General features: G+C 71.4%; 38 protein-coding genes and 2 tRNA genes. 16 read left to right on the top strand and 24 right to left on the bottom strand.

All coding sequences use genetic code 11. From position 1 onward, the window contains the following. Positions 1-26: 26 nt before the first annotated feature. The 6 genes from ACIQWG_RS35785 to ehuB form a co-directional block, all read right to left on the bottom strand. Positions 27-100, bottom strand: a tRNA-Lys gene (locus tag ACIQWG_RS35785). A 100-nt stretch (positions 101-200) separates the two neighbouring features. Further along, positions 201-965: an IclR family transcriptional regulator gene (locus ACIQWG_RS35780; protein ID WP_404103640.1), complete on the bottom strand. Its 765-nt coding sequence runs from the start codon at positions 963-965 to the stop codon at positions 201-203. Positions 966-1,138: 173 nt separating this feature from the next. Beyond that, a complete protein-coding gene (ehuA, locus tag ACIQWG_RS35775; protein ID WP_404103637.1) occupies positions 1,139-1,915 on the bottom strand; it encodes an ectoine/hydroxyectoine ABC transporter ATP-binding protein EhuA in 777 nt (258 codons plus the stop codon). 10 nt (positions 1,916-1,925) lie between these two features. Beyond that, complete coding sequence (gene ehuD, locus ACIQWG_RS35770) at positions 1,926-2,576, bottom strand: ectoine/hydroxyectoine ABC transporter permease subunit EhuD (RefSeq protein WP_404103634.1); 651 nt, start codon at positions 2,574-2,576, stop codon at positions 1,926-1,928. Then, positions 2,576-3,295, bottom strand: coding sequence for an ectoine/hydroxyectoine ABC transporter permease subunit EhuC (gene ehuC, locus ACIQWG_RS35765; protein WP_404103631.1), 720 nt, complete (start codon positions 3,293-3,295; stop codon positions 2,576-2,578). Before ehuC ends, ehuD begins: the two co-directional genes overlap by 1 nt. Next, the gene (gene ehuB / locus ACIQWG_RS35760) at positions 3,292-4,221 is read right to left on the bottom strand and encodes an ectoine/hydroxyectoine ABC transporter substrate-binding protein EhuB (protein WP_404103628.1); all 930 of its coding nucleotides are present in this window, start codon (positions 4,219-4,221) and stop codon (positions 3,292-3,294) included. The genes ehuC and ehuB overlap by 4 nt, the downstream gene beginning before the upstream one ends. Positions 4,222-4,244: 23 nt before the next feature. Here ehuB and ACIQWG_RS35755 point away from each other — a divergent pair, with 23 nt between their 5' ends. Further along, the gene (locus ACIQWG_RS35755; RefSeq protein ID WP_404103625.1) at positions 4,245-4,739 is read left to right on the top strand and encodes a DUF3830 family protein; all 495 of its coding nucleotides are present in this window, start codon (positions 4,245-4,247) and stop codon (positions 4,737-4,739) included. On the opposite strand, the gene ACIQWG_RS35750 is transcribed toward ACIQWG_RS35755, so the two are convergent. Both ACIQWG_RS35750 and ACIQWG_RS35745 read right to left on the bottom strand, forming a co-directional pair. Further along, complete coding sequence (locus ACIQWG_RS35750) at positions 4,720-6,120, bottom strand: amidase (protein ID WP_404103622.1); 1,401 nt, start codon at positions 6,118-6,120, stop codon at positions 4,720-4,722. The genes ACIQWG_RS35755 and ACIQWG_RS35750 overlap by 20 nt on opposite strands. A 23-nt stretch (positions 6,121-6,143) precedes the next feature. After that, positions 6,144-7,103 (bottom strand): D-2-hydroxyacid dehydrogenase, encoded by a 960-nt coding sequence (locus ACIQWG_RS35745; protein ID WP_404103618.1) that lies wholly within the window; start codon positions 7,101-7,103, stop codon positions 6,144-6,146. Positions 7,104-7,309: 206 nt separating this feature from the next. On the opposite strand from ACIQWG_RS35745, the gene ACIQWG_RS35740 reads away from it, so the two are divergent. Both ACIQWG_RS35740 and ACIQWG_RS35735 read left to right on the top strand, forming a co-directional pair. Beyond that, a complete protein-coding gene (locus ACIQWG_RS35740) occupies positions 7,310-8,119 on the top strand; it encodes a decarboxylase (protein WP_404104129.1) in 810 nt (269 codons plus the stop codon). 10 nt (positions 8,120-8,129) lie between these two features. Continuing rightward, positions 8,130-8,861, top strand: coding sequence for a decarboxylase (locus tag ACIQWG_RS35735; protein WP_404103615.1), 732 nt, complete (start codon positions 8,130-8,132; stop codon positions 8,859-8,861). 112 nt (positions 8,862-8,973) lie between these two features. On the opposite strand, the gene ACIQWG_RS35730 is transcribed toward ACIQWG_RS35735, so the two are convergent. After that, positions 8,974-9,864: a ScbA/BarX family gamma-butyrolactone biosynthesis protein gene (locus ACIQWG_RS35730; RefSeq protein WP_404103612.1), complete on the bottom strand. Its 891-nt coding sequence runs from the start codon at positions 9,862-9,864 to the stop codon at positions 8,974-8,976. A 520-nt stretch (positions 9,865-10,384) separates the two neighbouring features. On the opposite strand from ACIQWG_RS35730, the gene ACIQWG_RS35725 reads away from it, so the two are divergent. Then, positions 10,385-11,062, top strand: coding sequence for a response regulator transcription factor (locus ACIQWG_RS35725; protein ID WP_404103609.1), 678 nt, complete (start codon positions 10,385-10,387; stop codon positions 11,060-11,062). A 95-nt stretch (positions 11,063-11,157) separates the two neighbouring features. Then, positions 11,158-11,808, top strand: a complete 651-nt coding sequence (locus tag ACIQWG_RS35720; protein ID WP_404103606.1) for a ScbR family autoregulator-binding transcription factor — start codon at positions 11,158-11,160, stop codon at positions 11,806-11,808. Between the two features lie 55 nt (positions 11,809-11,863). Here ACIQWG_RS35720 and ACIQWG_RS35715 read toward each other — a convergent pair whose 3' ends face one another. After that, on the bottom strand, positions 11,864-12,238 hold the full coding sequence (locus ACIQWG_RS35715; protein WP_404103603.1) for an ArsR/SmtB family transcription factor: 375 nt from the start codon (positions 12,236-12,238) through the stop codon (positions 11,864-11,866). A 262-nt stretch (positions 12,239-12,500) separates the two neighbouring features. Between ACIQWG_RS35715 and ACIQWG_RS35710 the strand changes: the two genes are divergently transcribed. The 4 genes from ACIQWG_RS35710 to ACIQWG_RS35695 all read left to right on the top strand — a co-directional run bounded on the left by ACIQWG_RS35710 (position 12,501) and on the right by ACIQWG_RS35695 (position 20,429). Beyond that, complete coding sequence (locus tag ACIQWG_RS35710; protein ID WP_404103600.1) at positions 12,501-13,709, top strand: MFS transporter; 1,209 nt, start codon at positions 12,501-12,503, stop codon at positions 13,707-13,709. Between the two features lie 265 nt (positions 13,710-13,974). Then, on the top strand, positions 13,975-17,688 hold the full coding sequence (locus tag ACIQWG_RS35705) for an ACP S-malonyltransferase (protein WP_404103596.1): 3,714 nt from the start codon (positions 13,975-13,977) through the stop codon (positions 17,686-17,688). A gap of 100 nt (positions 17,689-17,788) precedes the next feature. Next, positions 17,789-19,279 carry a hypothetical protein gene (locus ACIQWG_RS35700; protein WP_404103593.1) on the top strand — a complete coding sequence of 497 codons (1,491 nt, stop codon included), beginning with the start codon at positions 17,789-17,791 and terminating at the stop codon, positions 19,277-19,279. 61 nt (positions 19,280-19,340) lie between these two features. After that, entirely contained in the window at positions 19,341-20,429 is a 1,089-nt protein-coding gene (locus ACIQWG_RS35695) for an LLM class flavin-dependent oxidoreductase (protein ID WP_404103592.1), read from the top strand. 9 nt (positions 20,430-20,438) lie between these two features. On the opposite strand, the gene ACIQWG_RS35690 is transcribed toward ACIQWG_RS35695, so the two are convergent. After that, a complete protein-coding gene (locus tag ACIQWG_RS35690) occupies positions 20,439-22,301 on the bottom strand; it encodes a putative bifunctional diguanylate cyclase/phosphodiesterase (RefSeq protein WP_404103589.1) in 1,863 nt (620 codons plus the stop codon). A 308-nt stretch (positions 22,302-22,609) separates the two neighbouring features. Between ACIQWG_RS35690 and ACIQWG_RS35685 the strand changes: the two genes are divergently transcribed. Continuing rightward, complete coding sequence (locus ACIQWG_RS35685) at positions 22,610-24,178, top strand: M6 family metalloprotease domain-containing protein (RefSeq protein ID WP_404103586.1); 1,569 nt, start codon at positions 22,610-22,612, stop codon at positions 24,176-24,178. Between the two features lie 72 nt (positions 24,179-24,250). Here ACIQWG_RS35685 and ACIQWG_RS35680 read toward each other — a convergent pair. From ACIQWG_RS35680 to ACIQWG_RS35650, 7 genes are all read right to left on the bottom strand, one after another. Next, a tRNA-Lys gene (locus ACIQWG_RS35680) sits at positions 24,251-24,324 on the bottom strand. Continuing rightward, the gene (locus tag ACIQWG_RS35675) at positions 24,315-24,926 is read right to left on the bottom strand and encodes a bifunctional DNA primase/polymerase (protein WP_404103583.1); all 612 of its coding nucleotides are present in this window, start codon (positions 24,924-24,926) and stop codon (positions 24,315-24,317) included. Before ACIQWG_RS35675 ends, ACIQWG_RS35680 begins: the two co-directional genes overlap by 10 nt. 133 nt (positions 24,927-25,059) lie before the next feature. Next, the gene (locus ACIQWG_RS35670) at positions 25,060-25,425 is read right to left on the bottom strand and encodes a hypothetical protein (protein ID WP_404103581.1); all 366 of its coding nucleotides are present in this window, start codon (positions 25,423-25,425) and stop codon (positions 25,060-25,062) included. A gap of 88 nt (positions 25,426-25,513) precedes the next feature. Beyond that, positions 25,514-26,851: an AAA domain-containing protein gene (locus ACIQWG_RS35665; protein ID WP_404103578.1), complete on the bottom strand. Its 1,338-nt coding sequence runs from the start codon at positions 26,849-26,851 to the stop codon at positions 25,514-25,516. Then, a complete protein-coding gene (locus ACIQWG_RS35660; protein WP_404103576.1) occupies positions 26,848-28,455 on the bottom strand; it encodes a hypothetical protein in 1,608 nt (535 codons plus the stop codon). Before ACIQWG_RS35660 ends, ACIQWG_RS35665 begins: the two co-directional genes overlap by 4 nt. Continuing rightward, on the bottom strand, positions 28,446-29,579 hold the full coding sequence (locus tag ACIQWG_RS35655; protein WP_404103573.1) for a hypothetical protein: 1,134 nt from the start codon (positions 29,577-29,579) through the stop codon (positions 28,446-28,448). The genes ACIQWG_RS35660 and ACIQWG_RS35655 overlap by 10 nt, the downstream gene beginning before the upstream one ends. Beyond that, complete coding sequence (locus tag ACIQWG_RS35650; RefSeq protein ID WP_404103571.1) at positions 29,530-30,528, bottom strand: phosphatase PAP2 family protein; 999 nt, start codon at positions 30,526-30,528, stop codon at positions 29,530-29,532. Before ACIQWG_RS35650 ends, ACIQWG_RS35655 begins: the two co-directional genes overlap by 50 nt. 182 nt (positions 30,529-30,710) lie before the next feature. Between ACIQWG_RS35650 and ACIQWG_RS35645 the strand changes: the two genes are divergently transcribed. Further along, positions 30,711-31,307, top strand: a complete 597-nt coding sequence (locus ACIQWG_RS35645; protein WP_404103568.1) for a histidine phosphatase family protein — start codon at positions 30,711-30,713, stop codon at positions 31,305-31,307. 22 nt (positions 31,308-31,329) lie between these two features. On the opposite strand, the gene ACIQWG_RS35640 is transcribed toward ACIQWG_RS35645, so the two are convergent. Continuing rightward, a complete protein-coding gene (locus ACIQWG_RS35640) occupies positions 31,330-32,808 on the bottom strand; it encodes a hypothetical protein (RefSeq protein WP_404103566.1) in 1,479 nt (492 codons plus the stop codon). A 262-nt stretch (positions 32,809-33,070) separates the two neighbouring features. On the opposite strand from ACIQWG_RS35640, the gene ACIQWG_RS35635 reads away from it, so the two are divergent. Next, a complete protein-coding gene (locus ACIQWG_RS35635) occupies positions 33,071-33,547 on the top strand; it encodes a hypothetical protein (protein ID WP_404103564.1) in 477 nt (158 codons plus the stop codon). Between the two features lie 46 nt (positions 33,548-33,593). Next, the gene (locus tag ACIQWG_RS35630) at positions 33,594-34,463 is read left to right on the top strand and encodes a spermidine synthase (protein WP_404103561.1); all 870 of its coding nucleotides are present in this window, start codon (positions 33,594-33,596) and stop codon (positions 34,461-34,463) included. 1 nt (position 34,464) lies between these two features. Here the strand turns inward: ACIQWG_RS35630 and ACIQWG_RS35625 are convergent, their stop codons facing one another. Further along, positions 34,465-34,989: a hypothetical protein gene (locus tag ACIQWG_RS35625; RefSeq protein ID WP_404103558.1), complete on the bottom strand. Its 525-nt coding sequence runs from the start codon at positions 34,987-34,989 to the stop codon at positions 34,465-34,467. 98 nt (positions 34,990-35,087) lie between these two features. On the opposite strand from ACIQWG_RS35625, the gene ACIQWG_RS35620 reads away from it, so the two are divergent. From ACIQWG_RS35620 to ACIQWG_RS35610, 3 genes are all read left to right on the top strand, one after another. After that, positions 35,088-35,792 carry a response regulator transcription factor gene (locus ACIQWG_RS35620; RefSeq protein ID WP_404103556.1) on the top strand — a complete coding sequence of 235 codons (705 nt, stop codon included), beginning with the start codon at positions 35,088-35,090 and terminating at the stop codon, positions 35,790-35,792. After that, the gene (locus ACIQWG_RS35615; protein WP_404103554.1) at positions 35,789-37,192 is read left to right on the top strand and encodes a sensor histidine kinase; all 1,404 of its coding nucleotides are present in this window, start codon (positions 35,789-35,791) and stop codon (positions 37,190-37,192) included. Before ACIQWG_RS35620 ends, ACIQWG_RS35615 begins: the two co-directional genes overlap by 4 nt. Positions 37,193-37,314: 122 nt before the next feature. Beyond that, positions 37,315-38,784 carry a cellulose binding domain-containing protein gene (locus ACIQWG_RS35610; RefSeq protein ID WP_404103552.1) on the top strand — a complete coding sequence of 490 codons (1,470 nt, stop codon included), beginning with the start codon at positions 37,315-37,317 and terminating at the stop codon, positions 38,782-38,784. A gap of 107 nt (positions 38,785-38,891) precedes the next feature. Here the strand turns inward: ACIQWG_RS35610 and ACIQWG_RS35605 are convergent, their stop codons facing one another. From ACIQWG_RS35605 to ACIQWG_RS35590, 4 genes are all read right to left on the bottom strand, one after another. Then, entirely contained in the window at positions 38,892-40,457 is a 1,566-nt protein-coding gene (locus ACIQWG_RS35605; protein ID WP_404103549.1) for an oxidoreductase, read from the bottom strand. Between the two features lie 74 nt (positions 40,458-40,531). Next, positions 40,532-41,965, bottom strand: a complete 1,434-nt coding sequence (locus tag ACIQWG_RS35600; RefSeq protein ID WP_404103546.1) for a GH1 family beta-glucosidase — start codon at positions 41,963-41,965, stop codon at positions 40,532-40,534. A gap of 140 nt (positions 41,966-42,105) precedes the next feature. Continuing rightward, positions 42,106-43,008 carry a carbohydrate ABC transporter permease gene (locus ACIQWG_RS35595; protein ID WP_404103543.1) on the bottom strand — a complete coding sequence of 301 codons (903 nt, stop codon included), beginning with the start codon at positions 43,006-43,008 and terminating at the stop codon, positions 42,106-42,108. Further along, positions 43,005-43,883, bottom strand: coding sequence for a carbohydrate ABC transporter permease (locus tag ACIQWG_RS35590; protein ID WP_404103540.1), 879 nt, complete (start codon positions 43,881-43,883; stop codon positions 43,005-43,007). Before ACIQWG_RS35590 ends, ACIQWG_RS35595 begins: the two co-directional genes overlap by 4 nt. Positions 43,884-44,094 lie beyond the last annotated feature (211 nt).

The following is a 44,094-nucleotide window of genomic DNA, read 5'->3' as shown; positions in this document are numbered from 1 at the left end:
CGCTCCCACGAGAGGCCCTTCATATGTGCGCCGCCAGGGACTCGAACCCCGGACCCGCTGATTAAGAGTCAGCTGCTCTAACCAACTGAGCTAGCGGCGCATGACTCGCGCCGGCCGCGTTCACTGGGCTCGCGGCTGGCGACGAAGAAAATACTACCTGGTCCGCGGGGGTGCTTCCGACCACGCGCGCGGGCGGGCGGTCAGGACTGGATCGCCAGGGACAGCAGCACCGGCGCGGCGTTCCGGTTCAGGGTGTCCGCCGCCTGGCGCAGCCGGTGGGCGTGCTCCACCGGGAGCGACAGCGCCAGGCAGCCCACCGAGGAGCCGGCGGTGATCGGGACGGCCGCGCACACCGTGCCCACCGCGTACTCCTGGAGGTCGAGGTGGGGGACCGTCGGCGGCTGGGACTCCAGACGGGAGAGCAGCACCTTGTCGCTGGTGATCGTGCGCGAGGTGAGGCGGGCCATCTTGTGCCGGGAGAGATGGTCGCGCCGGCCGTTGTGGTCGAGCTGACCGAGCAGGCTCTTGCCGATCGCGGTGGCGTGCGCGGAGAAGCGGAAGTCGACCCACTCGTTGACCACCGGGGTCGCCGGGCCGGCCGCGAACTGGTCGATCTTGATCTCGCCGTCCACGTACCGGCTGATGTAGACGGCGGCGCCGACCGAGTCCCGCAGCCGGTCCAGGGTGTGCTGGAGGTTGTCGCGCAGGGCCTGCTCGCGGCCCTGCGCGGAACCGAGGCGGGCAAGAGCGTCGCCCGTGACATACGTCCCGTCCGCGGCCTGCTCGACGTACCCCTCGCGGCACAGCATCCGCAGGAGGCCGGTCAGGCGCGCCAGGCCGATGCCCGTATGCCGGGACAGCTCGGCGTCGGTGACTCCGGTGCTGTGCCGCGCCACGGTCTCCAGGACGCGCAGGGCGTCCTGGACCGAGTGGTACGGCGTCGTCGACTCGTGCTGCGTCGCCACGGTTCCCCCTGCGGTCGCACGTCGCTTCTCATCGGACCGGGTTCGAGTGAGTCAGTCTCCTTCACGATAACGGGCAAGAGGCTTGTAGTGAGCGGTTGTTGACGAGATTACGACGCCCTCAACTGCGGTGGTAGCACTCTGGCATATGCCAAAGTCATGAGCCCCGCACGGAGTCACAGCACAGCGCTGAGAAACTCCCGAGTGCGGTCGTTCTCGGGGTCGTTGAAGATTTTTTCCGGACTCCCGGACTCGATGACCCGGCCCGAGTCGAACATCAGCACCTGATCCGATATGTCCCGGGCGAAATTCATCTCGTGGGTCACACAGAGCATCGTGATGTCCGTGGTGCGGGCGATGTCCCGCAGCAGATCGAGGACGCCCGCGACCAGCTCCGGGTCCAGCGCGGAGGTCACCTCGTCGAGCAGCAGCACCTGCGGACGCATCGCCAGCGCGCGTGCGATCGCCACCCGTTGCTGCTGGCCACCGGAGAGCTGGGTCGGGCGGGCGTCGCACTTGTCGGCGAGGCCCACCATGTCCAGCAGCTCACGCGCGCGGGACTCCGCCTCGTCCTTGTTCATGCCGAGGACGGTGACCGGGGCTTCGGTGATGTTGCGCAGCACGGTCATGTTCGGGAACAGGTTGAACTGCTGGAACACCATCCCGATCTTCTTGCGGACCTCGCGGATCTGCTTCTCGGGAGCCGGGAACAGCTGCTCCCCGGCGACCCTGATCGTGCCCTCGTCGGGCTTGGTCAGGGTCATCAGCAGCCGCAGGATCGTCGTCTTGCCGGAGCCGGACGGGCCGATCAGGGTGACGTGCTTGCCGGACTCGACGGAGAAGTCGAGGCCGTCGAGGACCGTGTTGGACCCGAAGCGCTTGGTGACGTGGTCGAAGCGGATCAGTTCGCTGCCGTCCACCGGCGGGTTGGCGCTCGCGTCGGGATCTTTCATCAGAGGGGTGTCAGCGGACAAGGCGTCGCTCCAGGGCTCGTACGAGAAGGGAGGCCGGGTAGGCGATGAAGATGAAGGCCACACCGATGACCGTCAGGGGCTCGGTGAACTGGAAGGTGTCCTGCGCGAACAGCCGCGCCTCGCCGAGCATCTCCATGACCGTGATCGTCATCAGGATGGGTGTGTCCTTGAGCATCGCGATGACGTAGTTGCCGAGCGCGGGCACGACCCGGCGGATCGCCTGCGGGAGGATCACCACCCGCCACGTCCTGGTCACCGGCAGGTTCAGTGCCGTCGCGGCCTCCCACTGGCCGACGGGCACCGCCTCGATGCCGGCCCGGTAGACCTGCATCGTGTACGTCGAGTAGTGCAGCCCGATCGCGAAGACGCCGGTGGTCAGCGCGGACGCGGTGATGCCCCACTCGGGCAGCACGTAGAAGAGGAAGAACAGCTGCACCAGCAGCGGGGTGTTGCGGATGAACTCCGTGACCGCCCCTACCGGCCAGCGCACGAAGCGGCTCGGTGTGCGCATCAGCAGGGCCCAGACCAGGCCCAGCGCGAAGGAGATCAGCGAGCCGAGGGCCAGGATCTCCAGCGTGAGCAGCAGTCCGTCCCAGAAACGCGGCATGAAGTCGGCGACAGCGCCCCAGTCCCAGGTCATCAGAGGGCACCTCCCGCGCCGACGCCGGTCGTCTCAGGACGGTGCAGCTCCTGGTCGGGCGTGCGCCCGACGGACTTGCCGACACCGGCCTTGAGCTTGCGTTCCAGTCCCCGCATCCCTCGCGTGAGCAGGAAGGCGATGACGAAGTAGATCACCAGCACATACGTGTAGATCTCCGCGCTCTCCTGGAGTGCCAGCCGGACCAGGTTGGCGCTGAAGGCCAGGTCGCCCATGCCCATGACGGACACCAGGGCGGTGCCCTTGAGTAGTTCCACCAGCAGGTTGGTGAAGGAGGGGATCATCTCCGGTATCGCCTGCGGCAGCAGGACCAGCCGCATCCGCTGCCACGGCGTGAAGCTGAGCGCGATGCCGCCCTCACGCTGTGCCGGGTCCACGGAGTTGAGGGCGCCGCGCACGACCTCGGCGCCGTACGCGCCGTAGGTCAGCCCGAGCGCCAGCGTGCCCGCCCACAGCGGCACCAACTGCCAGCCGAACGCGACCGGCAGCACGAAGAACACCCAGAAGATCATGATCAGGGCGGAGGTCCCGCGGAACACCTCGGTGTAGACGCCCGCGAGGAAGCGGACGATCCACAGCCGGTGCGTGCGGGCCATGCCGACCCCGAAGGCGACCGCCGTGGCCACCAGTCCGCTCAGGACCAGCAACTGGACGGTGACCCATATGCCTTTGAGTACGAGTTCCCACAGTCCCGAGGTCATCCGCCGCACAGCTCCTTCGCGGTGAGGTCGGTCATCTCCGCCTCCGTGAAGCCGAAGGGCTTGAGGATGCGGTACAGCTCCCCGCTCTTCTTGAGCTTGTGCAGCTCGACGTTGAAGGCGTCCCGCAGGCTCGTCTCCGTCGGCCGGAAGGCGAACGCGCCCCCGTCGACGTGCGGTTTGCCCTCGACGAGCGGCGCGAAGGCCTTGGTGGCCTCCGCCTTCGACGACTTCTTGACGACCTCCCGGGTGGTCAGCGCCGTACCGGCGAAGACGTCCACGCGCCCCGCCTCGACGGCGTTCAGCCCCGCGACCTGGTCCGGCACGATGAGGATGTCGCTCTCCTTGTACCCCGCGTCGACGGCGTACTGGATCTCCGCGTATCCGGTCCCGGTGGCGAACTTGGCCTTCTTCTCGACGACGTCCTTGTAGTTGTGCAGGCCCTTGGGGTTGCCCTTGCGCACGATGAACGAGTCGAGCATCTGGTAGTCGGGGTCGGAGAAGATGACCTGTTCGCAGCGCTCGGGGTTGACGTACATCCCGGCGGCGACGACGTCGAACTGCTGGGAGTTCAGGCCCGGGATCAGCGAGCCGAACTCGGTCGGCACGGGCTGCACCCGGTCGATGCCCAGCCGCTTGAAGATGACCCGGGCCAGCTCCGGTGCCTCACCGGTCAGCTCGCCGTTCTTGTCGATGTAACCGAAGGGGATCTCCCCCGCGATACCGAGGCGTACGACGCCCGCCGCCTTCAGCCGGTCGAGCAGCTCGCCGCCTTCCTTCGTCGACGCCGTGGCCACCCGGGAGCAGCCGGCCGCCCCCAGCGCACCGAGCGCCGCCACCCCCGCGAGCAGCGACCGGCGCGTGGTCCCAGGTGTGTCTCTGTCGTTCCCATTAGGTGGAGCCATGGCGGCGCGGCTACCCGGGACCATGCGATGTATGCACCCTGGAATGCATGACTGAACGGTTCATCGAGGTGTCACTGGTCAAGCGTGGAATCCACTGCACGGCCAAGCTCCTGGACGATCGCGCCCCGCTGACCTGCGCGGCCGTCTGGGACTCCCTGCCCCTGGCCGGCGACGTCTACCACGCCAAATACGCCCGTAACGAGATCTACGCCCTCTTCCCGCCCTTCGCGGAGACGGAGCCGCCACTGGAAAACCCGACAGTTACCCCCATTCCAGGAGATCTGTGCTATTTCGCCTTCGCCGGAACGGAGTTGGGCACCAAGTCCTACGGCTACGACCGTGAGGTCCGCCCCGGCACCACCCTCGTCGACCTGGCCCTGTTCTACGAGCGCAACAACCTGCTGCTCAACGGCGACGTCGGCTGGGTGCCGGGCATCGTCTGGGGCCAGGTGACCGAGGGCCTCGACGCGATGGCCGAGGCCTGCAACGACCTGTGGCGGTCGGGGGCGCTGGGCGAGACGCTCAGCTTCCGGCGGGTGTGAGCCTGGCGATCCGGGCCTCGTAGAGAGCGTGGGCCGCCCGCAGGACGAGTTCGTCCCGGTGCCGGGCGGCCACGATCTGGAGGCCCACCGGCAGTCCGTCCCCGTCCGTGCCGACGGGGACGGTGGCCGCCGGCTGCTGAGTCAGGTTGAAGGGGTAGGTGAACGGCGTCCAGCCCGTCCACCGGCGATGCCCCGAGCCCTTCGGCACCTCGACGCCCGCCTCGAACGCCGTGATCGGCAGGGCCGGGGTGACCAGGAGGTCGTAGGTGTCGTGGAAGCGGCCCATGCGGCGGCCCAGTTCCATCCGGACGTCCACCGCGGCCAGATAGTCCAGCGCGCTCCTTCGGGCCCCGGTGCCGCAGATCTCCCTCAGGCCCGGGTCGAGCAACTCCCGCTGGTGCGGCCCGAGATGCTGGGTCACCCGGGCCGCCCCGGTGAACCACAGGGTGTGGAAGGCGTCCACCGGGTCGGTGAAGTCGGGGTCGGTCTCCTCGACGTACGCCCCCAGCCCCGCCAGCCGTTCCACCGCCCGCCGTACCGCTGAGGCGACCGCCGGGCGCACGGCCACCTGGCCGCCGAAGGAGGGTGAGTAGGCGACCCGCAGGCCGCGCACCCCGCCCGGCAGGGCCGCCCGGAACGAGGCCGGTGCCTGCGGAAGCGCCGACCAGTCGCGGGAGTCGGGGGTGCCGATGACGTCCAGGAGCAGGGCCGCGTCGGCCGCGTCGCGGGTCATGGGGCCGACGTGCGCCAGGGTGCCGAAGGCGCTCGCGGGGTACAGCGGGACCCGGCCGTACGTCGGTTTCAGGCCGAAGATGCCGCAGAACGCCGCCGGGATACGGACACTGCCGCCGCCGTCGGTGCCCAGGGCGAGCGGCCCCGCGCCGAGCGCCACGGCCGCCGCCGCGCCGCCGCTGGAGCCGCCGGCGGTGCGGGTCGGGTCGACGGGGTTGCGGGTGACGCCGGACAGCGGCGAGTCGGTGACGCCCTTCCAGCCGAACTCGGGGGTCGTCGTCTTGCCGAGGAAGACGGCGCCGTGCGCGCGCAGCCGGGCCACGGAGGGGGCGTCCTCGTCCCAACGGCCCGCCTCCGCAATGGTCTTCGAGCCCTTCAGGGTGGGCCCGCCGCGCATCAGCAGGATGTCCTTCACGGTGACCGGAACGCCGTCCAGCAGACCGGCCGGCTCACCGCGCCGCCAGCGCTCGGCCGAGTCCGCGGCCTGCGCCAGGGCCGCCTCGGCGGTGAGCCGTACGAAGGCGTTGACCTCCGGCTGGATCCGTTCGGCACGCTCCAGGGTCGCGCGGGTGGCGTCGACGGGGCTGAACTCTCCTTTGCGGTAGCCGTCGAGGAGTTGTACGGCGGTCAGTTCGGTGAGATCCGTCATGCGTCGCCCTCCAGCCGTAGACATCAGCGTCCGGGTACGTACCCACGCTGCTTGTCGACCACGTTCAGCAGCGGCCTGCCCGCCGCCCAGCGCTCGTACAACTCCACGAACTGGGTACCGAGTTCATCGCGCCAGCCGATGGTGTCCCCGCTCATGTGCGGGGAGACGATCAGACCCGGCAGCTCCCACAACGGGCTGTCGGGGCCGAGCGGTTCGTGCTCGAAGACGTCGAGCGCCGCCCCCGCGATCCACCGCTTGGTGAGCGCCTCGGCCAGCGCCTCCTCCACCACCAGCTGCCCGCGCCCCACGTTGATGAACCGGGCGGACGGCTGCATCACACCGAACCGGCGGAGGTCGAACATGCCCTGAGTCTGCTCGGTGAGCGGCGCGGCCGCGATCACCCAGTCGGCGCGGGCGATCAGCCGGTCGAGGTCGCCGGGGCCGTGGATGCCGGTCCGCGGGACCCGGCCGACCAGCGCGGTGGTGATGTCGAGGGCCTTGAGCGAGCGGGCGATCGTACGGCCGATGGGGCCGGACCCGACCACGCACGCGCGCGTGCCGGCCACGCGCTGCCCCTCGCGGTGCCGCCACTGACGGGACCGCTGGAGGTCCAGGGTCCGCGGCAGGTCCTTGGCCATCGCCAGCACCAGCGCGGCGACGTACTCGGCGATGGGCTGGTCGAAGATCCCGCGCGCGTTGGTGACCACGGTGTCCGACGCGGTCAGCTCCGGGCACATCAGATGGTCCACGCCCGCGCTCGCGGTGTGCACCCAGCGCGGCCGCGGTCCCTCGCCGGGCCAGGCGTGGCGCACGGCGTGCGAGGTGAAGTCCCAGACCAGGAGCACGTCGGCGTGCGGCAGCCGCTCGGCGAGGGTGGCCGGATCCGCGTGTTCGACACGGGCGCGACCGGTGAGGCGGCCGAGACGGGGGAGGGGTTCGGCGTCGAGGACGAGGAGCGTGGGCGGGGAGCCGGGCGAGGTCATTCGGGGTCGCTTCTCCAGGGTGTGCGAGGGCCGCTTCCGGGGGGTGTACGGGAGCCGTCCGACCGAGTTCCACTGCCGGGGACAGCCGTCTGACATGCGAGGTTTGACCACGCTCGCACCCGAACCTACCTTCGTCAACACGGGCGTACACACGGTCCGTTGCTCACCCGTATCTCGTAGTGAGGACGGTGCCTGCCATGGACGCCATGGACATCTCCTTCCTCGGCGGCCCCCGCCCGCAGCGCGGTGTCGGAGTCGTCGCCCCGTTCGACTTCGCGCTGGACCGGGAGCTGTGGCGCTGGGTGCCGGACGAGGTCTCGCTGCATCTGACCCGCACGCCGTTCGTCCCGGTCGAGGTCAGCCTGGATCTGGCCCGTCTGGTCAGCGAGCACGAGACGCTGGGCGACGGCGTCCGCACCCTCACCGCGATCTCTCCCGAGGTCGTCGCCTACGCCTGCACCTCGGGCAGTTTCGTCGGCGGTGTCGCCGGCGAGCGGGCCATGTGCGAGGCGATGACCCGGGCGGGCGCCATGCCGTCGGTCACCACCTCGGGGGCGCTCCTGGAGGCGCTCACCGAGCTCGGCGTGCGGCGGGTGGCGCTCGTGACGCCGTACACGGTGTCGGTGACGCGGGCGCTGGAGGAGTACGTCGCGGAGGCGGGGGTAGCGGTGACGGGATGCGCCTTCATGGGACTCACCCGGCACATCTGGAAGGTGCCCTACCGCGATGTGGCCGACATGGCGCGCAGGGCGGTGCGGGGCGCGGCGGACGCGCTGTTCATCAGCTGCACCAACCTCCCGACCTACGACGTGATCCCCCAACTGGAGGCAGAGCTGCGCATCCCGGTTCTCTCGGCCAACCAGGTGACCATGTGGGCTGCGCTGGGCAGGCTGGGTACTCGCGCGGTGGGGCCCTATCAGGCGCTGATCGACCCGGCGGCCCGGATCGACCCGGCGGCCAGGAGTGGGCCCGTGCTACCGGACGTGCCGGATGTTCCCGAGCAGGAACAGCAGTAGAAAGGGTGACATGACCGCTCTCGGATTTCTCTACCCTGGCCACTCCGCCGAGGACGACTATCCGCGCATCGAGCAACTGCTGGCCGGCGACATCCGGATCGACCTCGTGCACACCGACATCGGCGAGGACGCGCACCGGGTCGACGCGCTGCTGCGGATGGGCTCCGCCGAGCGGCTCGCGGCGGGCGTGGAGGCGCTGCGCCTGACGGGCGCCGAGGCGGTGGTGTGGGCGTGCACCTCCGGCAGCTTCGTCTACGGCTGGGAGGGCGCCCACGAGCAGGTGCGCACCCTCGCCGTCGCCGCGGGCATGCCGGCCTCCTCGACGTCCTTCGCCTTCGTGCACGCCGTACGGGAACTCGGCGTACGGCGGCTGGCGGTCGGCGCGACCTACCCGGACGACGTGGCGGCGCTCTTCGCCGAGTTCCTGCGGGCGGGCGGCGCGGAGGTGCTCTCGGTGCGCGGCTCCGGGATCATCACCGCGGCCGAGGTCGGGACGTGGGGCGAGGCCGAGCTCTTCGCGCTGGCCAAGGAGGCGGACACGGCGGAGGCGGAGGCGGTCCTGCTGCCGGACACGGCTCTGCACACCGTCGCCCACATCCCGGCCCTGGAGGCCGAACTCGGCAAGCCGGTCCTCACGGCGAACCAGGTCACCGTGTGGGAGGCGCTGCGTCTGACGGGCCGCCGTGTGAACGCGGCGGCGCTGGGCGATCTGTTCACCCGGGAGCCCATGGTCCAGGTCTGAGGGACGGCGCCGGGCCGCGGCGGGGCTGCCTGACGGGGCGGCCGGCGCGGGGCCGGACAGCGACTCGGACGGCGTGGCCCGGGCCGGACCGCGGCTCGGGCCGGACCCCAGCTCAGACGGCCGGGCCCGGTACGGACAGCAGCTCGGCGCCGAAGACCCGCTCGCCCCGCTGGACGCCGCTCACCCGCACCCGCCGCTCCCCGGCCGCCCCCGTGTCCGCCACGTCGGCCTCGATCCAGCAGGGTGCGTCGAGTTCGGCGTAGCGCGTGAACTCGGCGTCCAGCCCGAGCAGCAGAGCCCGGGGCCGCCCGGTCGCGGCACGGGCGGCCTGGCGGGCGGCCTCGATCAGCACCATGCCGGGGACGTGGTCCACGGGATGGTCGAAGTAGACCGCGTGCCCGGTGTCGACCCGCAGCTCCCACCGCGCCTCGCCGGGGACCGCTGCGGCGGCGAGCACGACGTGCTCCGGGCTCGTGTGCCCCACCTCGGCCGGGTCGACCGGCGCCGGGAGGGCCCGGCCGGTGGTCGTGGGGCGGCCGCCGCGCAGCCGTCGGTGGGCCGCGGGGCTGGTGCAGCTGAAGCTCGCGCCACCGGTCGCCACGGTCAGACCGGCGCGCCGGACGGAGACCTCGTAGCGCATGCCGGCGATGGTTCCGCCCCGGCGGACTATGTCGTGGCACCTGGTGTGCAGCTCTATGTCGGTCGGCGCGAGGTCGGCCTCGAACGCCGCCGCGGTGGCGGTGAACGACATGTCCCACATCAGGAACTGATGGCCGAACGGCACCCCGTACTCGGCGTGCGCCAGCAGCGATCCGATCTGTCGGATCGACTCGGCCAGGAGCAGCGGGTCCTGGTGGCCGCCCACCGGGGTGAAGAGCGCGTGGCTGCGCGGCCACTGGGCGCGGACCACGAAGGAGTCCTCGCCGTCGGCCTCCCAGCCGGTCAGGAACACCTCGGCCACGGACACGCGATGGACGTACTCGCGCGGGACCGTGGCGGTCAACCGCGGAACCCCGAGGGGAGCACGGAGGGTCGTGGGCGCTGGGACGGTGGTCAACATCCGTGGCACTCCTGTCTGTTCGCGGACAGGGGTGAGTGGACGCGCGCCCTGACCCCCCGTCTCCGATGAACGCGTGTTCCCTCGAACATACAGACAGGGTGGATTGGTTTCAAAGTAAAAGCTCTTCAAAGACCGGCTGACTTGTTTGGTTTACGGGACGGTTACGAGGGCTTGACTCGCCTGTGTACACGGGGGCCGACGTGGGCCGATGGGATGGGTGCCAGGATATGTCCGCACTTCACCGTCGATTGGGTGGGTCGTTGAGTTGACAACCTGTCGGCTTCCCGGCCGTCGAACCGGTCCGGACCGCGTTGACAAACCGGCAACCCTGCCTGGTACCTTCCTCGGCGAGCGCTCAACAGTTCGATGTGATGTGCCTGGGGGAGGACGTGACATGGATCGGCAGGTCATGGATTCGGCGAGAACACGCGTCGGGGCGGATCGGCCGGTGTCGGATCGGCCGGTGTCCGGGGAGGTGCGCGCGCTGCGGGTTCTCGTGGTCGAGGGCGACCTCCCGGCCGCCGAGAACCTGGTGCAGGAACTGAGCCGGCACGGCTATCGGGCGCGGGGAGTGGCCACCGGCGCCGAGGCGTTGCGGGCCCACGGCGATGCCGACCTGGTCCTGCTCGACCTCGACCTGCCCGACCTGGACGGACTGGAGGTGTGCCGCCGGATGCGGGCGGCCGGGGACGTGCCGATCATCGCCGTGACCGGGCGGGCGGCCGAACTCGACTGTGTGCTCGGACTCCAGGCGGGCTCGGACGACTATGTCGTCAAGCCGTACGGGTTAAGGGAACTGCTGGCCCGGATGGAGGCGGTGCTGCGCCGGGTCCGCCCCCGGCCGCCGGCCCGGGTCATCACCCACGGTCCGCTGCGGATGGACGCCGAGGCCCGTGAACTCCTGCTGGAGGGGCGGCGGGTGGAGCTCACGCCCAAGGAGTTCGACCTGCTGTACCTGCTGGCCTCCCGGCCGGGCGTCACCCTGTCCCGCCGTCAGCTGCTGAGCCAGGTGTGGGACGACGAGTGGTCGCAGCGCGGCCGCACCATAGACACCCATGTCAGCAGCCTGCGGAGCAAGCTCGGGTCCAGTCGCTGGATCGTGAACGTGCGCGGCGTCGGTTTTCGGCTCGGACGTGTCTGACCCGCGCCGGAACCAGGCTGGTCAGCCCGTTGCTCGGCTGCATACAATGCAGACAGGTTTGTATGTTTCCGAGCTGGAGATGCGAGGACCCGGCGATGGCCCAGCAGGAGAGAGGCATCAGGTCGAGACGCTCGATCCTGGAGGCCGCCGCGGATGTGTTCGGCGAGCGTGGCTACGACGCCGCGAGCACCAACGAGATCCTCGCCAGAGCCGGTCTCACCAGGGGCGCGCTGTATCACCACTTCCCGTCGAAGGAGGCGATCGCGGCGGCGCTGGTGGAGGCGCAGGGCGAGGCCCTGGTCGTGCCCGACCAGCCGGTGAAGCTCCAGGCGGTCATCGACCTCACCCTGGAGTTCTCGCGCCGGCTCCAGACCGACGCGGTGCTGCGGGCCAGCGTGCGGCTGGCCGTCGAACAGTCGTCCTTCGCGTCCTCAGCCCAGACTCCGTACAACCAGTCGATCACGGTCGTCGAGGACCTGCTGCGCCAGGCCGAGAAACAGGGCGAGTTGCTGCCGGGGGCGGATCTGCCGGAGGTGGCCGCGACCGTGGTCGGCGCGTTCACCGGACTCCAGGTGATGTCGCAGGCCTACAGCAACCGCCGGGATCTGCCGGCCCGGATCTCGGCGCTGTGGCGGCTGGTGCTGCCGGGGCTCGCCGCGCCGGGCATGCTGCCGCGCCTGCGCACGAGCCCGCTGCCCGAGCCGGAGAAGCCGGCCGGCGACGACGGCGGTACGGGCTCGGAATGACGTCCGGGCCCGGATCACGGCGGTGATCCGGGCCCGGTACTGGAGCGGGAGCGGACTAGGAGGGAAGGAGGTCCGCGAGATGGACCTCCCCGATCTCCCGAGCGAGGTCCTCGACGAGCGCGGCGATGCGTTCCTCGTCGCGCCGGTAGTGGGTCCACTTGCCGACGCGTGTGGACCGGACGAGGCCCGCGCGTTCGAGTACGGCCATGTAGGCCGAGACGGTGGACTGTGCCAGTCCGGTCTTGGCCTGGATGTGACTGACGCAGACGCCGACCGCGCGCGGGTCGGTGACGGCCGGGTTGACCGGGAAGTGCTCTTCCGGTTCCCGCAGCCACTGAAGGACTTGCAGCCGCACAGGGTTGGCGAGCGCCTTGAGGGCTTCGAGCAGGGGCGCGAGGTCGCCTGTCTCAGGCGTGTCGTGTTTCGTCATGGGCCTTCCGGTGCTGACGCGGAGCCGACTGTGGATGTATCGAGGATAGTCGATACGTTACGACGTCGTAAGCTCCCGATCATTTCCCCAGGTCAGCGCACGGTTGCCGGCACGGGCGGACCCTTCCGGGGTGCCCGGATCCAACTCCCTTGAGCCCGACTCCACTTGACACGACGTATCGAAGTTCTGCGATACTTCGATACGTCAGCGTCACGCACGGCGCGGTCCCGGACCGCATGCCACTGCAACGGAGGGTTTTCACATGCCTATCGGGCTCATCGCCCTGGCACTGGGGGGCTTCGGTATCGGCCTCACGGAGTTCGGGATCGTAGGGCTGCTGCCGGAGGTGGCAGGCGACTTCGACGTCTCCGAATCGGTTGCCGGGTATCTGGTCTCCGGGTACGCGCTGAGCGTCGCCATCGGCGCCCTCGGGCTGACCGCGGCGATCACCCGCTTCGACCGCAAGAAGGTCCTGGTCGGCCTGATGACACTGTTCATCGCGGGCAACCTGATCTCCGCCGTCGCCACCACCTACGAACTGCTGATGGTCGGCCGGGTCGTCGCGGCCCTGTGCCACGGAGCCTTCTTCAGCGTCGGGGCGGTCGTCGCCTCCGACATGGTCGCCGAGAACAAGAAGGCCGGCGCCATCGCGCTCATGTTCGGCGGTCTGACCGCCGCCAACGTGCTCGGTGTACCGCTGGGCACCTTCGTCGGCCAGCAGTTCGGCTGGCGCGCCACCTTCTGGGCCATCACCGTCATCGGCGTCGTCGCCCTGGTCGGCATCCAGCTCCTGGTGCCGCAGACCACGGCGGCCGCCCGCACCGACCTGCGCGCCGAACTCGCCGTCTTCCGCCGGGGCCAGGTCTGGGTCTCCATCGCGCTCAGCGTCCTCGCCTTCGGCGGCGTCATCGGCGGCTACACCTACATCGCCTTCACCCTCACCGAGGTCAGCGGCTTCGCCACCAGCACCGTGCCGTGGCTGCTGGTGCTGTTCGGGGCCGGCACGTTCATCGGCAACTTCGTCGGTGGCAAGGCCGCCGACAAGGCGCTCAACTCCTCCCTGATCGGCATCATGGCCGTCCTCACCGTCGTCATGGGTGTCTTCGCCCTCACGGCGGAGAGCAAGGTCGCGACGCTGATCATGCTGCTGCTGATGGGCACCATCGGCCTCGCCACCGCGCCCGGCCTCCAGGTGCGCACCATGCAGTACGCCGACGACGCGCCCACCATGGCCTCCGGCGCCAACATCGCCGCCTTCAACGTCGGCAACGCGCTCGGCGCCTGGCTCGGCGGTCTGGCCCTCGCGGCCGGGTACGGCTTCGTCTCCCCGCTGTGGGTCGGCGCGGGGCTCGCCCTCGCCGGACTCGTCGTGGTGACGGCGGGTTCCCTCGGCGGCGGAAAGGCCGTCGAAAAGAATTCCGCCACGGGTGTGACCCGCCGTTCGGAAACGGTTGAGGTCGGCGCTCAGTAAACTCCGCGGAAAGAGTCAGGAAAAGCAGGACCGAAGGCCATGGCGGCCTTCGGTCCTGCTTTTTCTGTGTGCCAGAAATGGAACCTACATGGTCTTGAGCTGCATGTTTGAGATTCTCTGAGGTTGCTTTGCGCTTCCCTGTATGGGCTTGAAGAATCCTGCATTGGAACGGGTTGAACCGGGTCTGGGGGGTCGGAAAGAATTTCTGTGCGCCCAAAGGTGAGCGCGCGACGATACCGCCCAGAAAACCCGAGAGGCGATGCCCGTGTCCCGCTCTCTTTCCGATGTCCTTTCGCCCGCCGCCGGCCGGTTCGGCCCACTCGACGACGTCCTCAGCACCAAGGACCGCATACGCGTGGCCGGGTTCTTCCCCGGCCTCGGCAGCCGCGCCTTCTACCGCGGCCTCGGCCGGGCCCTGCTGGACTCGGGCAACCCCGAGATCACCGGCATCTACCACGAGGCCGCCCGCGCCCTCGGCTTCCCCGCCCGTCCCGACCTGCTGCTGCTGGACCCGGAGAGCCTCCCGGAGGGCAAGCTGGAGCGGCAGGGCTTCATCGGCGCGGCCCTGCTGGTGCACAGCCTCGCCCTCGACGCCCACCTGCGTGACCGGCTCGTCCGCAACGGCGTCCCGGTCGGCCTCGTCGCCTACACGGGCGAGAGCTTCGGCATCCTCACGGCCGCGGTGGCCGGCGGTTCCCTCTCCGTGCACGACGGCGTGCGGATCGCCCAGGCGTTCACGCCGCTGATGCTCCAGGCCGCGGGGGCCCGCAGCACCGACGAGGCCTTCGCCCGGGACATCGCCTCCTACCTCGACGACTCGGTCCGGGACACACCCCTGGTGGGGGAGCCGTACCACGTGCTCGCCCTGAGGACGCCGAGCGCGGAGGGCCTCGCCGCACTGCTGGGCGCGCTGCGCGAGACGTTCCCGCTCACGGACGTGGAACTGCACAAGACGTACGCGCCCACCCAGGCGAACCTCTACGTCCGTGCCGGAGCCAGGGCCGCGTTCGACGCGTTCGTCGCCGCCGCCCCGGACGCCACCACCTGGGAGCTGAAGGAACCGACCGTCTTCCTCGCCCACTCCGCGCGGATGCGTCCCGCCCGTGAGGCCCTGGAGCGGTTCATCGGCACCCAGCGGATCCGCTTCCACGAGCCCCGCGTCCCGCTGGTGTCCAACCACGACATGTCCCTGCTGACCACGGCGTCGGCCGTGCGTGAGGGCGTGCTGGCCATGACGGACCAGGTCATGGCCTCCCGGGACACCTGCGAGACCCTGAACGACCTCGACGTCGACATGGTGCTGGAGCTGGGGCTCGGCGCCAAGTCGGTCCAGCTCCTACGGGACAACGATGTCGCCGCGCCCGCCATGGCGTACACCGCGAGCCACGAGGACACCGCCACGATCCTGCGTGCCGTCAACGTGGTCGGCGCCCTGATGTCCCGGCTGGAGGAGCTGTACACCACGGGGGAGGAGCTGACCCGCGACGACCACCACCTGCTGCGCGAGCTGTTCCGCCTCGCCGCCGGCAGCGACTTCTGCGACGACTACTTCTCGCGCACCCTCGGACGGGTCATCACCGCGGAGATGCTGCGCCCGGACCGGGAGGGCTCACCCACCTTCCACCGGCTGCTGGAGATCTTCCAGCACACGCGCGCGCACCGCGAGCACATCGCCCTGGACCGGGGCGAACTCGTCACCCGCGCCCGGCTGAAGAAGCGGATCACGGCCGGCGACTCGACGATGCTCGGCAAGGCCTACGTGGAACTCACCGTGCTGGACCGCACCGGCGAGGCCGGCCCGCGCACCATCCACACCACCGCCCCCGAGGTGGTCGTCTTCCACTTCGGCGGACCGGCCGACCTCGACACCCAGGTGGTGACCCGCCGGACCCGGATGCTGCTCGACCACCAGCCGACGGCGTACGAGATCCACGACCGGATGCTCGAAGCGCTGCACCTGGACGGCGGCATCCCCCCGGCCGGACACCGGATCGTCCACGAGTACCTGCTGTTCCACACCCTCGCCCAGCACCGGCCGGCCCTGTTCGCGCAGAGCGACCACTACCTGGAGGGCGCCGACGCACCGGGCTGGCTGGCCGCACTGGCCGTCTCCGGGGCGATCCCGCTGGCCGACGCCGTCACCCTGAGCGCCACGCACGTCCCGGACGACACCCTGGAGCGGATCCTGGGCGGCCTCGCCGGCGCCGGCATCCCCCTCGTCTCGCCCGAGGGGGTGCCGATCCAGTCCCGCAAGGACCTGGCCGACGCCACCCGCGCGGTGCTCCGCGACGGCGCCCTCGACACGGGGGTGCGGCGGATCCATCTGGGCGGCAACTGCCAGCTCGTCGCCCTCGGTTCGGAGCCTGCCGAGACCGACGTCGACACCGGGTCGTACGCCACCCGTGTCGTCGCCGTCACGGAGCCGGCCGAGGCCTGGAAGAAGCGGGTCAACCCCGCCCTGGACGCGTTCGAGTACGCCTGTGTCCTCGCCCTGACCGAGGAGAACGAGCGCGTCCTGGCCAACGCCCGCAGCCGCCGGGTGCTCTCCAGCACCGTGCACGCCTACATCGGCATCGACGAGACGATCGTCAGCTTCGGGCAGGGCGGCAGCGAGTCGATGACCGTCTTCGTGCGCAAGGAGGGCGAGGAGCATGTCACGGTCCGCAAGATCCTCAGCGAGGCGCTGACGACCGCGCGCTGGAACCCCGAGGGTGACGGCGTGATGCTGCCGCCCTTCGCCAAGGCCCGTAAGCAGGCCGAGTTCCTTCAGGCCCTGCCGGAGCCGGTGCGCGGCTACTTCCCGGAGGTCTTCACCGTGCTCGAGCGGGAGGTCCCGGTCCCGGCCGGGCCGCGGCGGGGCGAGCGGGCCGTCGACCGGGAGGTCATCTACGAGATGAGCTACGTCGCGGGCGAGGAGGTCAGCCGGTACGTCGAGAAGCACACCCCGCCGCCCGCCGTGGTCGCCCGGCTCTACGAACAGATCATCCGGGTGCTGAACGACGAGGTGCACAGCGTCGGCAAGGTGCCGGCGCCGGGCGAGACGCTCGACATCTCCTACTTCCGGAAGATCGAGGACCGTCTGGAGCTGTGCCGGCGCACCGCGCCGGGGACGTTCCACGCGGACCTCCTCGACACCGAGCGCATCGTCGTCAACGGCGTCTCCTACCTCAACCACGGGCCCCTGCTGAAGCGGTTCCGTGGGACGCCCGAGTTCGCCGGGATCCTCGAACCGGCCCACCACTCGCTCGTCATGGGCGACACCAACACCGAGAACATCAAGATCAGCGACACCGAGCCGCTCCGGCACGCCCAGCGGCTGATCGAGTCAGGGGCGCCGCGGGAGGACGTCGACGCGGCTCTCGCGGCCATCACGCCCGAGGCGCTGGGGATCAAGTTCCTCGACCCGCGGGCCATCGGCTTCAAGAGCGAGGGCAAGGACACCCGTGACGACGCGATGTACGACAACAAGCCCTGGCACAACTCCATCGGCCACTACGACGAGATCCACTTCGAGCAGTTCACGCTCAACGTCGAGACCGGCGAGGGGCGCGGCCCGAGCGTCGACATCGCGTTCCTGCCGGGCAACCCGTACCAGAAGGCGTACCGGGTGCGGGACGTGGTCGCGAACGGCGGCACCGTCGACACCGAGGCGCCGCGCGGCATGGAGGACCACTTCGCCGGCGTGATGACGGCCGCGCTGGGGCTGGACGACCCGAACTCGCCCTATCTGCGGGACGACCCGTACTGGCTGGTCCGGTTCGTGTTCATGATGGGCCAGCACTTCACCGCCATGCCGCCCTTCCACTTCCAGAAGGAGCTGGACGGCACCCTCGTGGACACCTACCAGACGCAGCGCCGCCCCGTCGCCATCTACTGCGAGGGCATCAAGTGGCTCAACTGGGCCCTGGAGATGCTGGAGGGCACCAGGACCGAGTTCCTCGGCCTCCCGGTACCGCCGCTGCCGCACCTGAACGGCTGAGACCCCACCCCCCGACGGCGGTCGCCGGGCAGACACCTCCCCCGGCGGCCCGGCGACCGCCCCCACCTCGCAGCCCCGACTCCTCTGCAAGGAGACCCGTATGACTTCCGCCGCGTTCCCGGTCCCGGTGGACGGCCTGCACCACCTCTCCCACGAGACCCGTGTCATCGCCACCCCGTGGAGCCGCATGGTCCGCGGCACCGGTCTGGGCCAGTACCCCGTCGCCTACGACGCCCAGGCCGCCGCCCGCATCCGGCACACCTTCGGCCTGCTCGCCGCCAAGGGCGTCGACGACGCCTACACCCGCTTCTCCCACCTCCTGGCCGACTTCGCCCTGCACGTCTCCGACCCGAGCCGTGACCTGCGCCGCCCCGACCTCGAACGTGACCTCGCGCCGGTCCTGGACGCCGTACGGGCCGAGACGAACCCGTACTTCCGGGTCATGGCCGGCTGCATCCTGATGGACGCCTTCGCCAAGCTGCGCCTGGACCGGTCCCTGCTGGTCAACTCGGAGACCGACCTCGCCGCGGAGACCCTGGCCGTCGCCGACACCATCGAGCCGGACCGGATCAAGGACGAGAACGCCGGACGCCACGGCCACTACGAGAAGCTGTCCGCCTACTCGGCCGTCTTCCTCGCCCTCGGCCAACTCGGCCTGGGGGACCGGCTGGTGATCGGGCGGCGCAACCACGTCCGGGAGGCGCTCGGGCTGCTGGAGAAGATCCCGGCGCCGTTCTTCCGCGGGCGCGGCGGCTCCATGCTGCTGTCGGTGATCTCGCTGCTCGGCCACGGGCGGTTCATCGCCGGTGAGGGCCGGGACCATGTCAAGGAGGTCCTGTCCTACCTCGACCGGGCGGACGAGCTGAACCTTCCCCCGGCGTTCCCGCAGCCCATGTCCGAGAGCTTCGTCCGGATCTACCCGCTGCTGACCATGCTCAACGCCGTCGCCCTGACCGGCCGGGCCGAGGAGTACCTGACCCACGGCCGGGACCGGCTGGCCGAGGCGAAGGAGCTGATGTCCCGCATCACGCCGGTCGAGCGCACCCACATGGGCCTCTACTACCTGATGGCCCTGCACAACCTCGGCCGCCTGGAGGACCAGGTGCCCGACCTGAACGCCTTCGTCGAGGACATCGTGGGCCAGTGGGTGCACATCGACCCCGGCGCGAACTACTTCCTGAACGGGATCGCGTACGCCTACGTCATCCAGACGTCCATGCTGACCGGCCGGATGGACCTGGTCGGCACCAAGATGCTGGAGCGGCTGGTGGACGGCTTCCCCGACCTGGACCGCACCGACGACGACCGCGTCAACCGGCCCTACCCGTTCGCCTACACGCTCAACGCGCTGGGCGAGATCGGCGCGGCGCACCTGCTCTTCGAGCCCCGGGACGCCTACGCCGGTGCCACACCCGTCGAGTGGGTCGTCGACCGGCTCTCCCCGGGCGGGCGCGCGGAACACCGGCTGTACATGCTGAACCACGCCCTGGTCGGCTACGCCCTGCGGCTGCGCGGGGCCGGGCGGGGCGAGACACCGCTGTTCCGGGAGGCGACCTTCGCGGCGGCGTCCGGGAACCGGGCCCGGGAATAAACGGAGGCCATCTCCTGTTAGACCTTCCCGGACCGCACGACGTACGCATCAGGAGGCACCAGTGGCGGCAGACGAGATCCGAGCCGAGGCCCAGGGCAGCGCCCCCGTCCCGCTCTCCGTGCTCGACCTGGTCATGGTCAGCTCCGGCCGCACCGCCACCGACGCTCTGCGCACCAGCGTCAAGCTGGCGCGTCTGGCGGAGTCCCGCGGCTTCCACCGCTACTGGGTCGCCGAGCACCACTCCATGCCCGGTGTCGCGTCCTCCTCCCCGGCCGTGATCCTCGCCCACCTCGCCGCCCACACGGAACGGGTCCGGCTCGGCTCCGGCGGTGTGATGCTGCCGAACCACGCCCCGCTGGTCATCGCGGAGCAGTTCGGCACCCTGGAGGCGATGGCACCGGGCCGTATCGACCTGGGCCTGGGCCGCGCCCCCGGCACGGACGGCGCCACGGCGGCCGCCCTGCGCCGCACCGATCACCTGAACGAGGGCGCCGACGACTTCCCCGAGCAGCTCGCCGAGCTCACCCGCTTCCTGGACGACGACTTCCCCGACGGCCACCCCTACCGCCGTATCCACGCCATCCCCGGCCCGATCCAGGCGACCACGCCGGGCGGCGTCCAGTCCCCGCACCGCCCGCCGATCTGGCTGCTCGGCTCCTCCGGCTTCAGCGCCCGGCTGGCCGGCATGCTCGGCCTGCCGTTCGCCTTCGCCCACCACTTCTCGGCCCGGAACACCGTCCCGGCCCTGGACCTGTACCGGGAGTCCTTCCGGCCGTCCGCCGTCCTCGACCGGCCCTACGCCCTCATCGGCGTCTCCGCCCTCGCCACCGACGAGGAGAAGGAGGCCCGCCGCCAGGTGCTGTCCGGCGCCCTCAGCATGATCCGTCTGCGTACCGGCCGCCCCGGCCTGATCCCCACTCCCGAGGAGACCGAGGCCTACGAGTTCAGCGCGCTGGAGCGTGAGTTCGCCGACTCCTGGCTCGCCGACGTCGTCCACGGCACGCCGGACGAGGTCCGGGCCGGCCTCGACGACCTCCAGAAGCGCACGGGGGCGGACGAGTTGATGATCACGAGCAACGCACCCGGCATGGAGGTACGTCTGCGCTCGTTCGAACTCATCGCGGACGCCTACGGGTTGCCGACCGTCTGAGCGCGGCGGTCAGACCCGGACCCCGAGCAGCTCGGAGATGCGGTCCGGCGGCACCGGCCGGGAGTACAGCCACCCCTGGCCGGTGTCGCAGCCGATCCGGCGTAGCCGCGAGGCCTGCGCCAGCGTCTCCACGCACTCCGCCGTGACCGTGAGGCCCAGCCGGTGGGCGAGTTGGATCATGGCCTCGACCACGACCTCGTCGGCCGGGTTCGGCGGCACGGCCGCGCTGTTCTCGGTCTCGTACTGGAAGCCCCGTACGAACGAACCGTCCAGCTTCAGCACCGAGACCGGCAGCCGGCTCAGATAGGCCAGATTCGAGTAGCCCGTGCCGAAGTCGTCGATGGCGATGCGTACGCCCATGTCGCTGAGTGCCTGGAGATCCTGGAGCGGCCGGCCCCCCGAGCCCATCACCGCCGACTCGGTCAGCTCCAACTGGAGCAGCTGCGGGTCGAGTCGGGTCTCATCGAGGATCCGGGCCACGTCCGCCACCAGGTCGGAGTCCCAGACCTGGCGCACGGCCACGTTCACGCTCACGAAGATCGGCGGTTCGTCGGGGTGTGCCGTCTGCCAGGCGCATGCCTGGCGGCAGGCGGTCGCCAGGATCCAGCGGCCGAGCGGCACGATCGAGCCGTCCTCCTCGGCCAGTCCGATGAACCGATTCGGCGCCAGTACGCCGAACTGAGGATGATTCCAGCGCACCAGCGCCTCGACACCGCTCAGCCGGCCGTCCTCCATCCCCACCAACGGCTGGTACTCCAGGGCGAACTCACCGCGCTCGATGGCCGGGCGGAGCGTGGCGGCCAGCGCCTGCCGGGTGATGAGGTTGGCGTTGCGCTCGGGGTCGAACAGCGTCCAGCGGTCCTTGCCATCGGCCTTCGCCCAGTACAGCGTGGTGTCGGCGGCCTGCATCAGGGCGGTCGGTGTGGTGCCGGCGGCATGGCGTTCGACGACGCCGATCGAGGCCGACAGCGACAGACGCCGGCCGGAGATGTCGAAGGGGGCGCGCAGCGCTTCGAGCACCGACTCGGCGAGGTCGGCCAGTTGCTCGGTGCCCGTCGAGTCCTCGATCAGCAGCGCGAACTCGTCGCCGCCGAGCCGGGCCACCAGCGGCGGGCTCGACCGGGCGAACCCCGCCTGTTCCGCGCAGGCGGTGAGCCGTTCGGCCACGGCGGCGAGCAGCTTGTCGCCGACCCGGTGGCCGAGCGTGTCGTTGATCGCCTTGAAGCCGTCAAGGTCCAGATAGCACAGGCCGATTCGGCCGGTGGTGCCGCTCTCCTCGTACGACTCCACCTCCAGCGCGGTCGACAGGCGCTCGAAGAACAGGGTGCGGTTGGGCAGCCGGGTCACCGGGTCGTGCATCTGCAAGTGCCGCAACCGTGCCTGGAGTTCGCGATGGACGCTGATGTCGGCCATGGAGAGGAGCAGGCCGTCGGCCTCCTCGCCGGGCAGCGGCGCGATGGTGACCTGCACCCACAGGGAATGGCCCTCCGGGTGCTTGAGGCGGCGGGTGCAGCGCAGTTCGGCCTGCCGGCCGCGCAGCACCTCGCGGTACGTGTGCCAGGTGCGCGCGTCGGACGCGAGGTCCACCAGGTCGGCGGCGACGGACCCGGTCAGCTCCGCGGGCGTCGTACCGAGCAGGTCGGCGAAGGTGGGGTTGGCGCCGGCCACCAGGCCCTGGCGGTCCACCACGGCCATCGCCAGGGGCGCGGCACGGAAGGCGGACGAGTAGGGCGGCGCCCCTGAACCGGGCGACGGCGATTGGTTACTCTCTGTGACGGCTGGCCCGATGAGGTCTGCCGCGGGCGTCGGCCCTTCGGACGTTCCGCTCACCGCTCGCTCCCGCAGTGCACTCGATCTTCGGATGGGTCTCATCGGAATGGCCGGCCGGGTGGATGGGGGATGGGCTCCGGGCCGCGTCCGTGCAGGAAAGTGTCAGGAAAGTGTGCCGATCATAGAGGCTGCTCCCGAGCCCTTCCACCTACTGTTCAGTGTTCCCACACGACGCGCGCTTCTGACAGATCGTTTCTGCTCGCACATGGGCGGCTTCTTCGGGCCCATGACCACTTGTGACGTTCCGTGAGCGAATCGGGGGTGTCGGTTCTGGTGGGGCACCGGGTCACTCACCCGTCCGGTGCAGCAGAACAGGACGTAGTACGACAATCCGACAGAGGCTGGGTGCGGTGTCCCGCGAACCGCACCCGGAGGTCGACGTGCCGCGTCAGTTCCCCCTGTTCCGTGGGCTGGGCCTGCTGCGGGACCGGCCACGACTGCGCAGCACCGCCGCCTTGTTCACCACGATGTCGGCGCTGGCTGCGACCTCCCTGATCGTGGGCCCCTCGGTCGCCGAACCGTTCGACTCGGGCCCCTGCGCCCTCGAACGCACCGACGCCCATCACTCCGAGGGCCTGGACACCTGGAACGCCGCCTATCCGCGCCCGACCCGCAAGCTCGACGCGGTCATGGTGTTCCTGTCCTTCCCGGACTCCGCCCCCCGGACGACCCCGGCCGAACTGACGGCCGACCACTTCCCGGCCACGACCCAGTTCTTCGAACGTGCCTCCTACGGCAGATTCACCCTCCGCCCGCACCCCCTGCGCCACTGGCTGCGCATGCCGCGCCCGTCGACGGCGTACGCCATACAGCGCGACTGGCGGGTCGCCGACCGGGCCGCCTACCTCCGTGACGCGCTCTCGGTGGCCGACCGGAAGGTGGACTTCTCCCGCTACGACATCGTCTACTTCGTCGCCGACCCCGACGCGCCCGGCGTCGACTCGGACGCCACGAAGGTGGTCAACCTGGACGCCCCGCTGCGTGCCGACGGCACGGACATCCGGCGCGTCGTCACCGTGTTCGAGAACCATCCGCCCGACCGGCTGGTCCTCGCGCACGAGACCGGCCATGTCTTCGATCTGCCGGACCTGTACCACCGTCCGGTGGACGGCAAGGGCGACTGGGACACCTTCGTCGGCGACTGGGATCTGATGGGCAGCCAGTTCGGCATGGCACCGGATCTGTTCGGCTGGCACAAGTGGAAGCTGGGGTGGCTGGAGCCGCGGCAGGTGGTGTGTGTGCAGGGGACGGGGACCGGGTCTGCTCGGCTGACGCTGGAGCCGCTGTCGGCGGGGCCGGGCGGTTCGGTGCGGGCGAGCGCCGGGGCGGCCGGGGCGGGTGCGCCGGGCTCCCGCGACTTCCACGATCCGGACTCTGCTCTTGGCTCCGACTCCGACCTCGGCTCCGACCCCGGCCTTGGCCCCGACCCTGCTCATGGCTCCGATCCCGCTCAGGGCTCGGACGGTGCCCCCGCTTCCGGTGGCGCTTACGGCTCGGGCGGCGCTTTCGGCTCGGACGGTGGGCGCGGCTCCGAGGCGGCCGTGCCGGGGTTCGGGCTGGGCAACGGCATCAAGCTCGCCGTCGTGCGTACCGGTCCGCACAGTGCGCTGGCCTTCGAGGTGCGCGGCGCCGTGGGCAACGACGCGGACACCTGCCGCCAGGGGGTGCTGGTGTATCGGGTGCGCAGTGAGACGGAGTCCGGGGGTGGGCCGGTCGAGGTGATCGACGCCCATCCGCGCAGTGAGGCCTGCTGGGAGGAGTCCGTGTATCCACCGCTCGCGGACGCGCCGGTCGGGCTGGGCGAGAGCTTCACGGTGCCGGGTGAGGGGGTCCGGGTGGAGGTGGAGGGGCGGACGGCCTCGGGGGCGTGGACGGTGAAGATCACGACGGCGGTCGGTGGCGGGATCGAGGGGTTGTAGGCACCGGGTTCCGCGCGGGTCCCGACGCATGTGAAAGGCCCCTCGCCTGAGCGAGGGGCCTTTCACTGTGCGTGCGCCGCCAGGGACTCGAACCCCGGACCCGCTGATTAAGAGTCAGCTGCTCTAACCAACTGAGCTAGCGGCGCCTGCTGACGTCGTAGACCTTAGCATCCTGTTCGGGGTGGGGAAAAATCGATATCCGAACGGCAGCGCGAGCCGCCCGCACGGCCGCCCAGAGCAGTACCTCGGGGCCCGGTAACCAGGGATTACGGGTGTCCGGGGCGACCAGCCAGCGGGAGCCGGCGGGTGTCGGGGACGGCACGTCGACGTCCGTCGGCGCCGGGACGGTGACGGCGTCGCCGGTGCCGTGGCACAGGAGCGGCGGGATGCCGTCCGTGCGGCCGAACTCCTCCCAGCGCAGCAGCGAGGGCAGCCGGTGGGCCGTGCCGGGCGCGGCGAACAACAGGATGCGTCCGCGGAAGGCGGCCACCGGTCCCGATCCCGGGCCCTCGTGCCAGAGCCGGTCCAGCATCCGGCGGCCGAAGATCGCGGGGGCGCTGACGACGTCGAAGGCGGAACCGCAGGGCAGGACCACCGGAGCCTGCGGGCGTTCCGCCCAAAGGGTGAGCGTGCTGCGCGGATACGTTCCTGCCGAGGCGAGCCAGGCGGCGCCGTCGGGGGTGACGCCGACGGCGCCGAGGTGGGCGTCGGGGTGGTCGGAGAAGAGGTCGTCCCGTGTGCTGCTCATGACCGATACATCTACCGGGAGTGAACGGACGATCTCCGAGGGTTGTCGAAAAGCCGGACAAGAGCGGGTGGCAGCGAGTATCGTGCCCGCCCGCCTGGCATATGCCATCGGGTGTGCGGGGGCACTCAGGGGCTCACACGGGGTCGACGTGCCCCGGCCCTTCGACGCCTCGCATCAGATCCCTGCCGAACTCGACCATTTTCTTGGCGTAGTCCTCGGTCCACTCGGCCCGCTCGGCGATGTCGGCGGGCGTCAGCCGGTCGAAGCGCCGGGGGTCCGCCAGCTGGGCCGCCGCGATGGCCTGGAACTCCACCGCACGGTCCGTCGCCGCCCGGAACGCCTGCGTCAGCTCGGTCGCCCGCGCCAGCAGCGCCCGCGGGTCGTCGATCGACTCCAGGTCGAAGAAGTGCTCCGGGTCGGCGGCCACCTCCGCCGGCTCGAAGAGCAGGGGCGCGGGGCGTAGCCGCGGTTCGTTCCGACGCGGCGTGGGCTCCGCCATGTCTTGTCCTCCTCGTACGTAACCGGTCCACCGTCCATTGTCCCGCGCCCGCGCAAGTGGGCGTCGGGACAGGTCACCCGGGGTGTGGTCAGCCGGGCCGCCAGGCGACCCGATGTTCCGCGAGCCGTGCCAACACGGCGTGATTCGCCTCCCAACCGTCGGGAAACTTCACCACCGTCCCCAACTGCACCGGCTCCGTCGACGGATAGTCGTCCAGCAGCTCGCTCACCCCGGCCCGGCACACCACGACGCACGCGTGCCGGTGGCGGGAGGCCAGGACGCACAGGCGGCCGGTCTCCAGGTGGAAGGCGGTGGCGTCGGGGCGACCGGACAGCGGGTGCAGGATCACCGTCACGTCGTACTCACGGCCCTGGAGACGGTTCGCGGTGTCCACCGTGACGTCTGTCACGCCCAGCTCGGCGAGGGCGGCGCGGACCGACGCCGCCTGGTCCCGGTGGGCCGTGCCGACCGCGATCCGGTCGGCGGTCAGGGGCGCGGCATCGGGCGAGCGCTCCGACGTCGCCGCGCCGCCCCGGTCGAGGAGGCGCCGTACCACCGCCGCCACCGCCCGGACCGCCTCCGGGTCCGTGCGCGGGGTGTGCCGGGCGGGCAGCTCCAGCAGGCCCCAGCCGGACTCCGCCGCCTCGTCGATCACCCGGTCAGGACCGGAGCCGTCGGACGGGACCGCGAAGGTGAGCCGGCGGTCGTCGTGGCCGGTGCCGCTGCGGAACGGGGTGTAGGGGTAGAAGGCGTCGGAGACGAGCGGCGCGGCGGAGGCGGGCAGGCGCCAGGAGACCGGCAGGCGGTGCTGGGGCAGGTCGGGATTGTGGGCCAGCAGGGTGGTGACGGCCGAGGCCGAGGGGTCGTAGGACAGCCCCGCCCACTGCTCACTGCCCACGATCGCGAACGGGTCCAGCTGGCCGGGGTCACCCACGAACAGCGCCCGCTCGAACAGTCCCGCCACGGCGAGCAGCGAGTCCGAGCGCATCTGGTACGCCTCGTCGACGATCGCGTGCCGCCACGGCTCGTCGACCTTCACATGCCCCCACTTCGCCGCCGTGGACAGCACGACCGACAGGCCCGCGAGGTCGGCCGCCTTCGCCGACTTGCGTACGTTCGGCAGGTCGTCCAGCGCCTTGTCGTACGGGTCGGCGTCGCTGCTGTGCAGGCGCCCCACCGGCAGCTCGGGGTTCTTCTCGGCGAGCCTGAGCACCAGGTCGTCGACCTGTGCGTTGGTCTGCGCCACGACCATCAAGGGGCGCCCGGCCTCCGCCAGTTCGAGGGCGGCACGGACGACGAGCGTGGACTTGCCGGCGCCGGGCGGGGAGTCGACGACGACACCGCGCGCGGTGCCGTGCAGGGTGTCGGCCAGGATCGCGTCGGTGGCCTCGGCCGCCGCGGCACCGGGATCGAACACGGCGGTCACAGCACGTCCTCCTCGGTATGCGCGTCGGCGGCCTCGGGAACCCGCTCGCCGGGCGGTCCGCCGTGCGTCCACGGCGTCTGCTCCGGGTCCGGCAGCTTCGCCCCGCCCCGCTGCTCGTGCTCGAACAGCGTGAAGCAGACCAGGTCGCCCCGCTGCGGCACCGAACCCTCCTCCGGCTCCTTGCCGCGGCCCATCTTGTCGAGCACCCGCAGCACCAGCAGCACACCACCGTCCTCGTCGAGGGCGCCCTCATGGCCGACGAACTCCGCCGACTGCGGCTTCCCGCCCAGCGACCGGTACACCTTGGCCCGCTCGCCCAGATGCGGCCGGTCGTCCGTGCGGACCGTGACCAGGGGACGCGGACTCGGCCGCTTGCCCTCGCTGTACGCCATCACCACATCGGTGACCTCGCCCGCGAACGCCTCCCCGGTCAGCCGTCGCCCCGCCATCACCAGCGGATCGTCGAGCGCCTCCTGGGCCTCCAGCCGGGCCTGTTCGCGCTCGCGCGCGGCGAGCTTGTTGGCGGCGGTGACCGCGTCGTCGCGGCGCGGCTGCGGCGGCTCGCCGGCGAGTACGCGGTCCCGGTGGCCGGTGAACGACCAGCGGTCGCGGGTCCACCGCTCCTCCACCCGGGGGGCCACCGGCAGCTCCCGCAACCGGTCGAGACCGCGCCACACCGCGTCCCAGGTGGGCCGGGTCCGGCTCTCGACCAGGGCACGGATCTCCCGCTCGGCGGCGGTGAGGTCGCCGAGCCGGTCGTCGGCCTCCAGACCGTCCTCGGCGGCGGCGAGGGCGGTGCGGGCACGGTCGTAGCGCTCGATCGCCGGCGCGAGCAGCTTGTTGTCGAACGCCGGGTCGGTGGCCGGACCGGCCGGCGGGCACAGCAACTGGCCGTCCCGGTCCCGCGCGAGCTCCGCCCGCAGGGCCGCCTCGGCGCCCGTCTCGCCGTCCGGCGGGGCGATCCAGGCCAGCAGCGCGCCCAGGTGCTGGTCCTCCAGTGTGGACTGGCCGGTCGCCCAGTGCCGGGACAGCACATCCGTCATCGCGAGCAGCAGCGAGGAGCCGGGCACCCGGGCCCGCTCCCCGAAGTGGGTCAGCCAGCGGCCGAGCAACGGCACGCGCGTGGGCGCGGGGTAGGGCGCCTCGGGGTCCTGCTCCGCCGTACGCCGAAAGCGCATCGAGCGGCCCAGCAGCCGTACGAACTCGACGCCCGCGCGGCTCGGCACGATCAACTGCGGGGCGTCCGCGCACAGTTCGACCTCGACCTTGACCCGTTTGCCGGTCTCCGGATCGGTCTCGTTGCGCTCGGCGGCCTCCACGTCGTCGGCGTGGGCTTCGATGTACGGCAGGACCACGTCCGCCAGTTCGGACAGGAACGTGAACCTGAGGTCCCGGTCGCGCGGTTGCGCTACGACCAGCAGATGCGGGGCGTGCCGGTCGGTGCCGACGAGTGCGCCGAGCGGGGCGCCCGCCTCACCGGCGGTGGTGAGCGGCACGAAGACCAGCGGCCGGTCGGACAGATGCCGGTGGCGGACGGTGGCCGCGGGCTGGGCGCGGCCGGTGCTGACGGCTTCGAGGCGGGCCAGGGTGGAGATCAGCGACACGCGGCCACCGCCTCCTCGCCGAGCGCCTCGGCGCGCAGCCGAGCCGCTCTGCGCAGCGCCGCCACCGCGGGGTCGTCCGGGTCGCCGGAGTCGCCGCGGGCCGCCGACAGGACGTCCGCGACCGTGGTCAGACCGCCCAGTTCGGCCCGCACCGAGCGGCCCAGCGACGTCACCGCGTCGGACGCGCGGGAGCGGGCGCGGCAGTGGAAGGCCAGCTCGCAGGCGGACAGGCACTCGGGCGCGTAGGTCGCCGGGACCGACTCGACGGCGGCCGTCAGGTCGGCCTCGGGCAGGTCGGGGGCGAAGCAGGTGCCGGCCGGAAGGGCGTCCGCGATGTCCTCGATGCGGGTGAGGCGGTCCAGTTGGCGGGCGGTCACCGCGCGCTGCTTGCGTACGTCCACGGCGGAGCCGGTGGGGAGGTTGGAGAAGTCCTTCGGGCAGACGAGCAGGACCCGGTGGCGTACCCGCGGGGCGGACTCCAGCCGGGCGGCCACCTCCTCCAGCGCCAGCACGTACACCGCCGCCTGCCGCGCGGCGGCGCCGACCTTCGCCGCATCCGCCGAACCGTCCAGCATCGGGAAGGACTTGATCTCCACGACCGTCCAGCTGCCGTCCGGGTGCACGACCACGGCGTCCGGTTCGAGGAAGGCGGGCGAGCCGGCGACGTCCAGCGCGAGCATCGGGTGGTCCAGCAGGGTCCACTCGCCGCGCGCCTCGGTGGCCTCGCGCAGCGCCAGGGCCGTACGGGCCGTGCGGCCCTCGGGGCCGATCGCGGCGAGCTCGGGCACGCGCGCGTGGGCCGGCGGTTCGGCGGAGCGGTCCAGCTTCTCGCGCACCAGCCGCAGCAGTTCAGCGCCGCCGTCCGCCTTGACCTTGGCCTCGAAGGCGTTCCCGCGGGTGAGGGCGAACTGTGACTGACCGAAGACCGACGGCGAGCCCAGCGCGCTCGCCAGCGCGGCCTTGTTCACCCCGGCGCCGTCCAGGATCGCTCTGCGCTTGCAGCCGGGGTTGGCGGCGAGGGCGGCCAGGGCGCGCGCGTCCAGCGCCTTGGCCGGGACCTCGGGACCGCGCAGCTCAGCGAGCCGGTGCCGGAGCGCCGTCCCCCGCGTCCTGGGGAGAGGCACTCGGCTCGGCTCCGGATCCGAACCGGGACTCGCGCTGCCGTGGAATTCGCTCACCCGCGGAAGTCTGGCATCCGCCACTGACAATTGAGGAAGGAGTGCCGCCGGAGCCCACCGGGACGGGCACACCGGCGCCCCCCGTCGCGGTGCCCGCGGAGGCGGCGACAGGCGTGGCACCCGACCCGAACCGCGTCCGCAGCCGGTCCACGGTCCGCATCACGACCGGCGCCAGCAGGAACCCGGCGCCCATCACGGCGGCGCCCGCGACCGCGTCGAGGAAGTAGTGGTTGGCGGTGCCCATCACCACGATCGTGGTGATCAGCGGGTAGGCCACCGCGGCCGCCTTCGTCAGCCGCGTCCCGCCGTACCGCCAGAGGATCACCCCGCACCACAGCGCCCAGCCGACGTGCAGGCTCGGCATCGCGGCGTACTGGTTGGTCATGCCGCCCAGCCCCTTGGGCGCGCTCGCGTCGCCGGCCCACCAGCCGTACGAGCTGTACTGGGCCATCGTGTCGACGAACCCGTGGCCGTCGGCGAGCAGCCTGGGCGGGCAGGTGGGCAGCAGGGTGAAGCCGATCAGGCCTATGAAGGTCGACGTCATCAGCCAGGTGCGGGCCGCGCGGTAGTGCAGGGTGCGGGACCTGAAGAGCCAGACCAGGAGCACGGGTGTGATCAGGTAGTGCAGCGAGGCGTACCAGAAGTCGGCCGGGACGCCGAGCCAGGGCTCGCGGGTGAAGAGGCGGTTGAGCGGGTGCTCGGCGTTGAGGTGCAGCGCCTTCTCGATGTCCAGGATGGCGAGGCCGTGGTCGACGGCGCCGCTGACATCGCCCCGGGCGAGGAGTCGGCCCGCCGAGTAGCAGGCGTAGACGAGCAATATCAGCGGCAGCTCGGTCCACCAGCGCAGGCGGGTCCGCGGCGTCGCCTCCACGCCAGCTGTCTCGGCGTGCGGCATCCGATCGCCTCCCCCTTCTTGTCAGCGCCCGGTTGACCGGTCGTACTACTTTACGGTGTATGCGTGAGCCCCCTTCGGGCGCCCCGGCCCTCTAGACGCAGAGATCGACCGCCGGGTTGCCCGCGCCCGGTGTGCGCGATGATGGACACATTCCACTTCTCGTTCTCCTGGAAGGCCCCGTCATGGCACCGCGCATCCTGCTGGCCAGGCACGGACAGACGGCGTGGTCGCTGTCCGGCAAGCACACCGGCAGGACCGACGTTCCGCTTCTCGAGGAGGGCCGCCGGGGCGCGAAGCTGCTGGGTGAGCGGCTGCACCGGCCACCGTTCGACGGGCTGGCCGGCGTCGAGGTCCGCACCAGCCCGCTGTCACGCGCGCGGGAGACCTGCGAACTGGCCGGCTTCGGCGAACGCGCGTCCGACTGGGAGACGCTCATGGAGTGGGACTACGGCGCCTACGAGGGCATGACACCGGCCGACATCCAGGCCGTGCGCCCCGGCTGGCTCATCTGGCGCGACGGCGTGCCCGAGGGGGAGACCCTCGCCGAGGTGACGGCCCGTGCCGACCAGGTGGTGGCCTGGGCGCGCGAGGCGGACCGGGACGTGCTGGTGTTCGCGCACGGGCACATCCTGCGGTCCATAGGCGCGCGTTGGCTCGGTCTGCCACTCGACTTCGCGGCACGGATCCGGCTGAACCCGACGTCGCTGTCGGTGCTGGGGTGGGCCTACGGGGAGCCGGCCATCGAGAGCTGGAACGACCTGGGGCACCTGGCCGGATAGCGGCCGGGCGCCCGGCGCCGGATCACACCGTGCGGGGCACGTTCGCGTGCCGTTCCAGGAACGCCGACACCCCGCTCGCCCGGCGGTGCGGCAGCAGCACCCGCGCCGTGCCCGCCAGCATCGTCTGCACCCGGGACGACTGCACCTGGTCCAGCAGGTCCAGCACCCGCATCCCGGCGGCGGCGGCCTCGTCCGGGCGGCCGCCCCGCGCCAGGTCGTCCGCGAGCTCCGCGGTGTAGAGGGCGATGTTGCGGGTGAAGTGGGGATCCTGGAGCTCGGCCGCCCGCTCGGCGTGCCGTGCCGCGCGCCGCCAGTTGCCGAGCACCGACCAGCACTGCGCCTCCAGGACCTCCAGCTCGGCCTCGCCGTAGAAGCTCATCCACTCGGGGTCGGCCTCGGAGCGGCCCCGGTCGAAGAGGGCCTGCGCGCGGACGAGCGCCTGTTCGCAGCCGGTCCGGTCGGCGAGCCCGGCCCAGCCGCCGGCCTCCCGCAGCGCGAGCAGCGACATCAGGCGCGCGGAGCCCAGGGGGCGCGCGGCGCGCTGCGCGGCCTGCGCGGCCCGCACCGCCTCGCGGGGCCGGCCCGCGTCCCGCGCGAGGAAGGACGTGTTGCAGAAGGCGTGCGCTTCGAGCGCCGGGTCGCCGGCCATCCGGGCCGTCGCGAGCGCCTCCGCGTAGTGCGAACGCGCGTCGTCGAACCGCCCGGAGTCGTGCGCCAGCCACCCCACCGAGATGGCCAGTTCACCAGCGCCCGAGTGCAGCCGTTCGCCGACCGCCTGCCGGGTCGTACCGGCGTCCAGCAGGGCGTAGGCGGCCCGCAGCGGGGCCGCGGCCCTGCGGTAGAGGCCATCGGCGCCGTGCCGGTCGTCGAGCAGCCGGATTCGGCGTACGGCTTCCTCCAGCGCGTCCGCCTCGCGTCCCCCGACACGTCTGACGGGACGCTCCGCGGCCGCGGCGTCGAAGGTGAGCCCCAGGGGGCCCAGCGAGGCGGCGGCCATCGTGGCGCCCCCGCCGGTCATGAATGCGCGACGTAGCACGTCGCTCTCCTCGTGGTTCTCGTGCTTGTGCTCCGTCCCGTACGCGTCATGCGGGTCGTACGGGTCCTGCCGGTTCTCCGGGTCATACGGCTCGTGGGCCCCCCGCGTCTCACTCGTGACGCACGCCGGGCTCGCGATGCGAGTCGGGGGCGCGTCCTCTTCGTCGCGCGCCCGGCGTCCGCGTACGGACGAGCGGGGCGCGAAGCCGAGGTCGGTGAGCGTGCGGCCGGGGAACATGTGCAGGAACACCCGTTCGTACGCGTAGTTGGGGCAGCGGATCTCGCCTGCCTCCACCCGACCGACGTAACGCGCGTCACAGCTGACCCGCTCGCCGATCTCGCGAGCGGCCCGTCGCACCAGCGCGGCGAACTCGGCCGGCGAGCGCTGTCCGCGCAGCTGCCGGAACGCGAGATTCGGCCGCGGTGGCCTGATGGGCTGGGACGAGGTCAGCTCTGTCGACGCCATGGCCGGGTCCTCTCGTGCGAACCGTCGAACCATGCCGGAACGAGGGCGACTTCAACGGGCTGTCCGTACCGAATATCCGTGTGGTGCCCTTGCGTCCGGCGGGCAAGAACGTACCTGCTGTAGCGGACCGGGTACGCAGGGTTTGGCTACAAACCGGATATCTCATACGTGATCTGCCATGAACTGCCATCCTTTGCGGCGGACTTCCGCCGTAGCCGTTGACGCCCGGCCGCGTTGAACTCTTCGGACTGCAAAGGGTTCCGTGGTGGAGGTCGGGATGGAGACCAGCCAGAGCATCGTTCCTCGCACGCCGTCGACCACGGCGGGGCACGGGCCGACCGCCCAGTGCAGCGCGCCGCCGGGCGCGGGCTGCGACCCGCGGACGGGGTGCGACGTGGTCACCGTCCCCGCGCGGCAGGGCCTGGAGGCGGTCGACATCCTGCGCCGGGGCGGCGGCGAGGCGGTGGGACCCGTACTGCACGACGACTGCTGCGACACCCTGGGCTTCGTGGTCCCGTCCGGCACGGCCGCCGCCTGGGACATGCCCGGCAGCACCTGTACGGAGACCGATGGCCGGGGCCTGAGCCTGAGCCTGGACCCGCGTCCCGAGCCTCCGGTCGAGGGCTCCGACTGGCTCCTGCCGCCCGACGAGGCCGACCCCGCGACCGATCCCGCGATGCTGCGGGCCGCACTGGGCGAGGCGGCCCGGCTGCTGGAGGCGGCCGACAAGTGCTGCTGACGCGGCTGCCCGGGCGGCCCGGTCGCCCGCTTGCGACAATGAACCAATGGGAAGATCCAGGAACGCCCGGCGGCGGCCGGCCGCGGCCGAAGCCGTCGTCGAACGCGTCGACGGCGGACTCGCCGAGCTGATACCCGACCGGGATCGGGCCCGCGCCTGGACGCTCCTCATCGACGGCGCCCCTCAGTCGCACGTCGACCTGGACGACCCCGCGTACCTCTCCTTCGAGTACCAGCGGCGCCTCGGGCACGTCATCGACCTCGTCGCCCCGCCCGGCCGACCCCTGCACGCGGTCCACCTCGGCGGCGGCGCCCTCACGCTCGCCCGCTACGTCGCCGCCACCCGGCCCCGCTCCACCCAGCAGGTCGTCGAGCGGGACGCCGCCCTCGTCCAACTGGTCCGGCGGGAGCTGCCGTTGGATCCGGCGGCCCGGATCCGGGTGCGGTCGACGGACGCCCGGGACGGGCTCGCCAAGGTGCCCGACGGATGGGCCGACCTCGTCGTCGCCGACGTCTTCAGCGCGGCCCGCACCCCCGCCCATCTGACCTCGACGGAGTTCCTCGACGACGTACGCAGGGTCCTCAAGCCCGGCGGTGTCTACGCCGCCAATCTCGCCGACGGGCCGCCGCTCAGGCATCTGCGCGGCCAGATCGCCACCGCCGCCGACCGGTTCGGGGAACTCGCGCTGCTCGCCGACCCGGCGGTACTGCGCGGCAAGCGATTCGGCAACGCCGTGCTCGTCGCCTCCGACCGTGCGCTCCCGGTCGCCGAACTGACCCGGAGCGCCGCCGGCGACCCGCATCCCGCCCGCGTCGAGCACGGCAGGGCGCTCACCGACTTCACCGGTGGTGCCGTCCCCGTGAACGACCTGGTGGCGGTGGCCTCGCCGGCCCCGCCGCCGTCCGTGTTCCGGTGACTCAGTAGTTCCCGATCTCCACGCGCGGCGGCCCGTCGTGCCAGGTGCAGAACACCGACACCCGGTCCGCGCCCGCGCCGAACTCCACCCGGATCCACGTCTCCGTCTTCCACACCTGCATCGACCAGCCGGCGCCCGGCGTGGCCGAGACGAGGGTCGCGGACGCGTCGCCGATGTCGAAGACCACCCGGCCGCCGTCGGTGTCGTAGCTCTTGACCTGGCCGGACTTGGTGGGGGAGGGGTCCGGGCTGTTCGCCGGCGGCTTCGCGGGCGTGGTCGGTGTGCGGGGTGTCCCGGTGGGCTTCGGGGAGGGGCTCCGCGACGGCGTCGGCCGCCGCGGCGAGTGGGTCGAGGACGCGAGCGGCTTCGACTCCTGCGTGGTCGCGTCGGCCGCCGTGATGGGCAGGGCGCGCGGGCGGTCGTACACCGTGCCCGCCATCACCGTGTGGACCCCCCACCACGACAGCGTGACCGCCGCGCCCGTGGCGAGCGACCAAGCCAGTACGTGTACGAGTCCTCTGCGCATCGCGGGCCATACTGCCTCACGCACCTCACAGGCCGCACATGGTCCGAGTTATCCACAGGCCCGGATCAGGGTCCCCCGCATGGCGTACGGTGCGGCGCATGGCAAGTGTGCTCGTGGTCGAGGACGACCCCTTCGTCCGCTCGGCGCTCATCCGGCACCTGACCGACGCGGCACACACGGTGCGCAGTGTCGGGACGGCGCTGGAGGCGCTGCGCGAGGTCGCCCATTTCCGTTTCGACGTGGTCGTCCTGGACCTCGGTCTGCCCGATCTGGACGGCTCCGAGGCCCTGAAGATGCTGCGCGGGATCACCGACGTCCCCGTGATCATCGCCACCGCCAGGGACGACGAGACGGAGATCGTCCGGCTGCTGAACGACGGGGCGGACGACTACCTCACCAAGCCCTTCTCGGTCGAGCACCTCTCGGCCCGCATGGCGGCCGTCCTGCGGCGGTCCCGGGCCGCCGCCGGTGACGTCCCGCCGGAGACCGTGGTGCGCGTCGGCGGCCTCACCGTCGACCCGCTGCGCCGGCAGGCCGAGCTGGACGGCATCCGACTCGACCTCACCCGCCGCGAGTTCGACCTGCTCGCCTTCCTGGCCGCCCGGCCCGGAGTGGTCGTCCCCCGCAAGGAACTGCTCGCCGAGGTGTGGCAGCAGTCCTACGGCGACGACCAGACGATCGACGTCCATCTGTCATGGCTGCGGCGCAAGCTCGGGGAGACCGCCGCGCGACCGCGTTATCTGCACACCCTGCGAGGCGTCGGCGTGAAGCTGGAACCACCCGGTGGGGAGCCGCCGCGATGAGATGGGCACTGGTCAAGGTCTGTCTGGCGGTCACCGTCATGGTCGTGGTCGCCTTCGCCGTCCCGCTCGGACTGGTCATCCGCGAGATGGCCCGTGACCGCGCGTTCTCCAACGCCGAGCGGGAGGCCGCCGCGGTCGCTCCCGCGCTGTCCATCACCACCGACCGGGACCAGCTGGAGCGGGTCGTCGCCTCCGCCGGCTCGGACGCGGGGATGGCCGTGCACATACCGGCGTCCGGCGAAGCCTCCGCCGTCGACCTCGGCCGGCAGCGCGCCGCCGACGACGACATCGCGACCGTACGGAAGCTGGGCCGCGCCTCGACCACCGAGGTCCCCGGCGGATCCACACTGCTCCAGCCCGTCGCTCTGAGCTCCGGCGAGATCGCCGTCGTCGAGGTGTACGTCCCCGAAGCGGAGGTCACCAACGGGCTCACCACGGCGTGGACGGTGCTCGCGGGGGTCGGCCTCGCGCTGATCGTCGGATCGGTCGCCGTGGCGGACCGGCTGGGCGTACGGATGGTGCGGCCCGCGCAGCGCCTGGTCGAGGGCGCGCACGAGCTGGGGGAGGGCAAGCTGGGCGCCCGGGTGCCCGAGGAGGGGCCGAACGAACTGCGGCTGGCCGCGGTGGCGTTCAACTCGATGGCCGACCAGGTCGTGCAACTGCTCGCGAACGAGCGGGAGCTGGCCGCCGACCTGTCCCATCGCCTGCGTACCCCGCTGACCGTGCTGCGGCTGAACGCGGCCTCGCTCGGGGACGGCCCGGCCGCCGAGCAGACCCGGGCCGCCGTGGCCCAGCTGGAGCGTGAGGTCGACACCATCATCCGTACCGCCCGGGAGGCCAAGCCGCAGACGGTCGCGGCGGGTCCGGGCGCCGGGTGCGACGCGGCCGAGGTGGTGCGCGAGCGGATGACGTTCTGGTCGGCGCTGGCGGAGGACGAGGACCGCAAGGTGCGGGTGGCCGGCGTGGACCGGCCGGTGCGGATACCGGTGGCCCGCGCGGATCTGGCGGCCGCGCTCGACGCCCTGCTCGGCAACGTCTTCCGGCACACCGCCGAGGGCACCGCCTTCGCGGTCGACGTGCACAACGGCGAGGACGCGGTGATCGTGCTGGTCTCCGACGCCGGGCCCGGCATAGCCGACCCCGAGGCGGCGATGGCGCGCGGGCGGGGCTCGGGCAGCGCCGGCTCGACCGGGCTGGGGCTGGACATCGTGCGACGGCTCGCCGAGTCGACCGGCGGGGACGTGCGGATCGGGTCGTCGGTGCTCGGCGGGACCGAGGTGCGGATCTGGATCCAGCTGGACGGCAGGGAGCCCGTGCGCAGGGGCCACCGGGGCTCCGTGCGCCGCCGCCGTCCCGGCCGATTGGTCTCGTCCTTTAACCGTCCCCGATCCCTTCCTTAAGCGCGCCCTAAGGCCGCCAACCCCCGTCCTAATCAGGCGCTTTGCCCGATTCCGAATCGCTAGCGTGCTGCCGCACCCACACCGTGATCCCACGAACCCGTGAACAGTGAGGCAGGCACGTGATGAGCAGCACCCACCGGCGCAAGGTCAGTGGCAGGAACAAGGCGATCGGCGGGCTGGTCGCCGCCGCCGTGGCCGGCGGTGGCGCGATCCTGTTCACCGGCACCGCCCAGGCGGCCGGGATCGGGGCGGCGTACACGAAGACCAGTGACTGGTCGACGGGATACACCGCGCAGTACGTCGTCACGAACAACACCGGTCAGGCGAAGAAGGACTGGACGCTGGAGTTCGACCTGCCGTCGGGCTCGAAGCTGAGCTCCCTGTGGAACGCCGAGTCGAAGGTGAGCGGACAGCACGTCACCGTGACCCCGCCGAAGTGGGACAGCGACGGACTGGCGGCCGGCGAGTCGGTGACGGTCGGCTTCGTGGTCAACGGTTCGGCCGCACCCACGGGTTGCCTGATCGACGACGCCAAGTGCGCCACGGACACCACCGCGACCCCGGAGCCGAGCGGCCGCCCGACCCAGCCTCCGAAGCCGACCCCGACCCCCACGCCCACCCCCACGGCGACGACCGCCGAGCCCAGCGCGACCCCCACCGCCGAGCCCTCGGAGACCTCCGGCACCGGAACCGCCGCGTCCGCCGGCTTCGCCCCCTATATCGACACCTCCCTCTACCCGGCCTTCGACATGGCGGCGAGCGCCGAGGCGACCGGCGTGAAGAACTACAACCTCGCCTTCATCACCGACGGCGGCGGCTGCACCCCGAAGTGGGGCGGCGTCACGGACCTCGGCACCGACGCGGTGGCCGCGCAGATCGGCGAGCTGCGCGCCAAGGGCGGTGACGTCCGGGTCTCCTTCGGCGGCGCGGCCGGCAGCGAGCTGGCCACGACCTGCTCCTCGGCGGACGCGCTGGCGGCGGCGTACGAGAAGGTGGTCGCCGCCTACAAGCTGACCAAGGTCGACTTCGACGTCGAGGGCGGCGCGCTCCCCGACAAGGCGGCCAACACCCGCCGCGCCCAGGCGATAGCCGAGCTCCAGCAGCGGCACCCGGACCTGGACGTCTCCTACACCCTCCCCGTGATGCCGGAGGGCCTCACCCAGCCGGGCGTCGACCTGCTCGCCGACGCCAAGCAGAACGGCGTCGAGATCGACACCGTCAACATCATGGCGATGGACTACGGCCCCGCGTACAGCGACGACATGGGTACCTACGCCGAGCAGGCGGCCACCGCCACCCAGGCCCAGGTCAAGAGCGTCCTCGGCCTCTCCGACAGCGCCGCCTGGAAGACGGTCGCGGTCACTCCGATGATCGGCGTCAACGACGTCGTCACCGAGATCTTCAAGGTCGACGACGCCACCCAGCTGGTGAACTTCGCCAAGTCCAAGGGCCTCGGTTGGCTCTCGATGTGGTCGGCGACCCGCGACCAGCAGTGCGCGGGCGGCGAGAAGCCGGCGGCCGACGCGACGTGCAGCTCGATCCTCCAGGACAAGTTCGCCTTCTCGAAGGCGTTCGCGGCCTTCGGCAAGTAGCGCCGGGCCACCGACGGCCAACCAGGAAACGGGGGTTGCGCGTCCCGGCCGGTCTTCCCCCCATCCGGCCGGGGCGCGCAGGCCGTCGCCCGATCCGTTCCGCCGCGTCAGTTCTTCTGTAGGGCTCGTGTCACGCCCGCGATGACGGCCGTGGTCAGCACCCACCCGAACGCGACCAGGGTGTAGGCGAGCCATTGCACGCCGGCGTCCGTCCAGTACCAGCCGCCGCGCTGGCCCAGGCCTCCGATGGGGATCAGCAGGTCGAGCGTGTAGACGAGCGGCTGGAACGGGGCGCCCTCGCCCGGCTTCACCGGGGTCGGGGTGTGGGCGCGGAAGACCAGAGCACCCAGCAGGGCCAGGGTCAGCAGCCAGACACCGGCCAGCCAGGGACGGTAGCCGTAGCCGACGGTCGCGTCGAGCAGATGCCCCCAGGCACGCGCCGCCGGACGCAGAGTGCCGCGGCGGTGACGCTGCTTGGCCAGCAGGACCCGACGAGCGTCGTCGTCGTGACCGACCGCGCGGTACCAGGTCGCCAACTGCTCGTACGGCTGTGGGCTGTAGCCCGGGCTGCGCCGTATCCACGCGATGCGGCGGGCGACCGGCTCCCGCGTCCCCACCGCCTCGCTGCGCCCGCCGGCCTCGTCCTCGCCGCCGACCTTGATGCTGCCGTAGACGAATCCGTCCAGCTCCACCACGTCCGGCCAGCTGTGCTCGCCCTCGTGGAGGTACGACACCTGCGCACCCCGCAGATCCACCGAGCGGGTCGGCGTCCGCGCGAGCTTGAGATCGAAATCGACGGCCTGCATCAGCGTCCCCATCAGGGCCGGGCCGTCACCCTCGGGCGGCCCGTTCAGCACGGCCCCCTCGAAGGTCAGGTTGTCCGCGATCCGGGCGCCGCGCAGCCGTACCGTCCCGTTCGCGGTGAACCCCCGGGAGAGGTCGAGCGTCGACGCCACCGCGCTGTTCAGGGCCAAGGCCACTCCCCGCGGGCCGGGGCTCTCCAGACGCGCGCCGTTCATGAACAGCCCACCCGGCAACTGCGCCCCGGGAAGCCGTACTTGACCGTGCGCGATGAGGCGCCGGGCGAAGAAGCCCCCTTCCATGACCAGCCCACCGGCGCCCACCGCCCAGCCGTCCTGCGCGTCGATCCGGGCCCGGTTGAGGATCACCGCGCCGGACACCCGGGCGTTGATGAGGGACAGGGCCGTGACGGCGCGGTGGTGGGCCGATTCAGCGGTGTTCTCCACCAGGGAGCCCCGTAGGTCGATGGTGCCCTCGACGCGGGTCGAACCGGCTTCGAGGCCGGGCACGCGGCTGTCCACGATCGCGATCGACAGGGTCGACGCCCCGTAGAGGTCGATCCGTTCGTCGAACCAGCAGTCCGCCAGCCAGAGCGCGTACCCGATCTGTGCCCCGGCGAGATCGAGATGCCCCGTGACCCGCGCGCCGGTCAGCCGCAGACAGGCGACGGCGCCCTGCTCGCCGCCGTGCGCCCCCAGCAGCAGCGCCGCGAGCACGGCGGCCCGCACCGTGCGCTCGGGCCCCCACTGCCCGCCGCCCGCGACGGGACGATCGCTCTCGGACCCGTCCGGGCGCAGGTCGACCTGGCGCCCTTCGGGGAAGGCGTTCCACAACTCACGTTCCGGAGCCGTCAATTCGTCGTAGGAGAGCACCGGAGCAGAGTAGTGAACCGCGGGGCGCCGCACGTCCCCTCGGCGTGCCGCGCCCCGTCCCCCGGAACGGTTTCCTAGACCCCCTCCTCCACCTCCGGCAGCGCCCCCGTCCGAGCCGCCTGCCCGTACCAGTACGCACTCGACTTCGGCGTCCGGGCGAGCGTCGCGTAGTCGACGTACACCGCGCCGAACCGCTTCTCGTACCCGTACGCCCACTCGAAGTTGTCCATCAGGGACCACAGGTAGTACCCGCGCACATCAGCGCCGTCCGTGATGGCCTGCCGTACCGCCGACAGGTGGCCGTGCAGGTAGGCGACGCGCTCGGGGTCGTGGACGCGGCCGTCGGGGTCGGGCTTGTCGTCGTAGGCCGCGCCGTTCTCGGTCACGTACAGCGGCAGGCCGGGGGCCTCGCGCGAGTAGCGCATGATCAGTTCGTGCAGGCCGGTCGGGTCGATCGTCCAGCCCATCTCCGTGCGCTCGCCCGGGGTCTGGTGGAACAGCACGTCGTCCGCGCCGGGCCACGGCGAGTGGTCGCTGGCGCCGTGGCCGTCGGCGCGGGGCCCGCTCACCTCGGACTCGGCCGCCGAGACCAGCGCCGGGGTGTAGTAGTTCAGGCCGAGCGCGTCCAGGGGCTGGTTGATGGCGGCCAGGTCGCCGTCCAGGACGTACGACCAGTCCGTCAGCGGCTCCGTCGCTGCGTACAGCGTCTCCGGGTAGACGCCGTGCAGGACCGGGCCGTGGAAGATCCCGTTGGCCAGGTCCTCGATCTTGTGTGCCGCCGCCAGGTCCGCCGGGTCCTGCGAGAGCGGCCGTACCACCGAGGAGTTGAGGCTCAGCGCCACCGAGTTGCGGGCCGGCATCACCGAGCGCAGGGCCGATGCACCGAGGCCATGGGCCAGGTTCAGGTGGTGGGCCGCCCGCAGGGTGGCCACCGGCTCGGTACGGCCCGGCGCGTGCACGCCCGAGCCGTAGCCCAGGAAGGCGCTGCACCAGGGCTCGTTGAGCGTGATCCACTGCTCCACCCGGTCGCCGAGCGCCTCGCCGACGATCTGCGCGTACTCGGCGAACCGGTACGCCGTGTCCCGCTCCGGCCAGCCGCCCGCGTCCTCCAACTCCTGCGGCAGGTCCCAGTGGTAGAGCGTGACGGCCGGCTTGATGCCCTTCGCCAGCAGCTCGTCCACCAGACGGCGGTAGAAGTCCAGGCCCACCTGCACCGCGGGCCCCCGGCCGGTCGGTTGGACGCGCGGCCAGGAGATGGAGAACCGGTACGCGTTCAGGCCGAGGTCGGCCATCAGCGCCACGTCCTCGCGGTAGCGGTGATAGTGGTCGACAGCGATGTCACCGTGCTCGCCGCCGGCCGTCCTGCCCGGCGTATGGCTGAAGGTGTCCCAGATGGAGGCGGTGCGGCCGCCCTCCCGCACCGCCCCCTCGATCTGGTACGCGGAGGTCGCGGCACCCCAGAGGAAGGCGGGCGGGAAGGACACGGGCGACGACAGGGGCTCAGGCATGGAAGCGCTCCCATTGGAGGTCGTGGAGACCGACGGGTACGAGTAGGGGGGAGAGGGGGAGGAGGGGAGGGCCTCCAGGGGGCCGAGGCGGCGGTGGCGCGGCCCCTGGAGGTCGGACGAGGCTGAAGAGGGCAGATGCGTCAGCCCTTGATCGCGCCCTGCATGATGCCGCCCACGATCTGCTTGCCGAACAGCAGGAAGGCGATCAGCAGCGGCAGCGTGCCGAGCAGGGCGCCGGCCATGATGACCGCCTGGTCGGGGACGTAACCGGTGCCGAGGGAGTTCAGGGCGACCTGCACGGTCGGGTTCTCCTGGTTCAGGGCGATGATCGGCCACAGGAAGTCGTTCCAGGCGAACACGAAGGTCAGCAGGCCGAGTACGGCCATCGCGGGCCGGGCGGCCGGGAAGACCACGTGCCACACGACCCGGAGACTGCTCGCCCCGTCCACCCGCGCCGCCTCGATCAGCTCGCTCGGCAGCGCCTGCACCAGGTACTGACGCATGAAGAACGTACCGAAGGCCGTGCACAGCGTCGGCAGGATCACCGTCTGGAGCTGGTTGGACCAGCCGAGGTCCGCCATCCACAGATACAGCGGTACGACCGCCAGCTGCGGCGGGATCATCATCGTGCCGATCGTCAGCAGCAGCAGGACGCCGGAGAACCGGAACCGGAGCTTGGCGAAGGCGAAGCCGGCGAGCGTGGAGAACAGCACGGTGCTGACGGTGATCATGCCCGCCACGAAGATGGTGTTGAACATCGCCGTGCCGAGCCCGCCCTCCTCCCACGCCCGCTCCATGTTCTTGAACAGGTTCCCGCCGAACCACAGCGGCGGCGGTGTCTCCGCGAGCCGCTGGTTGGTGCGCGAGGCCGCGATCGCCGTCCACACCAGCGGGGCCAGCGAGACCAGGGCGAAGACGGACAGGACGACATAGGTGAGCGGGCCGGCGTGCAACTGCTTGCCCGCGCCCATCACACGGGTTCGCTCGCGCCGGGGCTTCGACGTCTTCGCGGGCTGAGGCGCCGTCAGTTCGGTGGTGGTCATTGGGACTTCCTCAGCCGTCGGGACACCAGCAGTTGGATCACGGCGACGATCAGCAGGATCAGGAACATCGACCAGGCGATCGCGGACGCCTTGCCGAGGTTGCCGATGATCCAGCCCTGGTCGTACATGTACAGACCGAGCGTCTGGTACTGGTGCTCGGAGCCGCCCTTCGAGCCGCTCACCCCGCCGAACAGCAGGGGCTCACCGAAGAGCTGGGTCGCGCCGATGGTGGAGACGACGACCGTGAACAGGATCGTCGGCCGCAGCTGCGGGACGGTGACGTGGATGAACTGCTGCCACCGGTTGGCGCCGTCGATCGCCGCGGACTCGTAGAGGTCGGCCGGGATCGCCTGCATCGCCGCCAGATAGATCAGCGCGTTGTAACCCGTCCAGCGCCAGATCACGATCGACGACACCGCGAACTGCGAACCCCAGTCGGACTCACGCCAGTTGACCGGGTCGATGCCGACGAAGTCCAGCAGCCAGTTGATCATGCCGCCGTCCCAGGAGTACAGCAGCACGAAGACGAGGGTCGCCGCCGCCACCGAGGTGGCGTACGGGGTGAGCATCACGACCCGCCACATCGTGGAGCCGCGCAGCCGGTAGTTCAGGAGATGGGCGAGGCCGATCGCCATCAGCAGCTGGGGCACCGTGGAGATCACGCCGATGGTGAAGGTGTTCCACAGCGCGTTCCAGAAGAAGTCCGAGGACAGCAGGTTCCGGTAGTTGTCCAGGCCGGTCCACGTCTGGCCGTCCAGGTTGGCCAGCTGCACGTTGTGCAGCGAGTACCACGCCGTGTACAGCAGCGGGACCAGCGAGAACGCCCCGAAGACGATGAAGAAGGGGGCGATGAACGCGTACGGCGACGCCTTCATGTCCCAGCGGTACAGCCGGCTCCGCCAGGAACTGGTGCCCGGCGGAGGCGGCGTACCGCGACCGTGCGCGCGGCCGGCCGCGCCCCGCGGGGGACCCGGCGCGGCGGCGGGGCGCGCCCCCGGGGGGGCGCGGGGCGGCTTGGGGCGGCGAACAGGGCGAGCCCGTCCGTGATCTAGTTGGTCGCGGGCTCCCCGCCCACATAGGGGGGCT

Origin of the sequence: Streptomyces sp. NPDC098781, assembly GCF_044759995.1 — a bacterium.
Classification (GTDB): Bacteria; Actinomycetota; Actinomycetes; order Streptomycetales; family Streptomycetaceae; genus Streptomyces.
This window is presented reverse-complemented; position numbering and strand designations above follow the sequence as displayed.

Excerpts from the sequence above, each read along its gene's own strand:
- ehuA (WP_404103637.1), bottom strand. The coding sequence starts at position 1,915 with ATGAAAGATCCCGACGCGAGCGCCAACCCGCCGGTGGACGGCAGCGAA.
- ehuD (WP_404103634.1), bottom strand. The coding sequence starts at position 2,576 with ATGACCTGGGACTGGGGCGCTGTCGCCGACTTCATGCCGCGTTTCTGG.
- ehuC (WP_404103631.1), bottom strand. The coding sequence starts at position 3,295 with ATGACCTCGGGACTGTGGGAACTCGTACTCAAAGGCATATGGGTCACC.
- ehuB (WP_404103628.1), bottom strand. The coding sequence starts at position 4,221 with ATGGTCCCGGGTAGCCGCGCCGCCATGGCTCCACCTAATGGGAACGAC.
- ACIQWG_RS35755 (WP_404103625.1), top strand. The coding sequence starts at position 4,245 with ATGACTGAACGGTTCATCGAGGTGTCACTGGTCAAGCGTGGAATCCAC.
- ACIQWG_RS35750 (WP_404103622.1), bottom strand. The coding sequence starts at position 6,120 with ATGACGGATCTCACCGAACTGACCGCCGTACAACTCCTCGACGGCTAC.
- ACIQWG_RS35745 (WP_404103618.1), bottom strand. The coding sequence starts at position 7,103 with ATGACCTCGCCCGGCTCCCCGCCCACGCTCCTCGTCCTCGACGCCGAA.
- ACIQWG_RS35740 (WP_404104129.1), top strand. The coding sequence starts at position 7,310 with ATGGACATCTCCTTCCTCGGCGGCCCCCGCCCGCAGCGCGGTGTCGGA.
- ACIQWG_RS35735 (WP_404103615.1), top strand. The coding sequence starts at position 8,130 with ATGACCGCTCTCGGATTTCTCTACCCTGGCCACTCCGCCGAGGACGAC.
- ACIQWG_RS35720 (WP_404103606.1), top strand. The coding sequence starts at position 11,158 with ATGGCCCAGCAGGAGAGAGGCATCAGGTCGAGACGCTCGATCCTGGAG.
- ACIQWG_RS35715 (WP_404103603.1), bottom strand. The coding sequence starts at position 12,238 with ATGACGAAACACGACACGCCTGAGACAGGCGACCTCGCGCCCCTGCTC.
- ACIQWG_RS35710 (WP_404103600.1), top strand. The coding sequence starts at position 12,501 with ATGCCTATCGGGCTCATCGCCCTGGCACTGGGGGGCTTCGGTATCGGC.
- ACIQWG_RS35700 (WP_404103593.1), top strand. The coding sequence starts at position 17,789 with ATGACTTCCGCCGCGTTCCCGGTCCCGGTGGACGGCCTGCACCACCTC.
- ACIQWG_RS35690 (WP_404103589.1), bottom strand. The coding sequence starts at position 22,301 with ATGAGACCCATCCGAAGATCGAGTGCACTGCGGGAGCGAGCGGTGAGC.
- ACIQWG_RS35675 (WP_404103583.1), bottom strand. The coding sequence starts at position 24,926 with ATGAGCAGCACACGGGACGACCTCTTCTCCGACCACCCCGACGCCCAC.
- ACIQWG_RS35670 (WP_404103581.1), bottom strand. The coding sequence starts at position 25,425 with ATGGCGGAGCCCACGCCGCGTCGGAACGAACCGCGGCTACGCCCCGCG.
- ACIQWG_RS35650 (WP_404103571.1), bottom strand. The coding sequence starts at position 30,528 with ATGCCGCACGCCGAGACAGCTGGCGTGGAGGCGACGCCGCGGACCCGC.
- ACIQWG_RS35645 (WP_404103568.1), top strand. The coding sequence starts at position 30,711 with ATGGCACCGCGCATCCTGCTGGCCAGGCACGGACAGACGGCGTGGTCG.
- ACIQWG_RS35640 (WP_404103566.1), bottom strand. The coding sequence starts at position 32,808 with ATGGCGTCGACAGAGCTGACCTCGTCCCAGCCCATCAGGCCACCGCGG.
- ACIQWG_RS35630 (WP_404103561.1), top strand. The coding sequence starts at position 33,594 with ATGGGAAGATCCAGGAACGCCCGGCGGCGGCCGGCCGCGGCCGAAGCC.
- ACIQWG_RS35625 (WP_404103558.1), bottom strand. The coding sequence starts at position 34,989 with ATGCGCAGAGGACTCGTACACGTACTGGCTTGGTCGCTCGCCACGGGC.
- ACIQWG_RS35620 (WP_404103556.1), top strand. The coding sequence starts at position 35,088 with ATGGCAAGTGTGCTCGTGGTCGAGGACGACCCCTTCGTCCGCTCGGCG.
- ACIQWG_RS35615 (WP_404103554.1), top strand. The coding sequence starts at position 35,789 with ATGAGATGGGCACTGGTCAAGGTCTGTCTGGCGGTCACCGTCATGGTC.
- ACIQWG_RS35610 (WP_404103552.1), top strand. The coding sequence starts at position 37,315 with ATGAGCAGCACCCACCGGCGCAAGGTCAGTGGCAGGAACAAGGCGATC.
- ACIQWG_RS35600 (WP_404103546.1), bottom strand. The coding sequence starts at position 41,965 with ATGCCTGAGCCCCTGTCGTCGCCCGTGTCCTTCCCGCCCGCCTTCCTC.
- ACIQWG_RS35595 (WP_404103543.1), bottom strand. The coding sequence starts at position 43,008 with ATGACCACCACCGAACTGACGGCGCCTCAGCCCGCGAAGACGTCGAAG.
- ACIQWG_RS35590 (WP_404103540.1), bottom strand. The coding sequence starts at position 43,883 with ATGAAGGCGTCGCCGTACGCGTTCATCGCCCCCTTCTTCATCGTCTTC.